At 67.7% G+C, this 55,693-nt stretch carries 50 protein-coding genes, 1 tRNA gene and 1 pseudogene (1 of these 52 cut by a window edge); 23 read left to right on the top strand and 29 right to left on the bottom strand.

The window, feature by feature from the left end:
- The 4 genes from ACK4I0_RS04860 to ACK4I0_RS04845 all read right to left on the bottom strand — a co-directional run.
- A protein-coding gene (locus tag ACK4I0_RS04860; RefSeq protein WP_409608551.1) for a SemiSWEET family sugar transporter crosses the window boundary here: on the bottom strand, positions 1-87 show its 5' portion. The gene continues 195 nt to the left of window position 1, outside the view; 87 of the gene's 282 nt are visible here — the first part of the coding sequence; its start codon is at positions 85-87; its stop codon lies beyond the left edge, outside the window.
- Positions 84-536, bottom strand: a complete 453-nt coding sequence (locus tag ACK4I0_RS04855) for a low affinity iron permease family protein (protein ID WP_409608549.1) — start codon at positions 534-536, stop codon at positions 84-86. Before ACK4I0_RS04855 ends, ACK4I0_RS04860 begins: the two co-directional genes overlap by 4 nt.
- A gap of 21 nt (positions 537-557) precedes the next feature.
- Positions 558-1,907, bottom strand: a complete 1,350-nt coding sequence (locus ACK4I0_RS04850; protein ID WP_409608547.1) for an amidase — start codon at positions 1,905-1,907, stop codon at positions 558-560.
- A 403-nt stretch (positions 1,908-2,310) separates the two neighbouring features.
- Complete coding sequence (locus ACK4I0_RS04845; protein ID WP_409608545.1) at positions 2,311-4,590, bottom strand: S9 family peptidase; 2,280 nt, start codon at positions 4,588-4,590, stop codon at positions 2,311-2,313.
- A gap of 114 nt (positions 4,591-4,704) precedes the next feature.
- On the opposite strand from ACK4I0_RS04845, the gene ACK4I0_RS04840 reads away from it, so the two are divergent.
- Positions 4,705-5,526 (top strand): ferredoxin--NADP reductase, encoded by an 822-nt coding sequence (locus ACK4I0_RS04840; protein ID WP_409608543.1) that lies wholly within the window; start codon positions 4,705-4,707, stop codon positions 5,524-5,526.
- On the top strand, positions 5,498-5,842 hold the full coding sequence (locus tag ACK4I0_RS04835; RefSeq protein ID WP_409608541.1) for a chorismate mutase: 345 nt from the start codon (positions 5,498-5,500) through the stop codon (positions 5,840-5,842). Before ACK4I0_RS04840 ends, ACK4I0_RS04835 begins: the two co-directional genes overlap by 29 nt.
- On the opposite strand, the gene ACK4I0_RS04830 is transcribed toward ACK4I0_RS04835, so the two are convergent.
- Positions 5,839-7,281, bottom strand: a complete 1,443-nt coding sequence (locus ACK4I0_RS04830; RefSeq protein ID WP_409608539.1) for a short-chain fatty acyl-CoA regulator family protein — start codon at positions 7,279-7,281, stop codon at positions 5,839-5,841. The two genes, ACK4I0_RS04835 and ACK4I0_RS04830, sit on opposite strands and share 4 nt — an antisense overlap.
- Before the next feature lie 152 nt (positions 7,282-7,433).
- On the opposite strand from ACK4I0_RS04830, the gene aceA reads away from it, so the two are divergent.
- Both aceA and ACK4I0_RS04820 read left to right on the top strand, forming a co-directional pair.
- Complete coding sequence (gene aceA / locus ACK4I0_RS04825; RefSeq protein WP_409608537.1) at positions 7,434-8,714, top strand: isocitrate lyase; 1,281 nt, start codon at positions 7,434-7,436, stop codon at positions 8,712-8,714.
- Between the two features lie 23 nt (positions 8,715-8,737).
- A complete protein-coding gene (locus ACK4I0_RS04820) occupies positions 8,738-8,947 on the top strand; it encodes a hypothetical protein (protein WP_135061626.1) in 210 nt (69 codons plus the stop codon).
- Between the two features lie 9 nt (positions 8,948-8,956).
- Here ACK4I0_RS04820 and purT read toward each other — a convergent pair whose 3' ends face one another.
- On the bottom strand, positions 8,957-10,150 hold the full coding sequence (gene purT, locus ACK4I0_RS04815; RefSeq protein ID WP_409608535.1) for a formate-dependent phosphoribosylglycinamide formyltransferase: 1,194 nt from the start codon (positions 10,148-10,150) through the stop codon (positions 8,957-8,959).
- 178 nt (positions 10,151-10,328) lie between these two features.
- Between purT and ACK4I0_RS04810 the strand changes: the two genes are divergently transcribed.
- From ACK4I0_RS04810 to ACK4I0_RS04795, 4 genes are all read left to right on the top strand, one after another.
- A complete protein-coding gene (locus ACK4I0_RS04810; RefSeq protein ID WP_409608764.1) occupies positions 10,329-10,787 on the top strand; it encodes a T6SS immunity protein Tdi1 domain-containing protein in 459 nt (152 codons plus the stop codon).
- A gap of 116 nt (positions 10,788-10,903) precedes the next feature.
- On the top strand, positions 10,904-12,157 hold the full coding sequence (tyrS, locus tag ACK4I0_RS04805) for a tyrosine--tRNA ligase (RefSeq protein ID WP_409608762.1): 1,254 nt from the start codon (positions 10,904-10,906) through the stop codon (positions 12,155-12,157).
- An 18-nt stretch (positions 12,158-12,175) separates the two neighbouring features.
- Positions 12,176-12,631 (top strand): peroxiredoxin, encoded by a 456-nt coding sequence (locus ACK4I0_RS04800; RefSeq protein ID WP_409608533.1) that lies wholly within the window; start codon positions 12,176-12,178, stop codon positions 12,629-12,631.
- Between the two features lie 122 nt (positions 12,632-12,753).
- On the top strand, positions 12,754-13,296 hold the full coding sequence (locus ACK4I0_RS04795; RefSeq protein WP_409608531.1) for a polymer-forming cytoskeletal protein: 543 nt from the start codon (positions 12,754-12,756) through the stop codon (positions 13,294-13,296).
- Positions 13,297-13,338: 42 nt separating this feature from the next.
- On the opposite strand, the gene prfB is transcribed toward ACK4I0_RS04795, so the two are convergent.
- From prfB to ACK4I0_RS04780, 3 genes are all read right to left on the bottom strand, one after another.
- Positions 13,339-14,461, bottom strand: a protein-coding gene (gene prfB / locus ACK4I0_RS04790) for a peptide chain release factor 2 (RefSeq protein WP_135064117.1) whose coding sequence is annotated in 2 segments (ribosomal slippage) — positions 13,339-14,391 and positions 14,393-14,461 — 1,122 coding nt in all. Because the reading frame shifts where the segments join, the coding sequence is not laid out codon by codon here.
- A gap of 82 nt (positions 14,462-14,543) precedes the next feature.
- Entirely contained in the window at positions 14,544-16,979 is a 2,436-nt protein-coding gene (locus tag ACK4I0_RS04785) for a penicillin-binding protein 1A (protein ID WP_409608528.1), read from the bottom strand.
- A gap of 50 nt (positions 16,980-17,029) precedes the next feature.
- Positions 17,030-18,280, bottom strand: coding sequence for a mechanosensitive ion channel family protein (locus tag ACK4I0_RS04780; RefSeq protein WP_409608526.1), 1,251 nt, complete (start codon positions 18,278-18,280; stop codon positions 17,030-17,032).
- Positions 18,281-18,503: 223 nt separating this feature from the next.
- On the opposite strand from ACK4I0_RS04780, the gene ACK4I0_RS04775 reads away from it, so the two are divergent.
- Positions 18,504-18,716: a cold-shock protein gene (locus ACK4I0_RS04775; RefSeq protein ID WP_135064126.1), complete on the top strand. Its 213-nt coding sequence runs from the start codon at positions 18,504-18,506 to the stop codon at positions 18,714-18,716.
- Between the two features lie 83 nt (positions 18,717-18,799).
- Positions 18,800-19,057 carry a hypothetical protein gene (locus ACK4I0_RS04770; protein ID WP_409608524.1) on the top strand — a complete coding sequence of 86 codons (258 nt, stop codon included), beginning with the start codon at positions 18,800-18,802 and terminating at the stop codon, positions 19,055-19,057.
- A 3-nt stretch (positions 19,058-19,060) separates the two neighbouring features.
- Here ACK4I0_RS04770 and ACK4I0_RS04765 read toward each other — a convergent pair whose 3' ends face one another.
- Together ACK4I0_RS04765 and ACK4I0_RS04760 are read right to left on the bottom strand one after the other, a co-directional pair.
- Positions 19,061-20,224: a cystathionine gamma-synthase gene (locus ACK4I0_RS04765; RefSeq protein WP_409608522.1), complete on the bottom strand. Its 1,164-nt coding sequence runs from the start codon at positions 20,222-20,224 to the stop codon at positions 19,061-19,063.
- 4 nt (positions 20,225-20,228) lie between these two features.
- The gene (locus ACK4I0_RS04760; protein ID WP_409608520.1) at positions 20,229-21,632 is read right to left on the bottom strand and encodes a pyridoxal-phosphate dependent enzyme; all 1,404 of its coding nucleotides are present in this window, start codon (positions 21,630-21,632) and stop codon (positions 20,229-20,231) included.
- A 104-nt stretch (positions 21,633-21,736) separates the two neighbouring features.
- Between ACK4I0_RS04760 and rnr the strand changes: the two genes are divergently transcribed.
- From rnr to ACK4I0_RS04740, 4 genes are all read left to right on the top strand, one after another.
- Positions 21,737-24,052, top strand: coding sequence for a ribonuclease R (rnr, locus tag ACK4I0_RS04755; protein ID WP_409608518.1), 2,316 nt, complete (start codon positions 21,737-21,739; stop codon positions 24,050-24,052).
- On the top strand, positions 24,052-24,753 hold the full coding sequence (locus ACK4I0_RS04750) for an NUDIX hydrolase (RefSeq protein WP_409608760.1): 702 nt from the start codon (positions 24,052-24,054) through the stop codon (positions 24,751-24,753). Before rnr ends, ACK4I0_RS04750 begins: the two co-directional genes overlap by 1 nt.
- A gap of 70 nt (positions 24,754-24,823) precedes the next feature.
- Entirely contained in the window at positions 24,824-25,180 is a 357-nt protein-coding gene (locus ACK4I0_RS04745; protein ID WP_409608516.1) for a YgiW/YdeI family stress tolerance OB fold protein, read from the top strand.
- 6 nt (positions 25,181-25,186) lie between these two features.
- Complete coding sequence (locus ACK4I0_RS04740; RefSeq protein WP_409608514.1) at positions 25,187-25,594, top strand: DUF5990 family protein; 408 nt, start codon at positions 25,187-25,189, stop codon at positions 25,592-25,594.
- On the opposite strand, the gene ACK4I0_RS04735 is transcribed toward ACK4I0_RS04740, so the two are convergent.
- Positions 25,591-26,166 (bottom strand): hypothetical protein, encoded by a 576-nt coding sequence (locus ACK4I0_RS04735; protein ID WP_409608512.1) that lies wholly within the window; start codon positions 26,164-26,166, stop codon positions 25,591-25,593. The two genes, ACK4I0_RS04740 and ACK4I0_RS04735, sit on opposite strands and share 4 nt — an antisense overlap.
- 177 nt (positions 26,167-26,343) lie before the next feature.
- Between ACK4I0_RS04735 and ACK4I0_RS04730 the strand changes: the two genes are divergently transcribed.
- Positions 26,344-26,805, top strand: a complete 462-nt coding sequence (locus ACK4I0_RS04730; RefSeq protein WP_409608510.1) for a hypothetical protein — start codon at positions 26,344-26,346, stop codon at positions 26,803-26,805.
- A gap of 96 nt (positions 26,806-26,901) precedes the next feature.
- Here the strand turns inward: ACK4I0_RS04730 and katG are convergent, their stop codons facing one another.
- Together katG and ACK4I0_RS04720 are read right to left on the bottom strand one after the other, a co-directional pair.
- Positions 26,902-29,148 (bottom strand): catalase/peroxidase HPI, encoded by a 2,247-nt coding sequence (katG, locus tag ACK4I0_RS04725; protein ID WP_409608508.1) that lies wholly within the window; start codon positions 29,146-29,148, stop codon positions 26,902-26,904.
- Positions 29,149-29,287: 139 nt separating this feature from the next.
- Positions 29,288-32,602: an amidohydrolase family protein gene (locus ACK4I0_RS04720; protein ID WP_409608506.1), complete on the bottom strand. Its 3,315-nt coding sequence runs from the start codon at positions 32,600-32,602 to the stop codon at positions 29,288-29,290.
- Between the two features lie 169 nt (positions 32,603-32,771).
- Here ACK4I0_RS04720 and ACK4I0_RS04715 point away from each other — a divergent pair, with 169 nt between their 5' ends.
- The 3 genes and pseudogenes from ACK4I0_RS04715 (at position 32,772) to ACK4I0_RS04705 (ending at position 36,197) form a co-directional block, all read left to right on the top strand.
- A complete protein-coding gene (locus tag ACK4I0_RS04715) occupies positions 32,772-34,925 on the top strand; it encodes a TonB-dependent receptor (protein WP_409608504.1) in 2,154 nt (717 codons plus the stop codon).
- Positions 34,835-36,018 (top strand): annotated as a pseudogene (locus ACK4I0_RS04710) (PepSY-associated TM helix domain-containing protein). The gene ACK4I0_RS04715 and the pseudogene ACK4I0_RS04710 overlap by 91 nt, the downstream one beginning before the upstream one ends.
- Positions 36,015-36,197 carry a hypothetical protein gene (locus tag ACK4I0_RS04705; RefSeq protein WP_409608502.1) on the top strand — a complete coding sequence of 61 codons (183 nt, stop codon included), beginning with the start codon at positions 36,015-36,017 and terminating at the stop codon, positions 36,195-36,197. Before ACK4I0_RS04710 ends, ACK4I0_RS04705 begins: the two are co-directional and overlap by 4 nt.
- Positions 36,198-36,201: 4 nt before the next feature.
- On the opposite strand, the gene tgt is transcribed toward ACK4I0_RS04705, so the two are convergent.
- Genes tgt through queA form a run of 3 tightly spaced genes read right to left on the bottom strand, consistent with a single transcriptional unit; the run spans position 36,202 to position 38,872 of the window.
- Positions 36,202-37,320 carry a tRNA guanosine(34) transglycosylase Tgt gene (gene tgt, locus ACK4I0_RS04700; protein WP_409608758.1) on the bottom strand — a complete coding sequence of 373 codons (1,119 nt, stop codon included), beginning with the start codon at positions 37,318-37,320 and terminating at the stop codon, positions 36,202-36,204.
- Positions 37,317-37,784: a hypothetical protein gene (locus ACK4I0_RS04695; RefSeq protein WP_409608500.1), complete on the bottom strand. Its 468-nt coding sequence runs from the start codon at positions 37,782-37,784 to the stop codon at positions 37,317-37,319. The genes tgt and ACK4I0_RS04695 overlap by 4 nt, the downstream gene beginning before the upstream one ends.
- Positions 37,781-38,872: a tRNA preQ1(34) S-adenosylmethionine ribosyltransferase-isomerase QueA gene (queA, locus tag ACK4I0_RS04690; protein ID WP_409608498.1), complete on the bottom strand. Its 1,092-nt coding sequence runs from the start codon at positions 38,870-38,872 to the stop codon at positions 37,781-37,783. The genes ACK4I0_RS04695 and queA overlap by 4 nt, the downstream gene beginning before the upstream one ends.
- 111 nt (positions 38,873-38,983) lie before the next feature.
- Between queA and ACK4I0_RS04685 the strand changes: the two genes are divergently transcribed.
- The gene (locus tag ACK4I0_RS04685; RefSeq protein ID WP_409608496.1) at positions 38,984-39,616 is read left to right on the top strand and encodes an exopolysaccharide biosynthesis protein; all 633 of its coding nucleotides are present in this window, start codon (positions 38,984-38,986) and stop codon (positions 39,614-39,616) included.
- A 236-nt stretch (positions 39,617-39,852) separates the two neighbouring features.
- On the opposite strand, the gene ACK4I0_RS04680 is transcribed toward ACK4I0_RS04685, so the two are convergent.
- The 8 genes from ACK4I0_RS04680 to ACK4I0_RS04645 form a co-directional block, all read right to left on the bottom strand.
- Positions 39,853-40,806, bottom strand: a complete 954-nt coding sequence (locus tag ACK4I0_RS04680; RefSeq protein ID WP_409608494.1) for a glutathione S-transferase family protein — start codon at positions 40,804-40,806, stop codon at positions 39,853-39,855.
- Between the two features lie 142 nt (positions 40,807-40,948).
- Positions 40,949-41,038, bottom strand: a tRNA-Ser gene (locus ACK4I0_RS04675).
- 80 nt (positions 41,039-41,118) lie between these two features.
- Positions 41,119-42,069, bottom strand: a complete 951-nt coding sequence (locus tag ACK4I0_RS04670; protein WP_409608492.1) for an NUDIX hydrolase — start codon at positions 42,067-42,069, stop codon at positions 41,119-41,121.
- Between the two features lie 8 nt (positions 42,070-42,077).
- Positions 42,078-42,671, bottom strand: a complete 594-nt coding sequence (locus ACK4I0_RS04665; protein ID WP_409608756.1) for a YfbR-like 5'-deoxynucleotidase — start codon at positions 42,669-42,671, stop codon at positions 42,078-42,080.
- 131 nt (positions 42,672-42,802) lie between these two features.
- The gene (locus tag ACK4I0_RS04660; protein WP_409608490.1) at positions 42,803-43,708 is read right to left on the bottom strand and encodes a methyltransferase type 11; all 906 of its coding nucleotides are present in this window, start codon (positions 43,706-43,708) and stop codon (positions 42,803-42,805) included.
- Between the two features lie 101 nt (positions 43,709-43,809).
- Positions 43,810-44,670 (bottom strand): AAA family ATPase, encoded by an 861-nt coding sequence (locus ACK4I0_RS04655; RefSeq protein ID WP_409608488.1) that lies wholly within the window; start codon positions 44,668-44,670, stop codon positions 43,810-43,812.
- A 76-nt stretch (positions 44,671-44,746) separates the two neighbouring features.
- A complete protein-coding gene (locus ACK4I0_RS04650; protein ID WP_409608486.1) occupies positions 44,747-44,935 on the bottom strand; it encodes a hypothetical protein in 189 nt (62 codons plus the stop codon).
- Positions 44,932-45,378 carry a hypothetical protein gene (locus tag ACK4I0_RS04645; protein WP_409608484.1) on the bottom strand — a complete coding sequence of 149 codons (447 nt, stop codon included), beginning with the start codon at positions 45,376-45,378 and terminating at the stop codon, positions 44,932-44,934. The genes ACK4I0_RS04650 and ACK4I0_RS04645 overlap by 4 nt, the downstream gene beginning before the upstream one ends.
- Positions 45,379-45,536: 158 nt before the next feature.
- Here ACK4I0_RS04645 and flbT point away from each other — a divergent pair, with 158 nt between their 5' ends.
- Both flbT and flaF read left to right on the top strand, forming a co-directional pair.
- The gene (flbT, locus tag ACK4I0_RS04640) at positions 45,537-45,959 is read left to right on the top strand and encodes a flagellar biosynthesis repressor FlbT (RefSeq protein ID WP_409608482.1); all 423 of its coding nucleotides are present in this window, start codon (positions 45,537-45,539) and stop codon (positions 45,957-45,959) included.
- On the top strand, positions 45,919-46,284 hold the full coding sequence (gene flaF / locus ACK4I0_RS04635; RefSeq protein ID WP_409608480.1) for a flagellar biosynthesis regulator FlaF: 366 nt from the start codon (positions 45,919-45,921) through the stop codon (positions 46,282-46,284). The genes flbT and flaF overlap by 41 nt, the downstream gene beginning before the upstream one ends.
- A 60-nt stretch (positions 46,285-46,344) precedes the next feature.
- Here the strand turns inward: flaF and ACK4I0_RS04630 are convergent, their stop codons facing one another.
- From ACK4I0_RS04630 to ACK4I0_RS04615, 4 genes are all read right to left on the bottom strand, one after another.
- Positions 46,345-46,872 carry a porin family protein gene (locus ACK4I0_RS04630; protein ID WP_409608478.1) on the bottom strand — a complete coding sequence of 176 codons (528 nt, stop codon included), beginning with the start codon at positions 46,870-46,872 and terminating at the stop codon, positions 46,345-46,347.
- A 166-nt stretch (positions 46,873-47,038) separates the two neighbouring features.
- Positions 47,039-48,361 carry a hypothetical protein gene (locus tag ACK4I0_RS04625; RefSeq protein WP_409608476.1) on the bottom strand — a complete coding sequence of 441 codons (1,323 nt, stop codon included), beginning with the start codon at positions 48,359-48,361 and terminating at the stop codon, positions 47,039-47,041.
- Between the two features lie 14 nt (positions 48,362-48,375).
- Positions 48,376-51,432, bottom strand: coding sequence for a TonB-dependent receptor plug domain-containing protein (locus ACK4I0_RS04620; protein ID WP_409608474.1), 3,057 nt, complete (start codon positions 51,430-51,432; stop codon positions 48,376-48,378).
- A gap of 37 nt (positions 51,433-51,469) precedes the next feature.
- Positions 51,470-52,834, bottom strand: coding sequence for a dicarboxylate/amino acid:cation symporter (locus ACK4I0_RS04615; protein WP_409608472.1), 1,365 nt, complete (start codon positions 52,832-52,834; stop codon positions 51,470-51,472).
- A gap of 274 nt (positions 52,835-53,108) precedes the next feature.
- Between ACK4I0_RS04615 and ACK4I0_RS04610 the strand changes: the two genes are divergently transcribed.
- Together ACK4I0_RS04610 and ACK4I0_RS04605 are read left to right on the top strand one after the other, a co-directional pair.
- Positions 53,109-54,884 carry an ATP-binding protein gene (locus tag ACK4I0_RS04610; protein ID WP_409608470.1) on the top strand — a complete coding sequence of 592 codons (1,776 nt, stop codon included), beginning with the start codon at positions 53,109-53,111 and terminating at the stop codon, positions 54,882-54,884.
- Between the two features lie 10 nt (positions 54,885-54,894).
- Positions 54,895-55,693 (top strand): sigma-54-dependent transcriptional regulator (locus ACK4I0_RS04605; RefSeq protein WP_409608468.1); only part of this gene is annotated, 799 nt, incomplete at its 3' end.

The raw sequence follows: 55,693 nt of genomic DNA, 5'->3' as shown, positions 1-55,693 counted from the left end.
CCAGATCTTCAAGGCCTGGGGCGCAAAACTGGTGATGGAGCACAGGGCGGCGGCGGTGCCGACGGTGTTGGCGATCAGGTCGCTCATTTGGCGACGCCGGCCTGGGGCGCGGCGGTTGTCGCCAAGTCCTCGATGCGCGCGGCGGGCTTGCCCCTGACGGCGCGAGCGGGCTTGCCGGCGTGCACCGCTAACGCCCGTTGCTCGACCTCTTCCAGGATGACCGCCAGCTCCTTGTCGGTCAGGTGCTCGATGCCGATGAAGCGGGCGTCAGCCTTCTTCACCGCATAGACCAGTTCGTCCAGCTTGGCGTGCATGGCCGCGGCGTCGCGGTTCTGGGTGTTCTGGATCAGGAACACCATCAGGAAGGTGACGACGGTGGTGCCGGTGTTGATGACCAGCTGCCACGTCTCGCTGAAGCCGAACAGCGGTCCCGACGCCGCCCACCCGACCACCAGCGCCAGGCAGGCGATGAAGGTCCAAGGCCGGCCCGTGATCTTGGCGGTGGCGTTGGCGAACCGGTTGAACAGCTTTTCCATTTCGCCCTCAACGACGACGGATCAGCGCGGTTGCATCACCGGCGGCCGCCGCGCCTGGGTCGCCCGCTCGTAGGCGTGACCCAGCGACAGGATGCGGGCGTCGTCCCATTTGCCGCCGATGAAGCTGAGGCCCACCGGCATGCCCTGGTCGAAGCCCATTGGCACAGTCAGGTGCGGATAGCCCGCCACCGCCGCCAGCCGGCTGGACGAGCCCTGCATGTCGTCGTTGTCGTTCGGATCGTTGGTCCAGGCCCGCGAGGTGGTGGGCGCGATCAGGGCGACGACGCGGTTGTCCCGCATCATCTTGTCGATGCCTTCGGGTCCAGCTGCGCGCAGCGAACGGGCGCGGGCCTCGACATAGGCCGGGTCGGTCAGGCCGCCGGTCGCCTCGGCCCGCTCGAACAGGTCCTGGCCGAACAGGACGGTCTCGCGCGGTTCCGCGGCGTTGAAGGCGATGACGTCGGCCAGGGTCCGCGTGCGAACCTGGGCGGGGTCGGTGGAGGCCAGATAGGCGTTCAGGTCGTGCTTCAGCTCGGTCAGCAGCACGACAATCTCCCAGCCGCCGATCTGACGCATTTCGGCGGGGGCCTCGGTGATCTCGACGATCTCGGCGCCCGCGCGGCGCAGGGCCTCCAGGTTCTGTTCAAAGACGGCGCGCGTCTCTTCGGAATAGGTCGGCAGCAGGAAGCGCATGACGCCGATGCGCGCGCCGTCCAGGCTGCCCGCATCCAGCGCTGCGCGATAATCGACCTTGCGCGCGTCCGCCTCGGCCGTGGCCGGGTCCAGTGGGTCCGAACCGGCGATGGCGGTCAGGACGATGGCCGCGTCCTCGACCGTTGTGGTCATCGGCCCGGCGGTGTCCTGGCTATGGCTGATCGGCACGATGTGGGTGCGCGACACCAGGCCCACGGTGGGTTTGAAGCCGACGATGCCGTTGACCGACGCCGGGCAGGTGATCGAGCCGTCGGTCTCTGTCCCGATGGCGGCCGGCGCCAGGCCGATGGCCACCGCCACCGCACTGCCCGAGGACGAGCCGCAGGGGGTGCGCTCCAGATCGTAGGGATTGCGCGTCTGGCCGCCGGCCGCGCTCCAGGCGCTTATGCTCTCGGACGAGCGGATGTTGGCCCACTCCGACAGATTGGTCTTGCCCAGAATGACCGCGCCCGCTTCGCGCAGCCGCGCCACGATCGGCGCGTCGCGACCCGGCGCATTGCCCGCCAGCGCCAGGGAACCGGCGGTGGTCGGCATGTCGCGCGTCTCGATATTGTCCTTGAGCATGATGGGCACCTTCCAAAGCGCCGGAGTCACGACGTCGTCTGTATGGTCCTGATCCGAGGCGTTAAGTAATGCGCCATCACTGACTGTTATCATGCTGCCATAGACGCGCCTCACGCCGGCCCTCTCGGTCAACCTATGAACCAGGGCTGTTCCGCTATTGCCGCTAATATATCGCTGAACCTCGACAATGCTTAGTTTCTCAGGTGCAGGCGGTGCCGTTGTGATAACTCTCTGACGATAATCGGCGAAGTTTTGGGGGTGCGCGATCTCATCTCGCGTCACTGTGATCAGAGGCGATAAGGTCTGGCCTTCGCCCGACATTGTGCATCCGGACGTCAGCGCGAGGAGGGTCAACGCCCCCAACACACCTCTAGCCCAACCCTCACAACTATTCGGTTGGTCCGCACTCCGGCGCTTCATCATCTGCCCATCCCCCGAAAGCTGTCTGCCTGATCCGTCTGGATCCCCGCCTTCGCAGGGATGAGCGGGTTTCGAGTTACTCCGCCGCCGGCGCCCGCGATCCGATCGTGCGGTCCAGGAAATCCAGATACGTCCGCCACTGGTGCAGCTGACGGTCGTTGCCGCGGATGCCGTGGCGCTGGCCCGGATACAGCATGGTCTCGAACGGGATGCTGCGTTCCTGCAGGGCGTTCAGCACGCGAGTCGTGTTCTCGAAGATGACGTTGTCGTCCGCCATGCCGTGCATCAGCAGCAGCCGTCCCGTCAGATTGTCCAGCCGGGTGTTCACGTCCGAGGCCGCATAGCCGTCCACGTTGCGCTCGGGCGTCGACATGTAGCGCTCGGTGTAGCCCGTGTCGTACAGGCTCCACTCGGTCGGCGGCGCGCCGGCGATGGCCGAGGCCAGGCCCATCTTGGGCTCGGTCAGCGCCATCAGGCTCATGAAGCCGCCGTAGGACCAGCCCATCATGGCGATGCGGTTGGCGTCCACATACGGCAGGCTGCGCAGATAGTTGGCGCCGACGACCTGATCCTCGATCTCGGGCTGGCCCATCTTCAGATACAGCGCCTGTTTGAAGGCGGCCGAGCGGTCGCCCTCGCCCCGATTGTCCAGGCGGAAGACGATGTAGCCGGCTTCGGTCAGCAGTTGCGTCGAGGCCGGTTGCCAGGCGCGTCGCACGCCCCCGCCCGACGGGCCGCCATAGACCTGCATCACCACCGGATAGGTCTTCGACGGATCGAAGTCGGGCGGCGTCACCATCTGCCAGACCAGGGTCTCGCCGTGGCTTTGCAGCGTGCCGTATTGCGGTGTCCGCTTGCGGCTGGCGTAAGGCCAGAAGGGGTGGCCGGCTTCCAGCCGGTTCTCCTCGATCCAGCGCACGCGCGTCCCGTCCATCGAATACAGGGCCGACTGCGGCGGGGTGTCGAGGTCGGAGTAGTTACCGACATAGGCCGTGCCCGTGCCGTTGACCGAGGCGCTCCACCAGCCGCCCTGAGGCGTCACGGCCGTGGCGTCGCCAGTGCGGCGCAGGCTGGCGCGGAACAGCTGCTGCTCGATCGGATACTCCCGCCCGTCGCGCATGGAGGCGGTGAAGAAGACCTCGCCGGTGTCCTGATTGACGCCGTTCAGCGACTTGACCGCATAGTCGCCGCGCGTGATCGGGCGCAGGCGACGCCCCTCGCGGTTGTGGAGATAAAGGTGCCGCCAGCCGCTCTCTTCGGACGACCAGATGAAGTTGCCGTCTCGAAGCGCACGGAAGTCGTGGGTGACATTGACCCAGGCGCGCGAGGTCTGGCTTGCGATGACGCGGCTGCGGCCGGTGGCGGGATCGACGGCCAGCAAGTCCAGGCGCTTCTGGTCGCGGCTGAGGCGCTGGACATAGGCAGTCTGGCCGTCGGCGGCCCAGTTGACCCGGCCCAGATAGATGTCGGTGTTGGTGCCCAGGTCGACCTTGACGCGGTCGCCGCTCTGGATGTCGCGGATATAGAGCTCGACCACCGCATTGGGGCGGCCGGCGCGAGGATAGCGCTGCTCGATCACGCTGGCGCCGCCGCCGGTGATGTCCAGACGCGGGATGACGTCGACCGGGCTTTCGTCGGTGCGCTGGATGGCGATGTAGCGCTCGTTCGGGCTCCACCAATAACCGGTGTCGCGGTCCAGTTCTTCCTGGGCGATGAACTCGGCTGTGGCCCAGGTGATCAGGTCCTTGCCGTCGTCGGTGATCGCCGTCTCTTGGCCCGTGGCCAGGTCGATGACGAACAGGTTCTGGTCGCGCACGAAGCTGACGTAGCTGCCCTTGGGGCTGACCTTGGCGTCGATCTCGTCGGCCGCGGTCTCGGTCAGGCGGCGCACGGCCCCGCCCTGGCGATCGGCCAGAAAGATGTCGCCTTCCAGCGGCGCCAGAATGTAGCGACCCTGCTCGTCCCACGAATATTCGACCACGCCGCGCTGGCTGATGCGCATCCGCTCGCGCCGGGCGATCTCGGCTTCCGACAGCTGGCCGGCCTCCGGCACCAGGGCGCGGGCGTCGATCAGCTTGAACGGCTCGCCGCCCGAGACAGGCGCGGCCCACAGGTCCAGCACGTCCACATCGTCTTCGCGCGAGCGCAGGAAGGCGACCAGCTCGCCGTCCGGCGACAGGCTGACGCCCCGCGCCACCGGTCCCGCCAGGGACGGATTCGCAAACACGCGCTCGGGCGTCAGGATCGCGGAGGCCGCGGCGGCGGCCGGTGTCGGTTGGGCCGGCGGGCGCGCCGTCTGGGCTTGAACGGCTGTTGCAGCCAGGAACAGGGTGGAGGCGAGAAGAAGTGTGCGCATGGGGCGGGACGCTATCGCCTCATTTTCGCCCCGTCACGTGCAAAACCGACCCCTGTGGTCGCATGGGGCGCAGCGAACCTTTCGCAATCGGCCGCGACCGCATAGTTAGGCGCCATGACCGACGCCTCCCTCGCCCCGGCGCCCGCCGCGGCCAAGCCAAGTCCGTTCCACTCGCTGAAGGTTCTGTGGGTGCGCCACTGGACTGACCAGTTGTTCAGCTTCGCCGTCGAGCGGCCCGAGGACTTTCGCTTCCGTTCGGGCGAGTTCGTCATGATCGGCCTTCCGGGCGAAGACGGCGGGAAGCCCGTGCTGCGCGCCTATTCCATCGCCAGTCCCGGCTGGGCCGAAGAACTGGAGTTCTTCTCCATCAAGGTGCCCGACGGCCCCCTCACTTCGCGCCTGCAGACGATCCAGCCCGGCGACGACGTGCTGATGGGCAAGAAGCCGACCGGCACCCTGGTGCTGGACGCCCTGACCGGCGGCGAGCGGCTGTGGCTGATCGGCACGGGCACCGGCCTTGCGCCCTGGCTGTCGGTCGCGCGCGATCCCGACACCTATCAGCGGTTCGGCCAGGTGATCGTGTGCCACACGGTGCGCAACGTCGCCGACCTGGCCTATCGCGACTTCTTCAGCCGCGAAATCCACGACGATCCGCTGATCGGCGACGAGGCCAAGGCCCAGTTGACCTACTACCCCACCGTCACGCGCGAGAAGTTTGAAACGCCCGGCCGGATCACAGACCGCATCAAGTCCGGCGACGTCTTCGCCGACCTGGGCCTGCCCATCGGCTTTTCGCCCAACTCGGACCGGGTGATGCTGTGCGGCTCCATGGCCATGATCAAGGAGACGGGCGAGCTGCTCGAAACCTATGGAATGAAAGAAGGCTCGAACGCCGAGCCGGGCGACTATGTGCTGGAGCGCGCCTTTGTCGGATGAGCTGAAGATCGACGCGCGCACCGCGCCCGAGGCCTGCCAGAGCATGACGGATGTCCGCCACGGCGTGGACGCTCTGGACCGCGCCCTGGTGACCCTGCTGGCCGAGCGTCAGCGCTACATGGACGCCGCGGCCCGCATCAAGCCCAGCCGGGACGTGGTGCACGATCAGGCCCGCATCGACGATGTGGTGGCCAAGGTCCTGGCCTCGGCCGGGCCCGCCGGCCTGTCGCCCGACATCGCCGAGCCGGTCTGGCGCACCCTGATCGACCGCTGCATCGCCCACGAACTGGCGACTTGGGACCGCACGCGGGTCTAGCCTGCGGCGAACGGATAGGGGCTGACGGACTTCGTCCAGTCGTCCACCGCAAGGGGCCTATCGACCGGCGGCGCGGCGCGTTCGGCGCAGGGGTGACGGTGGCACAGGCGGCAGGACGGGCCGATGGGCGTCACCTCGGGCGCCGCCAGATCCAGACCTCGCGCGTAGACCAGCCGCGACGCGTGCTGCAGTTCGCAGCCCAGGCCGATGGCCAGGTCGTGGCCTTCGGACCAGGCGTCGTGGCCCTGACGATCCACGGTGCGAGCCAGTGTGAACCAGCGCGCGCCGGGCCGGCCGTCCTGCTCGGGCGTCTCGACGATCTGGGTGACGATGCGGCCCGGCGTGCGGAAGGCCGAGTGCAGCCGCCAGCGCGGGCACGCCCCGCCGTAGCGCGCGAAGGGGAAGGCGGCGGAGGCATAGCGTTTGGACACGTTGCCGGCCTGATCCACCCGCATCAGGAAGAAAGGCACCCCGCGCGCGCCGGGCCGCGACAGGGTGGTCAGCCGATGCGCCGCCTGTTCGAACGAGACGCCGAACCGCGCCTGAAGCCGGGCCAGATCATAGCCCGTCTCCTCGGCCGCCTGATGGAAGGCCGCGTAGGGCATCAGGATCGCCGCCGCCAAGGTGTTGGCCAGCGACACGCGCAGCAGGGCACGCGTCTGCGGATCCGGCGGTCCGGCCGCCTCGACCAGTTCGGTCAGCAGCGGTCCGTGCTCGGACAGGCCGAGTTGATAGGCCAGGGCGAAGGCGCGCGACGAGGGCGACAGGCTGTCGGACAGCAGCAGGCGACGCCGGTGCGGGTCCAGACGTCGCGTCCATTCAACCATGACCTCGGCGGGCAGGGTCTTCACCGCCAGTCCATGCGGCGAGATCAGGCGGGCGCGGGCGCGGGCCTCGAACCCCTCGTCGGGCAGACTGTCCGCCAGCAGGGCGGCGAGGGCTTCACCGGCGGCGTCCAGCTCTGGAAAGGCGTTGCGGCGGGCCTGGACGAAGGCGCGGACCCATTCGGCGGGCGTATCCTCGGCCGCGGCCGCACCCGGCTGTTCGGCGACGGCGTTCAGCCGCTCGCGCTGATCCCGCACGGCGCGATACAGGCGCAGCAGGGCGTCGGCCACGGCGGGCTGATCGTCGGCGAGCTGCAGGATCTCGTGCCGGGGCGCGCCGACGCCCGACAGCAGCGGGTCGGCGAACACCTCCGCCAGTTCGGCCTCCGACGGGCCCGATCCCGCGCCGAACGCCCGCAGATCTACGTCGTAGGTTTCCGCCAAGCGTAGCAGCAGCTGGGCCGAAACCGGCCGCTGATTTCGCTCGATGTGGTTCAGATAACTGGGGGAAACGCCAAGGTCGGCGGCCATGGCGGTCTGGCTGAGCGCACGCTCGCGCCGCAGCCGCTTCAGTCGGCCGCCCAGAAACAGCTTGCGATCCGCCCCCTTGGCCATGCCCCATGGTGTCATAACGTGACAAAAGCGCAAGAGTCATGTTGTGACAAGATGACTGCATAGAAGCCGCTCTAACTGTATCGGCTGTGACCGTCGCGTGTTCTGCTGATCGAGACCCGGCTTCGGCCGCTTCCCGCCCCCAGGACCCGACCATGACCAGCTTCGCCGATCTCGTCCCCTCCCCCGCCGGCCGTTTCGACGGTGTCGAGCGCCCCTATTCGCCTGACGACGTCCTGCGCCTGCGCGGCTCTGTGCCCGTGACCCACACCCTGGCCGAGCGGGGCGCCAATCGCCTGTGGGAGCTGCTGCATTCCGAGCCCTACATCAATGCGCTGGGCGCGGTGACCGGCAACCAGGCCATGCAGATGGTCCGCGCGGGCCTCAAGGCCATCTATCTGTCGGGCTGGCAGGTGGCCGCCGACGCCAACACGGCCGGCGCCATGTACCCCGATCAGTCGCTGTACCCCGCCAACGCCGCACCGGAACTGTGCCGCCGCATCAACCGCACCCTACAGCGCGCCGATCAGATCGAGCACGCCGAGGGCGGCGCCAAGCGCGACTGGTTCGCCCCCATTGTCGCTGACGCCGAGGCCGGCTTCGGCGGGCCGCTGAACAGCTTCGAGATCATGAAGGCCTTCATCGAGGCGGGCGCCGCCGGCGTTCACTTCGAGGACCAGCTGGCCAGCGAGAAAAAGTGCGGCCACCTGGGCGGCAAGGTGCTGATCCCCACCCAGGCGCATGAGCGCAACCTGATCGCGGCGCGTCTCGCGGCCGATGTGTGCGGCACGCCGACCCTGACGGTGGCGCGCACCGACGCGGAATCGGCCCAGCTGATCACCTCGGATGTGGACGAGCGCGACCACCCCTTCATTGACCGCGAGGACCGCACGTCGGAAGGCTTCTTCCGCCTGAAGGCCGGGACCGGACTAGACCACTGCATCGCGCGCGGCCTGGCCTACGCCAAATACGCCGACCTGCTGTGGTGGGAGACCTCTCACCCCGATCTGGACGACGCGCGTCGCTTCGCCGAGGCGATCCAGAAGGAACACCCCGGCAAGCTGATGGCCTACAACTGCTCGCCGTCGTTCAACTGGAAGGCCAAGCTGGACGACGCCACCATCGCCAAGTTCCAGCGCGAGCTGGGGGCCATGGGCTACAAGTTCCAGTTCGTGACCCTGGCCGGCTTCCACAGCCTGAACAACGGCATGTTCGAACTGGCCAGCGGCTACCGCGATCGCGGCATGGCGGCCTATTCCGAGCTGCAGCAGCGCGAGTTCGACAACGAGGCCGCTGGCTACACCGCCACGCGGCACCAGCGCGAGGTCGGCACGGGCTATTTCGACGACGTGGCCACGGTCATTTCGTCGGGCCGCTCCTCGACCACCGCCCTGAAGGACTCAACCGAAACCGCCCAGTTCACCCACGCGGCCTGATCAGACGCTCGAAAGGATCGACCATGGAACCGATAAGCCAGACTGACGCCATCCTGGACTTCTGCCTCGCCCCACTGGCGCTGGACGCCGGAACGGAGGCCGAGCGCGAAGTGCGCCGCCGCCTGACCCACGTGCTCAAGACCTTCCAGGCCAAGACCGTGCAGCCGGTCGCCGTCGACTTCTCGGAAATGGCGCCGCTGGTCATCAATGAGGCGGCCCACGGCTACGAATAGGCTCGGCGCCTACTGCGCCCGGACGCGCACGCGAGACGCCGCCTCGCGGGCGCGCTCCCGCGCCTGCTCGACCGTCTCGCCGCGCGCGGTGGCGACGCCCATGCGGCGGCGCTCATAGGCCTCGGGCTTGCCGAACAGGCGCAGGTCGGCGGTTGGAACGGACAGCGCCTCGGCCACGCCTTCGAAGACGACGCCCTGGGCCTCCAGGCCGCCATAGATGACGGCGCTGGCGGCGGGTTCGCGCTGGGCTGCGTCCACCGGCAGGCCCAGGATGGCGCGGGCGTGCAGGGCGAACTCGCTCTGCGCCTGGCTGGCCAGGGTGACCAGACCGGTGTCGTGCGGGCGCGGCGATACTTCCGAGAACCAGACCTGGTCGCCCTTCACGAACAGTTCGACGCCGAACAGACCCAGGCCGCCCAGCGACTCCGTGACGCGCGCCGCAATGTCCTGGGCGGCGGCCAGGGCGGCGGGGCTCATCGCCTGGGGCTGCCAGCTCTCGACGTAGTCGCCCTTGACCTGGCGGTGGCCGATGGGGGCGCAGAAGTCGGTGACGATCGCGCCGTCGCGCAGTGAGCGCACAGTCAGCAGCGTGATCTCGAAGTCGAAATCGATGCGGCCCTCCACGATGACACGGCCGCCCGAGACGCGCCCGGCGTCTTGGGCGTGCGTCCAGGCGTCGGCGATCTCTTCGGCGGATTCGACAAAGGACTGGCCCTTGCCCGACGAGGACATGACCGGCTTGACGAAGCAGGGATAGCCGACGGCCTCGGCCCCCGCCGCAAGCTCCTCGGCCGAGCCGGCGAAGGCGTAGGGGCTGGTCGCCAGACCCAGCTCTTCGGCGGCCAGGCGACGGATGCCCTCGCGGTTCATGGTCAGCTGCACGGCGCGCGCGGTCGGGACCACGGTCGCCATGCCCGCCGCCTCGATGGCGGCCAGCACGTCGGTGGCGATGGCCTCGATCTCGGGCACGATCAGGTGCGGCGCCTCGGCCATGATGAGGCCGTTCAGCACCTGCGGATCGGTCATGGGGATGACGTGGCTGCGATGCGCCACCTGCATGGCCGGCGCGTTCGGATAGCGATCCACCGCCACGACCTCGACGCCCAGGCGCTGAAGCTCGATGGCGACCTCCTTGCCCAGCTCTCCCGAGCCCAGAAGCATGACCCGCACGGCGGTGTCGGAAAGAGGAGTGCCGATGCGCATGACGAAGCCTTCAAGCTGGGTGTGAGCGAAGACCGTTTCCGAACTCCGCCGCCGTTTGACAACAGCTAAGACGATTTGAGGGGTGCAGCTTGGGTCTGGAGGTCCGAATATGGCACGGAAGGCGAAGTTTGCTTTCGACCCGTTGCGGACATTCGCTCCGTAGGCCAGCGTGGCGCAGATGAACCCATTCACATACCTCCTGCCCGAACAGGCCAACGAGGCCGACCTCTCCTGCTGGTTGCCCATTCTGCCTAATCCTGTCCGCGTCCTACAGACAAACCTGTTCGGAGACGCGTTTGTGCTCGTTGGCGACGGCACAGTGCATATGCTCGAACGAGCATCTCATGCCGCCCAGCGCATAGCGTCCTCTGAAGAGGAGTATCGGCGAGAAATCGAGGATGACCCGCATGGTTGGCAACTCCGTCGCCTCGTGGATCAGTGCCGTGTCGATGGGAAAATCCTGGGTGAAGGCGAGTGCTACGCCTTCACTACCTTGCCCATTCTGGGCGGTGAATACACGGCTTCGAACATCTGGATCACCCATTGGCAAGAGTGGTTTTCTTTCACCGCTGACCTCTTTCAGCAGATCAAAGACCTCCCTGATGGAGCGACGGTTCGCTTGAACGTGACCGAATAACCGATGTCCGCCAATCACCCTTAGCTGTCACTTGCGAAGTCCGCTGCCGCGAAGCCATGCCCGTCCAAGCCCTCCAGGGGCTGACCCTCGCCGCCTTCCCTGCTAACGCAGCGGCCATGACCGAGCACGCCTTCACGTCCGATTTCCTCCGCACCATGCAGGCGCGGGGCTATATCCATCAGATCACCCATCCGGCCGAGCTGGATGCGGCGGCGGCTTCGGGCGTGGTGACGGGCTATATCGGCTTCGACGCCACCGCGCCGTCGCTGCACGTCGGCCATCTGATCCAGATCATGCTGCTGCGTCGGCTGCAGCAGGCGGGGCACAAGCCCATCGTCCTGATGGGCGGCGGCACGACAAAGGTGGGCGACCCCTCGTTCAAGGACACCCAGCGCCCGCTGCTGACGCAAGAGCGGATCAACGAGAACATCGCCGGCATCAAGGGCGTGTTCGAGAAGTTCCTGACCTTCGGCGACGGCCCGACCGACGCGGTCATGCTGGACAACGACGAGTGGCTGTCGAAGCTCGGCTATCTGGAGTTCCTGCGCGATTACGGCACCCACTTCACCGTCAACCGCATGCTGAGCTTCGACTCGGTCAAGCTGCGCCTGGAACGCGAGCAGCCGCTGACCTTCCTCGAGTTCAACTACATGCTGATGCAGGCGACCGACTTCCTGGAGCTGAACCGGCGCTATGGCTGCACGCTGCAGATGGGCGGGTCGGATCAGTGGGGGAACATCGTCAACGGGGTCGAACTGACCCGCCGCGTGGACCACAAGGCCGCTTTCGGCCTGACCACGCCGCTCTTGTCGACCGCCTCGGGCCAGAAGATGGGCAAGACCGTGGGCGGCGCCGTCTGGCTGAACGCCGACGCCCTGTCGCCGTACGAGTACTGGCAGTACTGGCGCAACACCGAGGACGGCGACGTGGGCCGCTTCATGCGCCTGTTCACCGACCTGTCGGACGCCGAGATCGCCGGCTACGAGGCCCTTCAAGGCGCAGCCATCAACGACGCCAAGAAGGCGCTGGCCGACGCCACGACGACCATGCTGCACGGCCCGGAGGAAGCCGCCAAGGCGCGCGCCGCCGCCGAAAGCGCCTTTGAAAAGGGCCAGCTGTCGGCCGACCTCCCGACCGTCGAATTGCCCGGGGCCGAGGTCTACGGCGCCATGATCGCCGCCGTGGTGACCCGCGCCGGCCTGACCGCCTCCAATGGCGAGGCCCGCCGCCTGGCCCAGGGCGGCGGCCTGCGCCTGAACGACACGCCCGTCGCCGACGGCGCTCAACTGCTGACCGAAGCCGACCTGAAGGACGGCGTCATCAAGCTGGCCGCCGGGAAGAAGAAAATCGTGCTGGTCAAAGCCATCTGATCCGAGCGGAGACTGAACATGGATGCCGGAACCCCTGCCCCGCCCCTCGATCTGCCGACCGACGGCGGCGAGCGGTTCACGCTGGCGGATCGCGCCGGCCCGACCGTGGTCTATTTCTACCCAAAAGCCGACACGCCGGGCTGCACCACCGAAGGGCAGGACTTCTCGGCCCTGATCGATCGGTTCGCAGCGCGCGACGCGGTGGTGATCGGCGTGTCGCGCGACGCGGTGAAGAAGCTGGATCGGTTCAAGGCAAAGCATAACCTCAAGGTCGTCCTGGGCTCCGACGAGGACGGCGCGGTCACCGACGCCTGGGGCGTCTGGGTCGAGAAACAGCTCTACGGCCGCAAATACATGGGGATCGAACGGGCGACCTTCCTGATCGACGACCAGGGCCGCATCGCCCGCGCCTGGCGCAATGTGAAGGTCAAGGGCCACGCCGAAGAGGTGCTGGCGGCCGTCGAAGGCCTGTGATCGACGAGCGTCGGTCGCACGCGGCGCCTTGTCACGAGCGCGGACCTGTCGCTTAAGTATCGCCGGGCCAGCGCCCAGGGCGTCAGGACCGCCCGGCGCGGGGGACATCGGAGAGATCGACCATGTTCAACAAGACCAAGACAGACAACGGGTTCGGCATCCCCGACCCCACCCCCTCGCCCGAGCCGCAGCGCGCCGAAACGCCCGCGCCGCGTCCGGCCGCCGCGCCCGCCGCGCCGCGTTCCAGCAACCTGTCGACCCTGTCGGCCGGCGTGAAATACGAGGGCAATATCTCGGGCGGCGGCGATCTTCAGATTGACGGCTCGCTGAAGGGCGACGTGCGCGTGGCCCGCGTCACCATCGGCGAGAACGGCTCGGTCGAGGGCTCGGTCGCCGCCGACGTGCTCGAAATACGCGGCCGCATCTCGGGCTCCATCGTGGCCAAGCAGGTCCGGCTGCACGCCTCGGCCCGCGTGGACGGCGACATCACCCAGGAGCAGCTGTCCATCGAACAGGGCGCCTGGTTCCAGGGCCGCTGCACCCAGGCCAAGCGCGACGCGGCGGTCGAACCGGCCGTGGACCGCTACAAGCCCGAGGCCGCCGCCAAGCCGGCCCCCATGGTCGCCAAGGACCAACCCGCCCCGGCCAAGCCGGCCGCCGCCTGATCCAAATCAAAAGGGGCGGTCCCTGCGGACCGCCCCTTTTTCTCACTCCGTCGTGGAGCCTCGGGTCTCGCCGACCCGGGCCGCCAGCGCGGCGCCCATGAACTGGTCCAGGTCGCCGTCCAGCACCCCTTGCGTGTCCGAGGTCTCGACCTCGGTGCGCAGGTCCTTGACCATCTGATACGGCTGCAGGACGTAGGATCGGATCTGGTGCCCCCAGCCGATGTCGGTCTTGGCGTCCGCCAGGGCCTGCGCCGCCGCCTCGCGCTTCTGCAGCTCTAGCTCGTACAGGCGGGCGCGCAGCATTTTCCAGGCCTGTTCGCGGTTCTGGTGCTGCGAGCGGCCGGCCTGGCAGGCCACGACCGTGTTGGTCGGGACGTGGGTCAGGCGAACGGCCGAGTCGGTCTTGTTGATGTGCTGACCGCCCGCGCCGGACGCGCGATAGGTGTCGGTGCGCACGTCCGACGGGTTGATGTCGATCTCGATGGCGTCGTCCACCACCGGCGACACCCCGATCGAGGCGAAGGAGGTGTGGCGCTTGGCCGCCGCGTCATACGGGCTGATGCGCACCAGACGGTGCACCCCGGACTCCGACTTCAGCCAGCCATAGGCGTTGGGGCCTTTCACCTGGATGGTGGCGGACTTGATGCCGGCCTGTTCGCCGCCCTCCTCCGCCTCCAGCTCGACCTCGTAGCCGTGCGCCTTGGCCCAGCGCGAATACATGCGCAGCAGCATGCCGGCCCAGTCGTTGGACTCGGTGCCGCCGGCGCCGGAGTTTACTTCCAGATAGGCGTCGTTGCCGTCGGCCTCGCCGGACAGCAGGGCTTCCAGTTCGGCGCGGGCGGCGCGTTCCTTGATGGCCTTGAGGTCGGCGCGCGCGCCTTCCAGCGCATCCTCGTCGCCCTCTTCATCGGCCATTTCGGCCAGCATGACGCCGTCCTCGAGGCCCTGCTCCATCGCCTTAACGGCGTTGATCTGGGCTTCAAGGCGCGAGCGGTCCCTGGAGACGGCCTGGGCTTCGTCGGGGTTGTCCCACAGGGTCGGATCCTCGACCCGCGCGTTCAGCTCATCGAGCTTTCTGACAGCGACATCCCAGTCAAAGACGCCTCCTGAGCAGAGCGACGCTCTGCTCGATGTCGGCCTTCATGGCCTCGACATCCGGTCTCATCGCAATCTCCGGCGACATTCATGTGAGCGGCGGGAGATAGAGGGTCGAGCCCTCGGGCTCAACCGTCCTTCTCGCCACGGGGTCAATACAGGCCCGTCAGATCCTCGGCCGGCTCCTTGCGGGGCGGCGGGGGCGTCACAGGAGGCGGTGGCCCGGCGGCGGCGGGCGGCGGGGTCTGGCCCGCGGCCTCGGCCTCGCGACGGATGACGTCGTAGTAGTTCTGCGGTCCGACCGGCTCGGCCGGACGCGGCGGCGGCGCCTGGCGCTCGGTGCCTGGGCGGAAGGCTTCCTCGATGCCGTTAACCGTGCGGAACACGGCGTTGCGAGGCCGCACGAACGGCCGCGCGGGACGTTCCTTCAGCGCCGTCTGCATGAACTCGTTGAAGATCGGCACGGCGGTCGAGGCCCCAGCCTCGCCCCCACCCAAGGACCGGTTGTCGTCATAGCCGACGAACACCCCGACCACGATGTCGGTGGTGAAGCCGACGAACCAGGCCGAGCGATATTCGTTGGTCGTGCCCGTCTTGCCGCCCACCCAACGGCCCAGGCCGCGCGCGCTGGCGGCGGTGCCGCGCTGAACCACGCCTTCCAGCATGGAACTGACCTGATAGGCGGTGATGGGGTCCAGAACCTGCTCGCCGCGATCCGGCAGGCGCGGTGACTCCTGGCCGGAGAAGCCCCGTCCGCAGTCGCGGCACTGACGACGGTCCGCCCGATAGATGGTCTCGCCGTTCCGATCTTGCACCATCTCTATCAAATAGGGATCGACCCGGCGGCCGCCGTTGACGAAGGCGGCGTAGGCGGCGGTCAGCTGGTAGGGCGTGGTCTCCCCCGCGCCCAGCGACACCGAAAGGTTGGGCGTCATGCCAGGCAGGCCCATCTTTTCGGACTGGGCCACGATCTTATCCATGCCCACCGCCTGCGCCAGACGCACGGTCATGACGTTGCGCGACAGCTCCAGCCCGCGACGCAGGGTCTGCGGGCCATAGTATTGCCGGCTGTAGTTCTCGGGCGTCCACCGACGCCCGCCCGGCCCGCCGGGGAAGCTGATCGGCGCGTCCAGCACGATCGAGGCGGGCGTGAAATCGCCTTCCAAGGCGGTGGCGTAGACGAAGGGCTTGTAGGCCGAGCCCGGCTGACGGCGCGCCTGGGTGGCGCGGTTGAAACTGCTGATGGCGTAGGAATAGCCGCCGACCATGGCCAGCACCCGGCCCGTCTGAGGTTCGATCGCCACCAGAGCGCCGTTGACGGCCGGCACCTGTTTAAGCGCGAACTGGCCGCCGGAGGGCTCCACGAAGATCAGGTCGCCGCGCTCCAGCCGTCGCCGGGCGTTGGCCCAGGCGGCGTCGGCGCTGACCAGCGCGCCCTCGCGGTCCGTACGCGCGGTGCGGATGCGCACGGTGTTGCCCGACACGCTTTCGACGGCGGCGGCCTCCCAGGTGCGGCGTTCGGACGGGACGGTGCGGCGAAGCGCGGCCTGCTGCCAGCCGTCCTCGAACTCGGTCTTGCCCCAAGGCCCGCGCCAGCCATGACGGCGATCGTAGTTCTCGAGGCCTCGCATCAGGGCGTCGCGCGCCGCCGACTGAAGGTCGGGGTCCAGCGTGGTGCGCATGTAATAGCCGCCGCCATTGACTTCCGGCCGGCCGAACAGGCCGATGGCGCGGCGGCGCGCCTCTTCCACGAAGAAGTCGGCGTCGGCGTAGGCGGCCCGTCGCGGCGCATCCAGGGTCTGCAACGGCCGAGCCAGCGCGGTTTCGAGGTCAGCGCGCGACAGCCAGCGATTGTCCGCCATCTCGTTCAGCACCCAGTCGCGCCGGCCCTTGGCCGCGCCAGGGTGGCGTTTGGGGTGATAGTTGTTCGGTCCCTTGGGCAGAGCCGCCAGGAACGCCGCCTCGTCCGGCGTCAGCTGGTTCAGCGACTTGCCGAAATAGTTGAAGGCCGCCGAGGCCACGCCGTAGGAGCGATAGCCCAGGAAAATTTCGTTCAGATACAGCTCCAGGATCTGCTCCTTGCTCAGAACCGTCTCCAGACGGCTGGTCAGGATGGCTTCCTTGAGCTTGCGGTTCAGGCTGGTCTCATTGGTCAGCAGCACGTTCTTGGCCACCTGCTGGCTGATCGTCGATCCGCCTTCCAGCCGTCGGCCCGATGCAACGTTGAAGACGTTGTTGATCATGGCCCGGCCGAGGCCCGAAACGTCGATGCCGCCATGGCCGAAGAAGTTGCTGTCCTCAGCCGCCAGGAAGGCGTGGATCACCGTCTCCGGGATCTGGTCATAGGTGACGTAAATTCGGCGCTCGTCCGAGAACTCGCCGATCAGCGTGCCGTCCCCGGCATAGACGCGCGTCGCCGTCGGCGGACGATAGTCCGCCAGCTCAGAGGTGTCGGGCAGGTCATGGAAGACCCAGGCCGCGTAGACGGCCACGATCACGCCGGCCAGGGCGATCGCGCCCAACAAGCCGACGCCCGCCATGACCAACCAGCGTTCCGCTATCTTCACCACCGACTCCGCGCGACGCATCCCCGCCTCGGGTTTAACGCCTGCCGCGCAGAAGCACTAGCCACGCCGCATCACGCTGCGCGGTTCGCATCCATCTCGCGGCCGAAACCGGCGAAGTCGGCCCCGCTGGGCTGCTGGAACTGCCTCAGGCCGAATTCGGGCAGGATCGCCAGCAAGTGGTCGAAGATGTCCGCCTGAATGCCCTCGTACTCGGCCCAGGCCGTGGTTGAGGTGAAGCAGTAGACTTCCAGCGGCAAGCCCTCGGACGACGGAGCAAGCTGGCGCACCATCACGGTCATGCCCTGATGGATGCGGGCATGGCTGCGCAGATAGCTCTCCACATAGGCACGGAAGGCGCCGAGGTTGGTCTGGCGGCGCGCATTGACAACGTCGCGGCCGGCGTCGGTCAGGGTTTGATTCCAGATTTTCAGCTCGTTCGCCTTGGCTTCCAGATAGTCGTCGATCAGGGCGAAGCGGCTCAACCGGGCTTCGTCCTCGGCGTCCATGAAGCGGACGCTGGACTGATCGATCAGCAGCGAGCGCTTGATACGCCGGCCGCCCGAATCCTGCATCCCACGCCAGTTCTTGTAGCTCTCGTTGATCAGCCGCCAGGTCGGGATGGTGGTGATGGTGCGGTCGAAGTTCTGAACCTTGACGGTGTGCAGGGCGATATCGACCACGTCGCCGTCGGCGTTCAGCTGGGGCATCTCGATCCAGTCACCGACGCGAAGCATGTCGTTGGAGTTCAGCTGGACCGACGCCACCAGCGACAGGATGGTGTCCTTGAACACCAGCATCAGCACCGCGGCCAGGGCGCCCAGGCCCGACAGCAGCAACAGAGGCGAGCGCTCGATCAGCGTGGCGATGATCAGGATGGTCGCCACGGCGTAGAGCAGGATCTTGACCACCTCCAGATAGCCCTTGATGGGCCGGGCGGCCGCCTTGGGCCGGCGCGAATAGATGTGGTTGGCCAGGTCCAGCAGGGCGGCCAACGCCATCACCACCGTCAGGATCATGAAGGCGCTGGCGACATTGCGCGTGACCACCGCAGCGGCCGGCGCGATGTGTGGCACGGCCAGGATGCCCTGATGGATGACCATCGCCGGCGCCAGACGGGCCAGGGTCTTGGTCACCGGCTGAAGCGAGTGCGAGCCGCTGTCCAGCTTCAGCCGGTGCAGCACCTGCCGGATGACGCGGAACAGAACCTTGCGGACCAGGAAGTCCACGGCGAAGGCGGCGGCGACAAGCAGAGCCAGTCCGATCAGCGTTTCCGCCGCCGGATACTCCGCCAGGCGATCCCGCATGGCGTTCAGATTTTGCATGGCCCATACCTAGGCCGTTGGAGCCCAACTTTGAACCGCGCGAGCGCTCATTTCCGGGCGGCCCTTGCTAAAGCTCGTGATTGCGCCCACCTTGAACCCGTCGATCTCTCTGCGAAACGCTGCTGCCCCTTGCATCGCGCACCGAGGTCTCAAGCCGATCCTTTCAGACCCGACCGGCCGCAGGACATCCTTCCTGAGGTCAATCTCAACGGAGGTCCTGAAAATGGCTACCGGCACTGTAAAATGGTTCAACTCCACCAAAGGCTACGGCTTCATCGCGCCTGACGACGGCGGCAAGGACGTGTTCGTCCACGCCTCGGCGGTCGAAGCGTCGTCGCTGGGCTCGCTGAACGAGAACCAGAAGGTCTCCTACGAGATCGAGCGCGACTCGCGCAGCGGCAAGGAATCGGCCGGACAACTGAAGTCCGCCGACTGAACCTGTCGAACTGAACACTGACGAAGGGGCCGGCGCCATGCGTCGGCCCCGACGTTTTTGAAAAGCCGTCCTGGAGACACGAAATGACGCCGCTGGCCGACAAGATCACGACCATGACCGCCGCCGACCTGAAAACCCTGCGCGCCAACGCCGCCCGTCTTCTGGAGCACGGCTCGCCCGCCCAGATGTCGAGCGCGGGCGAAATCCTGCCGCTGATCGACACTCAACTGGCCGTTCTGGCTGAGAAGGCCGCCAGCGAGCCGGCCCCTGTCCGCAAGCGCGCCGCGCCCAAGAAGAAGGTCCCGCCGGCGACCGGTCACCAGACCGCCTTGCCCGGCTGAGGCTTACCCCAGCGCCTGATCCAGGTCCGCGATCAGATCCTCGACGTTCTCGACGCCGACGGACAGACGGATCAGGCTGTCGGTGACTCCGCCCTTTTCACGCACATCCTTGGGCACCGAGGCGTGGGTCATGATGGCCGGGTGGTTCACCAGACTTTCGACCCCGCCCAGCGACTCCGCCAGGGTGAAGACCTGCACCCTCTCCAGCACCCGCTTGGTGCGCTCCAGGTCGCCATCCAGCACCACCGTGACCATCCCGCCGAAGCCGCCGGTCATCTGGCGCGCCGCCAATTCGTGCTGCGGATGGGCGACCAGACCCGGATAGACCACCTTGGCGACGCCGGCGCGTGTTTCAAGCCAGCGCGCGATGGTCAGGGCGTTCTCGCAGTGCGCCTTCATCCGCAGCGCCAGCGTCTTTAGCCCCCGGTTAGCCAGGAAGGCGTCGAACGGCCCCATGATCCCGCCGACGGAGTTCTGCAGAAACTTGATCTGGGCCGCCAGGTCCGCGTTCGCCGTCACCAGCACGCCCCCGATGATGTCTGAGTGGCCGTTCAGATATTTGGTCGCCGAGTGCATCACCACATCGGCCCCCAGCGCCAGCGGCTGCTGGCAGAAGGGCGTGGCGAAGGTGTTGTCGACCACCAGGATCAGCCCGTGCGCCTTGGCGATCTTCGACAGGGCCGCGATGTCAGCCAGCTTCATCAGCGGATTGGTCGGCGTCTCGACCCACAGCATTCGGGTCTTGGGCGTGATCGCCGCCTCGACCGCGCTCAGGTCGCTGAGGTCCACATAGGCGAAATCGAGACCCATGGACCGACGCCGCACCCGCTCGAACAACCGCCACGAGCCGCCGTACAGATCGTCGCCGGTGACGATGTGAGAGCCCGCGTCCAGAAGCTCCAGCGCCGTAGAGGTCGCCGCCATGCCCGAGCCGAAGCCGAAGCCGTGCGTGCCCCCCTCCAGATCGGCGATGCAGGCCTCGAAGGCTTCGCGCGTCGGGTTCTTGCCGCGCGCATACTCATAGCCCTTGTTCACGCCCGGGCTTTCCTGGGCATAGGTGGAGGTGGCGTAGATCGGCGTCATCACCGCGCCCGTCGTCGGGTCGGGCTTCTGGCCGGCGTGGATGGCGCGGGTCGAGAAACCCTGGCTGTTCTTGCGGTCCGACATGGGCTTAGCGATTCAGGCTGAGGTGGTTGATCAGGTCGGTGCGGGTGATCAGTCCGACGAACTGCTCGCCGTCCAGCACCAGGGCGACCCGGTCGCGGTCGAAGATGGGGATCAGGGCGTCCAGCGGCTCATTGACCTGCAGCGTGTCCAGATCGCGCGTCATGACGTCGCCGACCGGCTTCTTGAAGCGGGCCTCGCGGGTGATGGCGTCGGTGTTCATGACGTGGACGATGTCGCTCTCATCGATGATCCCGACCAGGCGGCCGTCGTCGATGATCGGCAGCTGCGACACGTCGGCCGAGCGCATCCGCTTGAAGGCGGTGTCCAGGGTGTCACCCGGCCCGGCCGAGACCACGTCGCCCTTGGCGTATTTGCGGCTGATCAGGTCGGACAGGTCGCCATGGATGTCGCGTTCGCCCAGGCCCTGATCGGCCAGCCAGGCGTCGTTATAGACCTTGGACAGGTATTTCGCCCCGGTGTCGCAGACCAGGGTCACGCAGACCTTCGGCTCGGTCTGCTCACGGCACCAGCGCAGGGCGGCGGCGATCAGGGTGCCGGACGACGACCCCGCCAAGATGCCTTCCTTCAGCAGCAGTTCGCGCACCGTGGCGATCGCCTCGGCGTCGGGGATGGAATAGGCCTTGTCGATCAGGCTCATGTCGGCGGTGTCCGGCACAAAATTCTGGCCGATGCCTTCGACGGTGTAGCTGCCTTCCGGCCCCGGCACGCCCTCGTTGACGATGCCGGCCAGGGTCGAACCCACCGGGTCGGCCAGAACGATCTGAGCGTCCGAGCCCACACTCTTCAGATACTGAGCCACGCCCGTGATGGTGCCGCCCGAACCGATGCCGGCGACGAAGGCGTCGACCGAACCGGCCGTCTGCTCCCAGATCTCGGGCCCCGTCGTCTTCACATGGGCCTCGGCGTTGGCGACGTTGGCGAACTGATTGACGTAGAAGCCGTCGGGCAGCTGCTGGGCCAGGCGCTCGGCCATGTCGGTGTAGTATTCGGGATGGCCGTGCGGCACGTCCGAACGCGTCAGGCGAACATCGGCGCCCATGGCCCTGAGATGCTGGATTTTTTCCTTGGACATCTTGTCCGGGATGACCAGCAGCACCTTATATCCGCGAGCGCGGCCCACCAGGGTCAGCGCCAGGCCCGTGTTGCCGGCGGTCGCTTCGACGATCGTTCCGCCGGGCTTCAACCATCCTTCCCGTTCCGCCGCATCCAGCATGGAGATGGCGATCCGGTCCTTGATGGAGCCCCCAGGGTTCTGGCTTTCCAGCTTCAGGAACAGACGGCACGGCCCCGTGTCCAGGCGCGTCGCCTCGACCATCGGCGTGCGGCCGATCAGATCCAGCGGAGAGGCGACCGGCGCAGTCAGCGCAGGCAGGACGGGCAGCGACATCGGGAACTCCATTCCAGTGGGGGCGGAAGCTGAAGCCCCGGCCCTACATGGTCAACCCACGCAAGATTTCACCCAAGGCGCGGTTCCGCGCTACGAAAGACTCAATGACAAAGACACCCAAGAGGCCGCCTGCCGGTCTCCCCGACAAAGACACCCTCGTCGCCTTCCTGCGCGAGGCCGGCGAGGCCGAAAAGGCGGACATCGCCCGCGCCTTCGGCCTGAAGGGCGCCGAGCGCCGGCTCTTGCGCGAAATGCTCAAGGAGCTTGAGGCCGAAGGCCGGCTGGGCAAGCGCGGCCGACGCGGCTTCTCCGAGGCCGGGGCCCTGCCCCCCGTCGGCGTGGCCGACGTCGTCGCGCGTGACGCGGACGGCGAATTTTACGTCGAGCTCGTCAAGGGCGCGGCCGATGCCCCCCGCGCCGTCCTGATGCCCGACCGCGAGGGCCGCGGCCCGGCGCCCGGCATGGGCGACCGACTGCTGGTCAAGTTCCAGCGCGGCATCGACGGCTGGGAGGCCCGGCTGGTCAAGAAGCTGGACGCCGAGACCGGCCGGGTTCTGGGCGTGATCCGCAAGTCGGCGCGCGAAACCCGCGTCGAGCCGGTCGACAAGCGCTCCAAGGACGTTCTGGTCATCCCGCCCGCTCTGGCCGAGGGCCTGCGGGACGGCGACCTGGTCGTGGCCTCGATCGAGAAGAGCGACCACCGCCACGGGTCCAAGCGCGGCAAGATCCTGGAAGTCATCGGCAAGGAAGACGACCCGCGCGCCGCCTCGCTGCTAGCCATTCATGCCCACAGCGTGCCCACCGGTTTCTCGGAGGCCGTCGAAGCCGAAGCCGGCGACCAGGCCCTGCCGACACTGAAGGGCCGCGAGGATCTGCGTGACCTGCCGCTGATCACCATCGATCCGGCCGACGCGCGCGACCACGACGACGCCGTCTACGCCACGCGCGACGATGACCCCAAGAACGAGGGCGGCTGGATCGTCTGGGTCGCCATCGCCGACGTCGCCGCCTATGTCCGCCCCGGCTCGGCCCTGGATCGCGAAGCGCGCGACAAGGGCAACTCGACCTACTTCCCCGATCGCGTCGAGCCGATGCTGCCCGAGGTGCTGTCCAACGGCCTGTGCAGCCTCAAGCAGGGCGAGAACCGCGCCTGCCTGGCCGTACGCATGGTGTTCGACAAGCATGGCAAGAAGCTGGGCCACCGCTTCGTTCGCGGCCTGATGCGCAGCCACGCCAGCCTCAGCTACGAGCAGGCGCAATCCGCCATCGACGGCCAGACCGACGATGCGACCGGCCCGATCATGGAGGCCATTCTCTACCCCCTGTGGAACGCCTATCGCGCCATGCTGAAGGGCCGCGAGCGCCGCAGCCCGCTTCAGATCGAGTCCGCCGAGCGCCGCATCCGCATGACGCCGCAGGGCGAGATCGCCTCCATCGAAGCCCGCGTCTCGCTGGAGGCGCACCGGCTGATCGAAGAGATGATGATCCAGGCCAACGTCTGCGCCGCAGAGACGCTGGAGCAGAAGCGCACACCCCTGCTCTACCGGATCCACGAGACGCCCAGCCAGGAGAAGACCTTTAACCTGGCCGACTTTCTGTCGACCATCGGCAAGCCCTGGAACAAGGGCCAGGCGCCGACCACCGCGCGATTCAACGCCCTGCTGGAAGAGACCCGCGACACGCCGCACGCCGAGGTCGTCAACGAGGTGGTTCTGCGCAGCCAGATGCAGGCCATCTACAGCCCCGAGAACATCGGCCACTTCGGTCTGAACCTGGATCGCTACGCCCACTTCACGTCGCCCATCCGGCGCTATTCCGATCTGATCGTGCACCGGGGCCTGATCCGGGCGCTGAACCTGGGCAAGGACGGGCTGACCGACCGCGAGATCGCCGAGTTGCCGGCCATCGCCGAGCACGTCGTCATGACCGAGCGCCGCTCCATGGCCGCAGAGCGTGACGCCATGGACCGCTACATCGCCGCCTTCCTGGAGGACCGCGTGGGCGCGACCTTCAAGGGACGCATCACCGGGGTGACGCGTTTCGGCTTGTTCGTGCGGTTGGAGGAGACGGGCGCCGACGGCCTCGTTCCCGTCTCGTCGCTGGGCAACGAGTATTTCACCCACGACGACCGCGCCCACGCCCTGGTCGGCGAGCGCAGCGGCAAGCGGTTCGTGCTGGGCCGTCAGGTCGAGGTGCGGCTGGCCGAGGCGACGCCGGTCACCGGCGGCCTGGTCCTGGAGATGCTCAGCGAGCCCGACGCCCGCGATCCGAACGCGCCCGCCCCCCGCTACGGCATGCGCGGAAGAGGCGGCGACGGGCCTCCCTCGCGGGGGAAGAACCGCCCCGGCGGCCCGAAACCGCGCAACGGCGGCAAGCCGTCCGGCGGACTGAAGGGCGTGCGCAAGGGCAAGCGGCGTTGATCCAACCCTTCGACGCGGCTCAGGACCTGAAGGACGCGCCGCGCACCGGCGGCGCGCAGCGGCCCAAGGACGCCGCCACCCTGATCCTGACGCGCGGTGGGGATCGGCCCGAAGTGCTGATGGGCCGGCGCGCGCCCGGCCACGTCTTCATGGCCTCCAAATGGGTGTTCCCCGGCGGCCGGATCGAGCGCGCGGATTTCACCGCCGCCTTCGCCGAGGACTTCGCCGCCGACACGGCGCGCCGGCTGGAGATCGAGACCCCCGCTCGCCGCGCCCGCGCCCTGGCCCTGGCCGCCGTGCGCGAGACCTATGAGGAGACGGGCCTGATCCTGGGGCGCAAGGCCCCGCCCGCCTCCGTCGCGGGGCCGTGGCGGGAGTATCGAGGCGAAGGCGCCCTGCCCGACCTGTCGGTGCTGACCTATGTGGCGCGCGCCGTCACCCCGCCGGGACGCGCGCGGCGCTTCGACGCGCGCTTCTTCATGGCCGAGGCGCGCCATCTGCTGCATCCCGAACACACCGCCGGATCAGGCGAGTTGGACGAGATCGCCTGGCTGCCGCTGTCCGAAGCCCGCACCCTGGACCTGCCGGCTATCACCCGCTTCGTGCTGGGCGAGATCGCCGAGCGCCTCCAGCAGCCTGACCGCCCACTGCCGTTCGTGCGCATGGTTCGAGGCCGCCATGTGGTGGAAAGTCGCGCCTGACAAGCGGAACGGCGGTCGTCGGAAATCGGTTCTTCGGTGAACCACAGCCCCCGATTTCACCGGAGTCGACATGATCCGCACACTTGCTCTCGCCGCCGCCTCGACCCTGGCTCTCAGTATCGCGTCGCCCGCTCTCGCCCAATTCCAAGGCCCCGGCGCCACGCCATCGCCCGCGAGCGTGGCCGAAATCCTGCGCACCCCCGTGGACGACCAGAAGGTGACCCTGAGCGGCGTCATCGTCCGTAAGGTGGGCGATGAGCGCTATATATTCTCGGACGGCTCGGGCGAGATCCAGGTCGAGATCGACGACGACGACTTACCCCGCGAACCCTTCGGACCCCGCGCTCGGGTCGAGATTCGCGGCGAGGTCGATCTGGAGCGCAACCGCACCCTCGAAATCGACGTCGATTCCATCCGCCTGCTATGAGGCGTCATGCCATCCGAGATCACCTTGCGCCTGACCATAACCGACCCGGTCCCAGGCGTGCGCTACAGCCTGCAGAAGGACGACGCGCCGTTCGCGCCGGTCACGGCCTCGGAGGCGCCGCTTAGCTTCGATATTCAGATGCGGCTGTCTGATGACAGCCGCTTCCTGGGGCCTTTCGTGCGGCGCGAAGGCAGGGATCGACGCTTCGTCTACATTCGGATCGGGAAGTCAGCCGGCGATCACGCCAGCGAATGGGCACGCCGCGCCAAGGTCGATATTCACGACATCCCGCCCGACTTGCTGGCCCAGGCGCGCGACGGCGCGGTCCTGCAAATCGTGCTGCCGGGACGCGGCAGAGACGGAACACCCACCTGCGCGACCGTCCGTCCCCTGGAGCCCTGGCGCGTCGTCTAGTCGGTGACCGGCTGGGTCAGGTCGAACTCGACGCGCAGGAAGCGGCCCTCGGGGCGGCGCAGTTCGTAGGCGAAAATGTTGTCCGGGTGGACTTCGACGGCCCAGACGTTGGTGGTCGAGACCTGGGCGTCGCCGGCGATGAACTGCGCGATCGATTCCTGATCGACTGGAAACTCCTGACGCCCGGCCGTGCCCTCGTTCGCAGTGTCGCCGCCGTACATGTGATAGCCGTGGATCACGCCCTGCTCGTCGCGGTGATCATGCTTGAGCCGCAGGCCTTGTTCGGTGCGGGTGATGATCCAGCGGCGTGAACGGTCCTCGCCGACGGCGAAGGGAATGCCCACCTCGTCGGCGGCGCAGTCACGGACCTGCATGACGAGTCGGTTGGAGCGGAAGTCCGCATCGGCCGGATCGTCGGTCACCACGCGGCCCTCAAACGTCTGGCCGCACAGGGCGTTCAGACGCGCCAGAAAGGCGTCCTGAGGGTTGCCGGCCTCTTGCGCCGTGGCGCAGGCGGCGGCGGACAGGCCGAGAACGGCGGCGAGGCTGGCGGTCAGGGCGAGCTTTTTCATGGAGCCACCCTAGAGGTCGGCCGTTTTGATGAAACGTCAATCTCGACCCAGCGACGATTTGAACCATGTGCCTCGGCCTCGGCGAGAACGGGCCTCTGCCAAGGCGGGGATTTTCCTGTATGGGACCGCAGCACGGCCTGTTCGCCTCGCGGGCGGGACTTCACGGAGAAACCGCCCTTGTCGGCAACCGCTCACGACCGCGTCTCGGACAGCGAATCCAGAACTCTTTCGCTGGACAGCTTTTCCTACCCGGATCAGCAGAAAGCCTCCAACCCGCGCCTGCCGGCCGGAGAGATCGAGCTGACAGGCAAGATGCGGACGGTCATGCATGGCCCCTATGCAACCCTTCCGCCTGGGCGCTGGACGTTGACCGCCCAGGTCATCATCGACACTCGCGGAACGCCCCTCTTCCTGACGTTCGACTGGGGCGCCGAACCGGACTTTGCGAGAATGATGAAGCGGATCGACCGATCTGGGGTTTATCAGGTGACGCTGGCACGCGATTGGCTTGAGCCGTCACGTTGCGAGTTTCGCATTCTGGCTTCCGCAGCCCACTTCGACGGCCATCTCAAAGTGGTCGATGTGACGATCATGCGTGAGGATACCACGAGCGATCAACCGCTCGCACACCTGGTGTAGGCAAGCCGCAGACCCTGGTACCGGCCGGACATATTGCCGGCCTTAATCGACACCCCCGGCCTTTCGACCGGGGGCGTGATCTTGCAGGTCTAGCGATCAGCCTTGCGAGCGCTGGGCTCGCAGGGCGGGGCGGGGCACATCGTAGCGGTCGTTTTCCATGACCTGGACCCAGGCCCTGACGAAGTCGCGCACGAACTTCTCGCCGGCGTCTGCAGAGGCGTAGACCTCGGCCAGGGCGCGCAGCTGAGAGTTGGAGCCGAACACCAGATCGGTGCGCGTCGCCGTCCAGCGCTTCTCGTGGGTGTCGCGATCCGAGCCGACGAAGGTTTCGTCGGAGTGGTCGTCCACCTGTTTCCAGGCCGTCTTCATGTCCAGCAGATTGACGAAGAAGTCGTTGGTCAGCTGGCCCGGACGATCCGTCAGCACGCCGTTCTCGGACGCGCCGTGGTTGACGCCCAAGACGCGCAGTCCGCCGACCAGAACCGCCATCTGCGGCGCGGTCAGCCCCAGAAGCTGCGCCCGGTCGACCAGCAGCTCCTCGGTCGGCACGTTGAACCGCACCTGCAGATAGTTGCGGAAGCCGTCTGCGCGGGGTTCCAGCACCTTGAAGCCCTCGACGTCGGTCTGCTCTTGGCTGGCGTCGGTGCGGCCGGGCGTGAAGGGCACGGTGATGTCGTAACCGGCCGCCTTGGCCGCCTGTTCGACCCCGACCGAGCCGCCCAGCACGATCAGGTCGGCGATGGAGACGTTGACGCCGGAGGACGCCTTGATGTCCTCATAGGCCTTGAGCACCTTCGACAACTTGGCCGGCTCGTTGACGTCCCAGTCCTTTTGCGGAGCGAGGCGAATCCGCGCGCCGTTGGCGCCGCCGCGGTGGTCCGACCCGCGATAGGTCGAGGCCGAGGCCCAGGCGGTGCGCACCAGGTCCGCCACCGACAGGCCCGACGAGGCGATCGCCGACTTCAGGGTCGCCACGTCGGCGTCGCTCAGCTTGGGACCGGTATGCGCCGGGATCGGATCCTGCCAGATCAGATCTTCCTGCGGCACCTCAGGCCCGAGGTAGCGGATGCGCGGGCCCATGTCGCGGTGGCACAGCTTGAACCAGGCGCGCGCGAACTGATCGGCGAAATAGGCCGGGTCTGCGCGGAAGCGCTCCATCACCTTGCGGTATTCGGGGTCAACCTTGAAGGCCATGTCGGCGGTGGTCATCATCGTCGGCACGCGCTTGCCGGGCGTGTGGGCCGCCGGGGCCAGGGTCTCGTCGGGATTGCCGACGGGCTGCCACTGTTTGGCGCCCGCAGGCGAGCGGACCAGCTCGTATTCGTGGTCCAGCAGCATGTCGAAGTAGGTCATGTCCCAGGTGATCGGCGTGGGTGTCCAGGCCCCCTCGATGCCCGAGGTGATGGTGTGGTCGCCCATGCCGCTCTCGTGGCCCGAGACCCAGCCCAGGCCCTGCTGGGCGATGTCGGCGCCCTCCGGCGAGATGCCGACCTTGGAGGCGTCGCCATTGCCGTGCGCCTTGCCGAAAGTGTGGCCGCCGGCGGTTAGGGCGGCGGTCTCGACATCGTTCATGCCCATGCGGGCGAAGGTCTCGCGGATGTCGCGCGCGGACTGCAGCGCCTCGGGCACGCCGCCCGGGCCTTCCGGATTGACGTAGATCAGGCCCATCTGGATCGCGGCCAGGGGCTCTTCCAGCGCCATCTCCTTGTCGGGCTGGATGCGGGTCTCATTGCCCTCGTCGCCGACCCATTGCTCCTCGGTGCCCCAGTAGACGTCCTTCTCGGGCTCCCAGACGTCGGCGCGGCCGCCGCCGAAGCCGAAGACCGGGCCGCCCATGGATTCGATCGCGACATTGCCGGCCAGGATGAACAGGTCGGCCCACGACAGATTGGCGCCGTACTTCTGCTTGATCGGCCACAGCAGGCGGCGCGCCTTGTCCAGGTTGCCGTTGTCCGGCCAGGAGTTGAGCGGGGCGAAGCGCTGCTGGCCGGCGCCCGCACCGCCGCGGCCGTCGCCGGTGCGATAGGTGCCGGCCGAGTGCCACGCCATGCGGATGAAGAAGGGGCCATAATGGCCGTAGTCCGCCGGCCACCAAGGCTGGCTGTCCGTCATCAGGGCGTGCAGGTCGCGCTTGACCGCGTCGTAGTCGAGCGCCTTGAACGCCTCGGCATAGTCGAAGTCGTCGCCCATCGGGTCGCCGGTGCGGCCCTGCTGGTGAAGGATGTCGACCGCCAGGTGGTTGGGCCACCAGTCACGATTGGTGCGTCCCAGAAGCGAGCGCATGGCGCCCTTTTCCTTCTTGGGATCCGAAAGCGGGCTCGATCCGCCTGCGTGTCCGTCCATGGCCGTTCCTCCTGTCGATTGTCGTTGGGGGTCAGCCTATGCCCGTCTCTTGAGAAAGCAAAATCGATAAAGATTCTTCCTGGAAGCAGAAAAATCTATCGACGCGGCGCGGAGCCCGGGGCCCCGCGCCGCCAGCGGATCAGTGGTCGTGCGAGCCGTGGCCGTGGGTGTCGGCGTCGGTCTCGCCCGGGGCCACGCCCTCGCCGCCGGTCTCGGCGAACCAGAAGGGCCGGCGTGGTTTCTGGCGCGGGGCGACCTCGTTCATGCCGGAATCGTAAACCCGGCCGTTGGCCACGGTGTAGGCGATGGCCGTGGTGTTGCGGATGTTCTCCAGCGGATTGGCGTTCAGCACCACCATGTCGGCCAGCTTGCCGACCTCCAGCGAGCCCAGATCCCGGTCCATGCCCAGCGCCTTGGCGCCGTTCAGCGAACCGGCGCGCAGGATGTCCAGCGGCGCCATGCCGCCCTGGGCCAGGCTCCACATCTCCCAGTGGGCGGCCAGACCCTCGCGCTGGCCGTGGGCGCCGATCTGGACGTTGACGCCCTGCTGCGACAGGCGCGTGGCCTCGCGCGCGACCGAGATGTGGTTCCACTCGTTGTCCGGGGCCGTGCCGATGCGGCGGGCGCGGGCGTCCAGGGCGCGGCGCGGCACATACTGGGTCAGGATCGGATCGTCCCAGACCGGGCTTTCCTGGTACCAGTAGTTCTCGCCGTAGCTGCCGCCATAGGCGACGACGATGGTTGGGTTGTAGGCGACATGGGTCTGGCGCCAAAGCTGATGCACGTCGTCGTACATGCGCTGGGTCGGGATGGCGTGTTCGATGGTGGTGTGGCCGTCCACGATCATGGTCATGTTGTGCTGGAACAGCGATCCGCCTTCCGGCACCACCATCATGTCCAGCTGACGCGCCGCCTCGATAACCTGCTGGCGCTGTTCGCGTCGGGGCTGGTTGTAGCTCTTCACGCTCCAGGCGCCGGCAGCGCGCATCCGGCGCAGCGTCGACAAGGCGTCGTCCAGGCTGTCGATCTTGGCGGTCGAGGCCGTGGTCGCGCCATACAGGATGGTGCCGGTCGAGAAGATGCGCGGCGCCACCACGCGGCCCGCCCGGCCCAGCTCGCTGTGGGCGAAGATCTCGCTGGTGTCGTTGGACGGATCGTGGATCGTCGTCACGCCAAAGGCCAGTGAGGCGTAGTTGACCCAGCTCTGCTGCGGGATGATCTCGCTGGAGCCCATGGCCCCGTGCCAGTGGGTGTCGACGATGCCGGGCATGATGGTCTTGCCGGCCATGTCCAGCGTGGGGGTTCCGCCCGGAATGGTCGTCGAGCCGGCCGGGCCGATGGCCGCGATGCGGTTGCCGTCGATGATCACCACGCCATCCTCGATGACCTGATCGCCGTTCAGGGTGATCAGCCGCGCGCCGGTCAGGGCGATGTGGCCTTCGGGCCGGTCGGTCGCCACGCTGAAGCCGATGTCCACGCCGGTCTCATCGGGCTTGGGCAGGGTCTCGGGCGCCCCGTCCGCAAAGGCGAAGGCCTGGTTCAGGTCGCGGGTGAACAGCTGGGACCCCAGCGACCAGCGCAGACGACGGGAATCGCCCGACCAACTCAGCCATTCGCCGGCGTCGCGGGTGACCCGCGCCTGGGGCAGGGCCTTGCCGTCGGGGCTCAGCGCCACCGGGCGGCCGGTGGTCACGAAGGGCGCGACATAGGCGTTGAACCGTTCAGTCCAGCCGATCCAGCGTCCGTCGGGCGAAAGAGAGAACTCGGTCGCCCATTCCGAGGTCAGGTGGGTGCGGCGGTCCTCACCGTTTCGGTCGACCGACACCAGGGCGCGCTTGTCGCCGTCGCGGTCGGTCAGGAACAGACGCTCGCCGTTCGCGCCGAACTGGGGCGCCGAGCCGCGGTCGCTGACCAGCACGGCCTCGCCCTGGCCCGAGGCGGAGACGCGATACACGCCAGTGTCGCGGCTCCACAGGGCCGAGGTCAGGCGCCCCCCCGAAATGGCGCGATACACCACCTCGCGCCCGTCCGGCGAGAAGGTCGGCTCGACATAGTGGCCGGGCCGGGTCGAGACGACGCGGCCGGCTCCGCCCGAGGCCGGAACCACGCGCACCGTGCCCAGCTCGCCGTCGTTCCAGGTCGTGTAGACGATCGATCGGCCGTCGCGCGACCAGCTGGGATACAGTTCGAAATGGTCCTCCTGACGCGTCAGGCGGCGCGCCTGTCCGGTCGGCAGATCGCGGATCCACAGATTGCCCAGCGCTTCGAACACGACTCGCGAGCCGTCCGGCGACGGCGTCGCCCAGCGGATCATCTTCACGTCGAAGCGGTCGGGCGCGACCTCGACGGGGCGCCGCACGGCGTCCTGAACGCGGCGGGTGTCGTTGACGCGGAACGGGATGTCGGTCGCCTGGCCCGAGACCACGTCGACGCGTCGGATCTGCCCGCCGGCCCACAGCACGATGGAGCGGTTGTCCGGCGTCCAGCTCATGGCCGGATAGACGCCGTGGACGGCCCAGGTCTCCTGCATGTCGCGGTCCAGCCCGTCATAGACGGCGGTCTCGCGGCCGGACTCGATGTCCATGACATACAGCACCGACTGGTAACGGACGCGCCGGACGAAGGCGATCGACTTGCCGTCCGGCGAAGGCGTCGGCCGGATCGAGCCGCCCGGTCCGGTGATGTAGGGCTCGACCTCTCCGGTCTGCAGGTCGAGCCGCCGGATGACGTAGATCTGCTCGTTGACGTCCTTGCTGTATTCGAACACCCCGCCCGGCGTGGCGTCGTCGCTGAAATACAGATAGCGGCCATCGGGCGAGAAGGCGGGCTCGCCCGTGTCCTTCTGCTGGGTGCGGCGCTCGGTCAGCTGCACGCCGCCGCCGCCCGAGCGGTGATACATCCAGATCTCGCCGGCCCCCAGCGAACGGGCCGAGGTGAAGTGCTTGCGCCCCACCACATATTCGCCGTCGGGCGTCCACTCCGGCTGGTTCAGCAGGCGGAAGCTCTCCTTGGACAACTGCACCGGGTTCGACCCATCGGCGTCCATGACCCACAGATTGTCGCCACCGGCCCGGTCCGAGGTGAAGGCGATGTGGCGGCCGTCCGGCGACCAGCGCGGCTGCATGTCCCAGGCGACGCCCGACGCGATGGCGCGCGCCTCGCCGCCGCCGATGGGCATGACGTAGATGTCGCCCAGCAGATCGAAGACGATGGAGCGGCCGTCGGGGCTGACGTCCACCGACATCCAGGTGCCTTCGGTGACGTTGATCGCAATGTCGCGCGCCGGCCCGGGCGGGTTCTGCACGTCCCACTTCGGCGTCTCGGCGCGGGCGGGCGCGGTCTCGGCGGCTGCGTCCTGCGCCGGCGTCTGCGCCGGCATCTGCGACTCTTGGGCCAGTGCAGGCGAGCCGCTCACGGCGAGAACGGCGACGCTCGCCAGAAGAAGACGCTTCATGTTCGATTCCCCGATGTCGGTCGGGACGTCTTGGCGTTGGCGGCGCGCGTCCCTTCGGACCCGTCAGACCATCTGGAGCGGGTGAAGTCCAGACACAGACGCCTCAGGGCGCTTGCAACACAGAAGACACGGGACTATTGCGACGCATTCTTATTATCGGAGTTCGCAGTTGTTCCGTTTCCTGGCTCTCTCGACCTCGGCGCTGGCCGTAACGGCGGCCATCGCCCTGCCCGCTCAGGCTCAGATCGCCGTCGATCCGGCGACCCAACTCGAAGAGGTCGTGGTCACAGGATCGCAGGTGCGTTTGCCCCCGGCCCAAGCCGGCGGACAGGTTGCAACCGGCGGCCGCGTCGGCCTGTTCGGCGCGCTGAACGTGATGGACACGCCTTTCGCCACCACCAACTTCACCGAACAGCTGGCTCGCGATCAGCAGGCCCGCAGCGTCGCCGACGTGCTGCGAAACGACCCGGCGGTCCGCCTCACCAAGGGCTTCGGCAACTTCCAGGAGCTGTACGTCATCCGCGGCTACCCGGTTTACTCCGACGACATGACCTACAACGGCCTGTACGGCGTCCTGCCGCGACAGTTCGTGGCGGCCGAGTTCCTGGAGCGGGTCGAGGTCTTTCATGGCGCCAGCGCCTTTCTGAACGGCGCGGCGCCCGGCGGCAGCGGCGTGGGCGGCGCGGTCAATCTGATGCCCAAGCGCGCGCCCGATCACGCATTGAACCGCCTGACCGGCGGCTGGTCCTCGGGCGGCGAGATCTACGCCGCCGCCGACCTCGCCCGCCGATTCGGCGATGATCAGGCCTGGGGCGGCCGGCTGAACATCGCCGCGCGCGGCGGCGAAGGCGCTGTCGAGGGCGAGAACCGCGAACTGACGGTGGTCGGCTTGGGCCTGGACAAGCGCGGCGACCGCGCCCGCTTCTCGGCCGACTTGGGGTGGCAGGACAACAGGATCGACGCGCCGAGGCCCCAGGTGACGCCGGCCGGCGCGGCGCCGACGCCTCCGGACGCAGAGCGCAACTTCGCCCAGCCCTGGACCTTCACCGACGAGACCCAGCTGTTCGGCGCCGCGCGCGGCGAACTGGACCTGAGCGACGCCGTCACCGCCTGGGCCGCCGTCGGCGGGCGTCTGGGCGAAGAGCGCAATCGCCTGGCCAACCCGACCGCCCAGCCCGATGGCGCGCTGAGCGCCTATCGGTTCGACAATGCGCGCGAGGACCAGGTCTTCGCCGCCGACGTGGGCCTGCGGGCCGATGTCGCCACGGGACCGGTCGGCCACCGCCTGGTCGCCTCGGCCTCGCGCGTGCAGTCGCGCGAGAAGAACGCCTACGCCTTTTCGGATTTCGCCGGCTTCGCCTCGGACCTGTACGATCCGGTCTTCGTCGCGCCGCCCGCTACCGACTTCTTCGTTGGCGGCGACCTTGACGCCCCCGGCGTGGTCGGGCGCGTGCGCAACACCAGCGTGGCCGTCGCCGACATGCTCACCCTCATGGACGGCAAGGTGCTGGCCACGATCGGCGCCCGGTATCAGGAAATCCAGAACCGCGCCTATGACTACAACACCGGCGCTCAGATCAGCGGCTACGACGGCGACGCCGTGACGCCGGTCTTCGCCCTCATTTATCGTCCGATCGACGCCATCTCGCTCTACGCCAACTACGCCGAGGCCCTGACGCCCGGCCAGACCGCACCGGCCACCGCGGAAAATCGCGGAGAGGTGCTGTCGCCCTTCCGCGCCGAACAGGCCGAGGTGGGCCTGAAGTACGACGTCGGGGTCTTCGGTGGATCGGTCAGCCTGTTCCGCCTGACCCTGCCCAGCGCCTTCGTGAACGCCGACAACATCTTCGCCGCCAACGGCGAACAGGAGAACCGGGGCGTGGAGGTCGCCTTCTTCGGCGAGCCGCGCGAGGGGCTGCGCGTGCTGGGTGGCTGGTCCTGGCTAGACGCTGAACTGAAGCGCACGGCCGGCGGAGCCCTGGATGGCAAGCGCCCCATCGGCGTGCCCGAGTTCCAGACCAATCTGAACGTGGAATGGGACGCGCCCTTCGCGCCGGGTTTGACCGTCGAGGGCCGCGTGATTCACACCGGATCGCAGCCGGTCAGCGCCGACAACGCTGTCGAGCTCGAGAGTTGGACTCGTTTGGACGCCGGCGTTCGCTACGCCTTCCAGGCCGGTGGTCGTCCGCTGACGATCCGCGCGCGTGTGGAAAATCTGGCCGACGAGGACCACTGGGTCGCGGTCGGCGGCTTTCCCGGCGCCAACTATCTGACTCTGGGCCAGCCGCGCGCATTCCGGCTGTCGATCTCGACGGACTTCTAGGCGCGTGAAGACCGGCACCCTGCGCGCCTGGTCCTGGGTCCACACCTGGTCCAGCCTGGTTTCGACCCTGTTCCTGCTGATGCTGTGCATCACGGGGCTGCCGCTGGTGTTCGCCCACGAGATCGACGAGGTGCTGCTTCATCAGGACTGGACGCCCGCCGCCGCAGAGGGCCCGCGCCTCAGCCTCGACCAGGTGCTCGACACGGCCCTGGCCCGCCAGTCGGGGCATGCGCCGATGTTCATGAGCTTCGACGAGGACCGGCCGGTGGTGAACGTCACCAGCCGGGCGCCGGATGCGCCGGCCGGGGCCTACGCCTTTCAGCCCATCGATCAGACTTCGGGCGACGCCGCCCCGCCCGTGGCCGGTCATCCGGTGATGGAGTTTCTGCTCCAGTTGCACACCGACATGTTTTTGGGCCTGCCGGGCATGCTGTTTCTGGGCGTCATGGGGCTGATGCTGACGGCGGCGGTCGTCTCGGGCGTGGTGCTGTACGCCCCCTTCATGCGGCGGCTGCCCTTCGGCACGGTGCGGGCCTCCAAGGCCGCCCGCACGCGCTGGCTGGACTATCACAACCTGCTGGGCGTGGTGACCGCGGCCTGGGTGCTGGTCGTCGGCCTGACCGGCGTGGTCAACACCCTGGCCGTCCCGATCATCGCCTATTGGAAGGACGATGCTCTAGGCGAACTGACCGCGGCCTACGACGCCCCCGTGGCCCTGGGCGAGCGCAGCTCGCTGGACGCCGCCGTGGATCGCGCACGCCGGGCCCTGCCCGGCATGACGCTGCAATTCGTGGCCTTTCCGGGCTCGGACTATTCGACCGACAACCACTACGCCGTCTTCTTTCATGGCGACACGCCTGTCACGAGCCACCTGATCACGCCCGCCCTGATCGATGCGCGCACGGGCCAGCTGGCCGCGGTCGCGCCCATGCCCTGGTATGTGAAGGCGCTGTCCCTGTCCCAGCCGCTGCACTTCGGCGACTACGGCGGCTTGCCGCTTAAGATCCTGTGGGCCGTATTGGACGTGGCGACCATCGTCATCCTGACGTCCGGCCTCTACCTCTGGGTCGCGCGGCGCAGGCGCACGAAATGAGCCGCCTGGACCAGTCGCTGTGGGCCATCTTCCGCGCGCCGCTGCTGGTGGCGGTCCTAAGCCTGGCTGGGCTGCTTCTGGCGCTCTTTATCGACGGCCCAGGCGACGTGGTCGCCTCGGCCCTCCTCGCCAGCGTCATTGTGGCGACCGCGTGGGCCTTGGCTCGCCGACGCTGCTGACGGTCTAGCGGGTCGCCCCCTGCCTGGCGTGGAAGTCGCGGCGGAAGGCATCGAACCGACCCTCGGCGATCGCCGCGCGCATGGCCGCCGTCAGCGCCTGGAAGAAGGCGATGTTGTGCCAGCTGAGCAGGATCTTGCCCAGAATCTCGTCAGCGCGGATCAGGTGGTGCAGATAGGCCTTTGAATAGTCCTGCGACGCCGGGCATGGGACGTCGGGCTCCAGCGGGTCCTGATCCTCGGCAAAGCGCGCGTTCTTCAGGTTCAGCGGCCCGTTCCAGGTCCACGCTTGGCCGTGGCGGCCCGCACGCGTCGGCAGCACGCAGTCGAACATGTCCACGCCGCGCCACACCGCCTCGACCAGATCGATCGGCTTGCCCACGCCCATCAGATAGCGCGGGCGGTCCGCCGGCAGCATCTCGGGCGCATAATCCAGCACCTCGCACATGGCCTGATGCCCCTCGCCGACCGCCAGCCCGCCAATGGCGTAGCCGTCGAAGCCGATCTCCTGCAGCCGGTCCGAACTTTCGCGACGCAGGTTCTGGAAAGTCGAGCCTTGCTGAATGCCGAACAGGGCCTGGGCGTCGCGCGTGCCGAAGGCGTTCTTCGACCGCAGCGCCCAGCGGGCCGACAGTTCCATCCCCTCGCGCGCCCGCGCCTCTTCCGCCGGCCAGGCGACGCACTCGTCCAGTTGCATGACGATGTCCGAGCCCAGACGGTCGGCCTGAATTTCGATGGACCGTTCGGGCGTCAGCACGTGTTTGGAGCCGTCGATGTGGCTGGAGAAGGTCACCGCCTCCTCCGTCAGCTTGGAGATGCCCGACAGGCTCATGACCTGAAACCCGCCCGAGTCCGTCAGGATCGGCCCGTCCCATCGCATGAACTTGTGCAGCCCGCCCAGCCGCTCCATCCGCTCGGGACCGGGGCGCAGCATCAGGTGGTAGGTGTTGCCCAGGATGATGTCCGCGCCGGTCTGCCTGACCTGATCCACCGTCATCGCCTTGACCGTGGCGGCGGTGCCGACCGGCATGAAGGCGGGGGTGCGGATGTCACCGCGCGGCGTCTTGAGCACGCCGGTGCGCGCGCGGCCGTCGGTGGCGGAGATGTCGAAGGCGAAGGCCATCAGCGCAGCAATCTTTCCAGTTGATCCGCGCGGTGCAGATCCTTGGGGCGGCCGAACAGGCGGCAGGTGGCGATCTGCTCCTGGACCGTCGGGATGTAGATGCGGCCGGCGCCCATCGCCACCGCAAGCCGGGTCTCGAAGCGGACGGGCGCCCAGTCGCCGTTCGATCGCACGTCCATCTCGGCCATGACATCGACCGGAACCGGCGTGGTCAGGATCTGACCGAAGACGCGCGAGCGGAACAGGCCCTCACCTGGGTCTTCGACCACCGATCCGCCCAGGGCGGCGATCAGGCGTCGCGCGTCGCGCGGGCTGGCCATGACGTCAACGTCCGGCGCCTGAGTGTCGTCCAGCCCCGCCAGGATCATGGCCGAGCCGCCGAACACCCACCAGGGATCCTGAAGCTCGCCTGCCACGGAGGCCAGGATGTCGAGCGTCGCTTCCAGCGGCTCGGGCAGGTCGCTCATGGCGCGGCCCGGAACAGCAGGCTGCCGTCGCCGTAGGAGTAGAAGCGATAATCGTCGGCGATCGCATGGGCGTAGGCCGCCCGCATCGTCTCCAGACCCGCAAACGCCGACACCAGCATGAACAGGGTCGACTTGGGCAGGTGGAAGTTGGTCATCAGCACGTCGACGGCGCGGAAACGGTAGCCCGGCGTGATGAAGATGGCCGTGTCGCCGTGGAACGGCTGGACCACCCCGTCCTCGCGCGTTGCGCTTTCCAGCAGGCGCAGCGAGGTGGTGCCGACGCAGACGATGCGCCGGCCGGCGGCGCGCACGGCGTTCAGCGCAGCGGCCGTCTCTTCCGACACCTCGCCCCACTCGCTGTGCATCTTGTGGTCGGCCGTGTCGTCGGCCTTGACCGGCAGGAAGGTCCCGGCGCCGACGTGCAGCGTGACCGCATGGGTCGACACGCCCCGCGCCTTCAAGGCTTCCAGCAGAGTCGGGGTGAAGTGCAGGCCGGCCGTCGGCGCGGCGACCGAGCCGTCGTGTTCGGCGAAGACGGTCTGATAGTCGGACCGGTCGCGATCGTCCTCGGGCCGTTTGGCGGCGATGTAGGGCGGCAGAGGCATGACGCCGACGTCGCGGATAGCGTCGTCCAGCGCCGGCCCGGCCAGGTCGAAGCGCAGCGCCACCAAGCCGTCGTCGCCCTTGGCCTCGACCGTGGCGACCAGTCGGCCCAGCGCGCAGGCCCCATCCTCGACCACGCCGAAGCGGATCCGGTCGTCTGCCTTGATCCGCTTGCCCGGCTTCATGAAGGCGGACCAGACGTCGGGCGCGTCGCGGTGATGCAAGGTGGCCTCGACCTCCACCGTCAGCATCTCGCCCTCCGCGCCCAGCCGCTGGCGCACGCCGGACAGGCGCGCCGGGATCACGCGGGTGTCATTGAACACCAGGGCGTCGCCGGGCTTCAGGAAGTCCGGCAGGTCGCGCACGATGCGATCCTCCAGCCCGCCGTCGCGCACGACCAGCAGCCGCGCCGCGTCGCGCGGTTCGACCGGGCGCAGGGCGATGCGGTCCTCGGGCAGGTCGAAATCGAAATCGGAGGTCTTCATGAAGCGGCGCAAAGGCCACGCGCGGCGGGCATGGTCAAGGGCGCTGGCGCCGCGTCGCGGCAACGCCTAGATGACGCATCCACTTCACGCTCCCCACGTTCCACCGGCCGCATGACCCTGATCGAAACCGCGACCGGCAGAGAACGCACCTTCTCCGAAGTGCTCGAAGCCCTGTCCGTCGGGCCCGAGCGCCTCAGCATCGCCGAGGTGGCCGAGGCCTTTGGCGAACGTGGCATCGGGGCCATGATCCTCATCCTGTCGCTGATGGCCATCCTGCCCTGGCCGCCGGGCGGCAAGGCGGTGTTCGGCGCCCCGATCATCCTTCTGGCCTGCGAACTGGCAGTGCGGCGCAAGACCCTTTGGCTGCCCGGCTGGATGCTGCGCGCCTCAATGAACAGGGCGACCTACGCCAAGGCCGTGCGTCGCGCCTTGAAGCCGGTCCGCTTCGTCGAGAACCTGACACGACCGCGCTTGGCCGTGCTGACGGCGTCGCTGGGCGAGGTGGCGATCGGCGTGGCCTGCGTGCTGCTGGCGATCATGATGGCGCTGCCGATCCCCTTCGGCGACATGCTGCCGGCGACTACGCTGATCCTGCTCTCGCTTGGGCTGATGCAGCGGGACGGGGCGATGGTGATCGCGGGCTGGATCGGTCTGGTCGTTTGCGGCGTCTACATGGTGCTGGTGTCGTCGGCCGTCGTGCACCTGGGTCACCTGGCCTGGAACTGGATCGCCAGTCTGTTCTGAGATGCAAAAAGGGCCGGCGTCGCCGCCGGCCCTTCATTGTCGACCGCGTGGCGGCCGGCCGTCAGTCGCGCCTTCTCAGGCGTGATCCCCCTGGAAGCTCCAGAGCGCGGCCATACCTTGCGGTTGATGACAATGAGACACTGGATCACCTCCTTTCGACTGTTGAACAGGGACTTAGATGTAAGGATGATTTGCGCCGGTCCGCAATCGGCGCTCTCGCCTTCGTGATCCCGCCCTCAGACCGCGAAGCTGATGTCCGGCCCGGCCGGCACCACGCCCGTCGGATTGATGCGCCGGTGGCTCTCGTAATAGTGCCGCTTGATGTGCTGCACGTTCACCGTCTCGGCCACGCCGGGCAGGGCGTGAAAGTCCCGCACGAACCGCCACAGGGCGGGATAGTCCACGATCCGCCGACGGTTGCACTTGAAGTGGCCGTGATAGACGAGGTCGAACCGCACCAGGGTGGTGAACAGACGGATGTCCGCTTCGGTCAGTTCGTCCCCGATCAACCAGGGCCTGTCGGACAGGCGCGTCTCCAGCCAGTCCAGCGCACTGAACAGTGGCTCGACGGCCTCCTCATAGGCGGCCTGGGTCTCGGCGAAGCCGGCGCGATACACGCCATTATTGACCTCGGCGTAGACACGGTCATTCACCGCATCGATCTCGCCGCGCAACGCGTCCGGGTAGTAGTCGCCGTCGGTCGCGCCGAGGCCGTCGAAGGCGCTGTTGAACATGCGGATGATGTCGGCGGATTCATTGGACACGATGGTCCCGCGCGCCTTGTCCCACAGCACCGGCACGGTGACCTTGCCGGTGTAGTCCGCGTCCGCCGCGGTATAGACCTGATGCAGAAAATCGGCGCCGTGGATGGGATCGCCCGTCACATCGGGCCCCTCAGCGAACGTCCAGCCGTCGTCGCGCATCAGCCAGTGGACGGTCGAGACGCCGATCATCTGATCCAGCCCCTTGAACCGCCGCATGATCAGGGTCCGGTGCGCCCAGGGGCAGGCCAGGCTGACGTACAGATGATAACGGCCCGGCTCGGCCGCGAAGCCGCCCTCGCCGGTCGGGCCTGGGGCTCCGTCGGCGGTGATCCAGCTGCGGAACTGACTCTCCTTGCGCTTGAAGCTGCCGTCATCATCGGCGCCGACTTCGCCGGTCCGCCAGACGCCGTCCACCAGTTGCCCCATTGGTCGCCTCCATCATCATGTTGGGATCAAACCCCATGGCTGATGCGAGGTTGCCGACCTGCACTGCGGCGAATGGCTTCAGGCTAGAATGGGCGGACAACCCTCGCGGTCAGCCGCTGCAATCGCATCATCTGAGGGCCGGTGGCGGAGAGGGGGGGATTCGAACCCCCGGTACCCGTAAAGGCACGCCGCATTTCGAGTGCGGTACATTCAACCACTCTGCCACCTCTCCGCGGCGCCGAAGCGTTTGGTTGAGCGCGCTTCTCTAATGATGTCGCGGGCGCGCCGCAAGCGGCTATCGGAGGGAAAACGTCAGCGTTGCGCCGGCAGCGGCAAACCCGGCGCGGGCGCGCCCTGCGGGTCGGCCCCGACGAAGCGGAACAGCTCGGCCGGGCGGCCGCCCGTGGCCGCTGACAACCGGCCCGTGGCCTCGACCAGGCCGGTGCGCTCGACGCCGCGACGGAAGTTCTGCTTGTGCAGCGACAGGCCCGAAACCGCTTCTGCCGCGGACTGCAGCTCCGACAGGGTGAAGACTTCGGGCGTCAGGTCGAACAGCACCGGGCGGTATTTCATCTTGCTGCGCAGCCGGCCAAGGCCCGTGGCCAGGATGCGGCGGTGGTCGGACGCCATCGCCAAACCGGGCGCGTCCTGAGGCTCGGGCCGGTCCTCGTCGCGGGAGGCCTCGGCGACTAGGCCGGCCTCGTAGAGCAGTTCGTATCGCTCGAGCACCCGTTCCTCGTTCCAGCGCCGATCCGGCGTCAGGGCGAACAGAGCTTCGACTCGGGCGAGACGGCGGGGGTCGTCACCGGCCCACGCCATCAGGCCATCGGCCAGGCGCACGCGCAGCGGCCCGTCGTCGCGCCGGTCCTCCCAGGGAAACAGGTCCCCGACCGGCGTCCAGCGCGCGTCGGCCGAGGGCGGCGCGCCCGCCTCGGGCGTCAGGGCCAGGTAGCCGACCGAGATCTCGCGCGCCTGTTCAGGGCCCGGCGTGGCGCGAGGCGCCTCGCGACCCGCGTCGCCGAAGGTGTAGAGCTGCTCGACGAAGCCCAGGCGAAAGCCGGTCTGGGCGGTCACGAAGTCTCTCAGCGCGCGCTCGAAGGTGCGGTCGCGCGCGGGGTCGAACGGGCCGAACGGCAGGGCGGGCCGACCGTGGCCGTCGCGCGTGGTCAGGACGACGGCGCGGCGGTCGATCAGGGCGATGACCACGGCGGACAAGCCGATGCGCACCCCCTGCCCCGTCGCCTTCGCCGCGCGATCGCCCATGACCGACCCTATTCCGTGTGCCAGGCGTCGGCGGCGGGGATCAGGCCCGAGGCCTCGGCCAAGACGCGATAGCGTTCCAGATACCGTTCCTGCGCCAGCGACGCCGGCAGCGGCTCGATCTGCAGATCATAGCCCGGCGGCGGCGAACCGAAGAAGCCCAGCGCCTCCTTGCGATTGAAGCCGGCCAGTTGGGTGGCTTCGAAATAGGCGCAGGCCTTGTCGGCCTTCTTGATCAGGGTCTTGATCGTCTGCGGCGTCTTGGGCGGCAGCTGGAAGCGAACGTGGATCGCGCCCTCCAGCCGGGCCTCGAAGTCCTTATAGCCCGCGCCCAGCGCCGACTTGAACGGCGAGATCATGTCGCCGATCACATATTCCGATGCATCGTGCAGCAGGGCCGCCAGCCGCCACTTCGGTTCGAGACCAGGGCGAATGTGGGCCGCGATCTCCTCGACCACGCAGGAGTGCTGAGCCACCGAAAAGGCGTGCTCGCCGATCGTCTGTCCGTTCCAGCGCGCGACGCGCGCCAGGCCGTGGGCGATGTCCTCGATCTCGATGTCGAAGGGCGACGGGTCGAGCAAATCGAGGCGGCGGCCGGACAGCATGCGTTGCCAGGCGCGGGGCGCCTTTGCGATGGCGGTCTTGCGGGGGCTCTCGGCCAAGGGTCTGTCCTGAACGCGGCGGGCGGGTCAGGTGACCCATACTGGCGACAGGATCAAGGGCGGCGTCCGTCTTATCAACGGCCGGTGTTCAGGGTCACCAGCTCGCGGGCCGCCTCGAACACCCCGTCGGCATTGCGCTCCCGCGCGCGAACCGTGGCGACCACGATCGGTCCGCCGGCCGGCCCCCGCGCCTCATAGCCCACCACGCCCCAGCCGCCCGGTGCCGCCCGGCTGTCGGACAGGACATAGGTGGCGCGCGTGGATTCGCCGCCGGCGGTGGTGCGGACCTCGGCGATGTTGTCGCGCGCTTGGACGCTGACGCCCGGGCCGGAGGTCGAGCTGGACGAGGTGACAGTCGTCGTGCCCTTGCCGTCGTTGGAGGTGATGTTCAGTCCCCCGATGCGCACCGAGGCGTTCTCGCCCTGGGTCTCGATCCGCAGGCCGGGCAGACGCACAGAAGCGTTGTCCTTGTCGGCGCGGATGTCCATGCCCGGACCGCGCACCGTGGCCGTGCCGGCGGCGTCGTCAGCATGGATCTCCAGCGCTGCCGCCTGGGCGTCGGCGTGGGCGGCGTCCGCATCGGCCTTCGCGGCGTCGGCGTCGGCCCGCGAAGCGGCAGCCAGGGCGCGGGCGTTGTCGGAATCGATCTTGGCCGCTGCTGAGGGCATGTCGCCGCTCAGCCGGGTTTCGAACTGGGTCAGCACGGATTCGGGGCTGGCCCCGTTCAGCTTGACCAGATGCAGCGTCACCTCGGATCCGCGCGGGCCGGCGTAGGTGCAGCTGGCGCCGTCGGCCGAGGCCGAACCCTTGCGGGTCAGCACGTCCAGCGTCTGGGGGCATTGCAGGGCGTCGACGACCTTCAGCGGACCGCCGTCGTCGGTGCGGGTGGTGGTCGAGGTGATGCGCACCCCGTCGCCATCGCAGGCGGCCAGGCCGAAGCCGGCAAGCAGGACGGCGATGGAAACGGCGACGCGGGTCATGCGGCGATCCCTTGGAGGGCAGGTCATGGCCGCATAATGCCGCCGGCCCGTCGGGGGGCGCCAGTGAAATCGCGGTAAGTCTTGCGTTCGAAAGACCGCCCTCAGCCGCCCGGTCGGACGCTCTCGCGACGACCCAGGAAGGCCAGGCGCTCGAACAGATGCACGTCCTGCTCGTTCTTCAGCAGGGCGCCGTGCAGCGGCGGGATCAGCTTGCCGGGCGTCTTCTCGCGCAGGGTCTCCGGCGACACGTCGTCGACCAGCAGCAGCTTGAGCCAGTCCAGCAGCTCCGACGTGGACGGCTTCTTCTTCAGACCCGGCGTGTCGCGAACCTCGTAGAAGGTCTTCAGCGCCTCGGCGACCAGGCGCGGCTTGATGCCGGGGAAGTGCACCTCGACGATCGACTGCATGGTCTCGGCGTCGGGAAAGCGGATGTAGTGAAAGAAGCAGCGGCGCAGGAAGGCGTCCGGCAGCTCCTTTTCATTGTTGGAGGTGATGACCACCACCGGCCGGCGTTCCGCGCGGATCGTCTCGCCGGTCTCCTGAACATAGAACTCCATCCGATCGAGTTCCTGAAGCAGGTCGTTGGGAAACTCGATGTCGGCCTTGTCTATCTCGTCGATCAGCAAGACGGGCCGTTCGGGGGCGGTGAAGGCCTCCCACAGCTTGCCCTTCTTCAGATAATTGCGCACGTCGTGCACCCGCTCGTCGCCCAGCTGGCTGTCGCGCAGGCGGCTGACGGCGTCGTATTCGTACAGACCGCTGTGGGCCTTGGTCGTGGATTTGACGTGCCAGGTTATCAGAGGCGCATTCAGCGCGCGGGCCAACTCATAGGCCAGAACCGTCTTGCCCGTGCCCGGCTCGCCCTTGATCAGCAAGGGACGTTCAAGAGTGACAGCGGCGTTGACCGCCACCTTCAGCTCTTCGGTCGCGATGTAGTCCTGGGTGCCTTCGAACCGCGCCATAAATAAAACCTGCTCCGTCATTGCTGACGGAGCAGGTAGCGGATCGAAACCCGCCTGAACAGCGATCCGTCGCCGCTCAGGTTATGCGCTTGGCCGAGACCGGATCTGACGCCGGGAAGGTTTCCTCGATCCCTTCATCCACCAGCGCTTCCTGGCGGTTCTCGGCCTTGTTCTTCAGCTGATCCGGCTTGCCCTCTTCTCGCGTGGCGTGCTTGGCGTGCGGCGCGTTGGGGTCCAGATCGTCCTTGTGCTTGTGGTCGGTCATCGCGGAGCCTCCTCTGTGGGGTTGTCGCTGTCTGGGCCGTAGCCCAGGTCTTCGATGTCATCGTCGGAGAGGCGCTTGGCCTCCCAGTGCGCGGCGCTGGCCTGGGCCCCCTTCTGGTTGCGCATCAGGCCGGTGTAGACGAGCTCGACCTCGTCCTTGCCCTGAAGGCCGTCGCTCTCGCCGTCGATCTCGCTGACCTTGGCGCGATCGACGCCCAGCAGGGCGTCCGCCTCCGCCTCGACGCCGTCGAGCGCCAGTTGATCATCCAGATCCTGGTCGTCCTCGTCGAACTCATCCTCGTCGGCGTCGCCATCGGCCTGGGTGACATCAAGGACGTCGTCGATCTCGTCGGGCATTTCGTCGCCGTCGCCCTCGTCGTCTCTGTGGGTTTCGTCGAAGGTTTCGGACTGGTCCTGTTCGTCGCGGTCGTATTCGTCGGGCATGTCGCTCTCCTGTCGCCTGTCTGAACGCCGGGTCTGATCCGCTGTTCCGCCCGATCCGAAGCGTTTCTGGAAGCAACGGTTAACTCTCTCGCTTTAGCTTGGGTTTGCGCTTGACCCGTATAGGTTGCACTCAACAGCGCTGAGGGAGACCCGGCCGAATGCCTTTGAAACTGTCGCTGAAGCCCGGCGAGAAGTTCGTTCTGAACGGCGCCGTCGTTCAGAACGGCGACCGGCGCGGCGTGCTGATCCTTCAGAACAAGGCCAGTGTCTTGCGCGAAAAGGACATCATGCAGCCCGAGGACGTGAACACGCCCGCGCGCCGCATCTATTTCCCCGTCATGATGATGTATCTCGAGCAGGGCGGGCCGCCGGCCGTCTATGACGAGTTCGTGCTGCGCCTGACCGAGTTCATGGGCGCCACGCGCAACCCGGAGGTCCTGGCCGATTGCGTGTCCGTGTCACGCCACGTTCTGGCTCGCGACTATTACAAGGCCCTGATGACGGCCCGCAAACTGGTGGATTACGAGGAAAGGGTGACCCATGTCGCTTCAGGCCTACAAGGCGGCGTCGGCGCGGGCTGAAAGCCCGCGTGAAATGGAATACCGCCTTTTCGGCCAGGTCACCCGCGCCCTGGTCGAGGCGTCCCAGGCCGACCAGAAGGATTTCAAGACCCGCATCGACGCGCTGGACTGGAACCGGCGTCTTTGGACGACCCTGGCCAGCGACTGCTCGGATTCCGCCAACGCCATGCCTCAGGCGATGCGGGCCAACTTCATTTCTCTGAGCCTTTTCGTCAGTCGCCACTCCTCGGCGGTGATGGCCGGAGATGAAGACTTCGAGCCCCTGATCGACATCAACCGCATGATCATGCAGGGCCTGGCGCCGGCCGCTTCTCCGGCCGCCTGAATCGAAAAGGGCGCGCTCCTTTCGAAGCGCGCCCTCAGTCGTTGCAATGATCGACGTGGATCAGAAGCGACGGACGTAGTTCAGCGAATAGATGTCCGCTTCGCCGCCGCCGCTGCGGAAGTCGCGACGGGTCCAGTCGCCGCGGACGCCGTTCTGGCCGTCGAAGAAGTAGTTGGCGCCGGCGCCGTAGTTCCAGCTGTCGCCGTCTTCACGGGCGCTGACACCCGGAATCTTGGCTTCGATTTCGGTGGTGCCGTAGCCGACGCGTCCGAACAGTTCGAACTGCGGCGTCACCGGCAGGGTGGCCACGCCGTAAACGGCGGCGTCGTAGTTGTGCTTCAGCTTGCCGTTCACGCCGGCGACGGTGAAGTCTTCATCCTTCACACCGAAAGAGACTTCGCCTTCGACACCCAGGTTGGGGGTGAACTTGGCGCCCAGTCGCCCCGTTACGGCGCCCAGGTCACCCTGGCTGCCATCAAGTTGAGAGTAGCCCAGCGTGCCGTAATAGGTCGGCGATTGCATGCTTTGAGCCATGGCAGGCGCAGCAATGGCGGAAACGGCGGCGGCGGCGATGAGAATATTACGCATTGTTTCATTAACTCCTAAGAGACGACGACTTCTTTGGTCGTCGGCCCAACCCAGCGAGTGCTTAGGTGGGAGCGCTTCACGGCCAATCCAAGGCCGATCCGTTACGAAACGGTCATAGTGACCTGATGAACACAGACGATGTTCTGCGAAGCTTGGCAGGAAGGTGTCAGGGCCAGCGGGGCTGGAAGTCGGTGTCGAACAGACACGGCTCGCCGTAGGCGGGCGCGGCGGCGTCGCAGCGGGCGGCGATCTGGACCGGCGTCGGCCGTTCGCCGGTGTCGATCCAGCTCAGCAGGGCGTCGAACACGGCGACGTATTGCGGGCGCGACAGGCGGCTGTGCTCGCTTTCGCGGGTGAAGGTCTGGACAAGCAGATCGCCCCGCCCCGCCGCCTCGACCGTTTGGCGATAGGCGGCCGAGTGGGACACGAACACGGTCGGATCGTCGATGCCGTGGATGGTCACCGTCGGCGCGACGATCAGGCCCGACAGGTCCGCGTCATAGGCCAGGCGCGCCAGGCCCTCAGGATCGGCCAAGAACCGCTGTACGCCCGCGTTCAGCGCCGCGTCGTCGTGCGACCCGGCATAAACCGTGTCGCTGTTGTCGAAGGGGTTGAGCCCGTCCAGCCGCTGCTGAACCAGGTCGCGGAACAGGAAGGTAGCCCAGGCCAAGTGCGAGACCAGTTGGTCCTCGCCGATGCCGACCACATTCAGGATGTCCGCCAGGCGGGCCTTCTGCGCGGCCGTGCGACGCGCCTCGGGCAGACCGACGCCGGTGCACTGCTGGACCCGCTCGGCCAGCTGCGCGCGGGTCAGGCGGCTGTCCGCCGGCAAGCCGCTCCACAGCGGATACGGGGCCTCGTCGGGCTTGGGATGGTTGTTGCAGTAGAACTGATACACCGCGCGCAGGTCGGCGCGGAACGTATAGCCGCGGGTGCCGCCGGCCAGCAGGCCGCTGGTCAGGGCGACGCCGTCCCACACCACCTTGCCCTCGGCGCCGCGGGCATACAGTTCAGCCGCCTTTGCCGCGACGTTTCCGCCCCAGGACTGTCCATGCAGGAGGGTCCGTCGGGGCCGTCCCATGAAGTCCCAGACGATCTGGCGCAGCTGTTCGGTGTCCTCGGCCGCCATCCGCACGCCGTAGCCGCCCCGCCGATAGGTCGATCCGGCCCAGGCGTAGCCTTCGCGCACGGTCATGGAGAACCGCTCCAGGTCCTCGACCGGATCCTCGGCCTTGGGCGTGGCGGTGCGCGGGCCGCCGTGGGCATGGACGACCAGAACGCCGTTCCAATCCTCAGGCACCGCCAGCCAGTAATAGGCCCCGCTTGCCGCCTGCCCCGACCAGCAGCGCGCCCGCTGCGGGAGGGAATCGGGACAGGCGGCGGGGACGGGCGCGCACGCTTCGGGCGCATCTCCGGCGACGGCGTGGAAGGGGGCGAAAGCAAGCCACGCCGCCCCCAGGATCGCTGTCGTCGAACCGAGCCTGATCATCGTCCGCTCCCTCGTCAGAACGTCTGCGAGACGTTGACGTACCAATAGCGACCCCACGGGCTGTGGACCGTGCCGCGGAAACCGTTGTCGGCCAGCGGCGGACCTCTGTCCGTCAGATCGCGCGCGCCGATCCGCAGTCGCGTGTCGGACGGGAATTCATAGTCCACATAGGCGTTGTAGGTCTGGCGGCCTTCGACCTGGAAGGGCTGGCCGGAAGCGCCCAGCAGGCTCGCCTGCTCAAAGCCGCTGATGTACTGGCTGGTGGCGCCTGCGCGCCACGGGCCCTTGCGCCACGTCAGGCTGGTGTTCAGGCGCCATTCCGGCCGCCCGTTCTGCCCGATCAGCTGCGAGGGGTCCGGCAGGGTGGTGCCGGCGTTGATCGTGCCATTGGCGCGCGCCTCGAACAGTTCGTTGACGATGTCGCCGGGATCACGCGTGAATTTCTCCAGCTTGCTGGCGTTGAAGTTGACGATGAAGGTGCCGTAGGCGGTCCGCCGCTTCGTCCAGTTGACGCCGAAATCCATGCCGCTGACAGTCTGCGGCTGCAAGTTGATGAAGCGGTCGTTGATCGACACCACCTCGCCGGCCGGCGTCAGCCCCGTGCCCTCGAAAAGAAGGATGTCCTCGGGCGTGACCGCCCGGCGGTTGACCAGCGGGTTCGACCCGCCCTGAACGCGGTTCAGATAGTCCAGCGCCAAGGCCGTCTGGGCGCCCAGAAGACCGACAATCTTCTCCTGCTCGATCCGCCAGCGATCGACGGTTATCGTCAGCGACCCGAGGGATTCCGGCAGGAAGTCAGGCTGGAAAACCAGGCCGTAGGAGGTGTTGGTGCTCTCTTCCGGCTCCAGGTCGGGGTTGCCGGCGACAAGCAGCGACGCGCTGGACGTGTTCTGCGAACACTGGGCGAAGTTGCTGATCCGACCCGCACGCAGATCGGCCTCGCAGCGCACATAGTCCACGCCGCTGGCCAGACGGCCGTACTGGGTGGCGTTGGTCTGCTCAAGGTTCGGGGCGCGGAAGCCTTCGGAGTAGGACCCGCGCACGCGCACGCCGGGGATCAGATCCCACGCCACGGCGATCTTGGGCTTGGCCACCGATCCGAAGTCCGAATAGTGCTCGTAGCGACCGGCCAGCTGGACATCCAGCTGATAGATGCCGGGAATGTTCATCTCGGGCGAGACCAGCGGCACGGCGAACTCGACATAGGCCGAAAAGACGTCGCGGCTGCCCGAGGTGTCGGGGTTGGGGCTGACCGCCGAAGTGTTCGACTGGTTGGTTTCGCCCGTCACCATGTCAACGAAGACGTTGGTGCCGTCCAGGTTGGCGTCGCGATCATCCTTCTGGGTTTCGTGGCGCGCCTCCAGGCCCATGGCCATGCCCACCGGGCCGCCCGGCAGACTGAACAGGTCGCCGCGCGACACGCGGAAGTCGGCCATGGTCAGGGTGGTTCGGGATACGCGCTTCAGGTCGAAGACGATGGCGTCGATGGCCGCCTGGCTGCTGGGCGAACAATCGCCGAAGCTCGTCGTGGCGACGCAGCCGCCGCTGAAGGGGTTGTAGGCGTCAGGCGTGGACAGGGCCAGCTGCCGCTGCAGCGCGGTCATGTTGATGTTGGGCGACACGTCCTCGGCCTCGGCCTCGGAATAGGTCAGGGCCGATTCCCAGTCCCAGCCGTTCCACTCGCCGCGCAGACCGCCCAGCAGGCGGGCTTGGTAGTTGTCGACCTTGACCACCTGGAAGCCGGTGTCGACGAAGCGGTAGTTGGTCATCAGCACCGGCAGGCCGGCGGTCGGCACGCCGGTGAGGCCCGGCAGACGGTTCGGGTTCAGTGTGCCGTCGGCGAAGGTCACCGGTCCGAAGGGGTTGTAGTAGTTGCTGGCCGGGATCCAGATCTGGTTCAGATTGACCACCGGCGGCTGAACCGCACGGCTGCTGGCGCCGTAATAGCCGATCTCGCCGAAGGCCTCGACGCCCGAGCCGAGGTCGTAGCGGCCGGTGGCGAACAGGTTGATCCGCTCGACCGAGGGCCGAACCGTCGTCTGATAGCGCGTGTCGTAGCGCATCTCGCGGTTGGTGGTGTTGAAGTTGTGGTTGCCGCTGGCGATGCAGATGTCATTGCCGACGCTGACGCCGCAGCCGAAGCTGGTGGGCTGATAGCGGAAGGCCCCGGCGGTGTTGGTCACCGCCACCCCGTTCGAGCGGATCACGGGCCGCGAGCCGACCGACAGACGCGCCCACGGCGTGTTCGACGACCGGCCGTCCAGCGCCTGGACGCCCGCGAAATCGGGATAATCGGCGAACAGCGGGCGCAAATCGTCAGACCGGGTGAAGTCCTGGTCCTCGGCCCACAGAGCGGTGCGCTCCGCATAGCTGGCGAACAGAGAGACGTTGCCGCGGTCGAAGTTCTTGCCCGTGAATAGATTGACCTCGGTGTCGCGCATCTGGGTGCCTTCGGCGCCGCCGTAACGGGCGCTCAGGCTCAGGCCGTCGATGTCGGTGCGCAGGACCGTATTGACCACGCCGGCCACGGCGTCCGCGCCATAGATGGCGGCCGCGCCGTCCAGCAGAACCTCCAGGCGCTCCAGCCCCGACACCGGAATGGCGTTGGAGTTGTAGCTCAGCACCGGCACCGTGCCGGTGTCCGACGTGCCCTGGCTGGTCGGGTGCTGAACCAGGCGACGGCCGTTCAGCAGCACCAGTGTGTTGCCCACGCCCAGCGAGCGAAGGTTCACCGAGTTCACATCGCCGCGCGCCGAGTTGGACGTCTGGGGGTTGTTGGCGCTGTCGAAAAGCACGTCGCCCATCTGAGGGATGGTGCGCAGCAGCTCGTCGCCGGTCGTGGCGCCGGTGGCGTCGATCTGCTCGCGGTCGGCCACGACCACCGGCAGGGCGGCGGTGGTGCGCGCGCCGCGGATGTTGGTGCCGACCACGACGATGTCTTCCACCGTCGTCGGCTGGTTCGGATCGACCGGCGCGGTCTCCGGCTGGGTCTGAGCCAGAGCCGGCGCGGCCATCATCAGGACGGCGGCGGAAGCCGTGGCCCCCCATAGGGTCTTGCTGCGAATGTTCATTGTGTCCTCCTCCCGGTCTTTTTTTCTTTGGGGTTCGTCAGTCGGCGGTGATCGCCGTGTCATCGCCCGGCCCGGCGGCCGGATCCGGCTGAGCCGCCAGGGGCTTGGGCCCCTTGGCCAGGGCCGCGCGCATCTGGTCTCGGTCCAGCTCGCCCTCCCAGCGGGCCACCACCAGGGTGGCGACGGCGTTGCCGATGAAGTTGGTCAGGGCCCGGCACTCGCTCATGAAGCGGTCGATGCCCAGGATCAGGGCCATTCCCGCCACCGGCACCGTCGGCACCACCGACAGGGTGGCCGCCAGGGTGATGAAGCCGGCGCCCGTGATGCCCGCCGCACCCTTGGAGCTGAGCATGGCAACCAGCAGCAGCAGGATCTGCTGCTCCAGCGTCAGGGGAATGTTCAGCGCCTGGGCGATGAACAGCGCCGCCATGGTCATGTAGATGTTGGTGCCGTCCAGGTTGAACGAATAGCCGGTGGGCACCACCAGGCCGACGACCGACTTGGACGCGCCGGCCTTCTCCATCTTGGAGATCAGGCTGGGCAGGGCCGCTTCGGAACTGGAGGTGCCGAGCACCAGCAGCAGCTCCTCCTTCAGATAGCGGATCAGGGCGAAGATCGAGAAGCCGTTGAACCAGGCCACTAGGCCCAGAATCCCGAGCACGAAGATCAGCGAGGTCAGATAGAAGGTGGCGATCAACGCCGCCAGATTGGCGATCGAGGCGATGCCATAGGCTCCGATGGTGAAGGCGAACGCCCCGAAGGCGCCGATGGGCGCTGCCCGCATCAGGATGCCGACCAGCTTGAAGAACGCGGCGCTGGCCGACTCCAGGAAGGTCATGACCGGCTTGCCCATGTCGCCGACCATGGCCAGGGCGATGCCGAACAGGATCGAGACGAACAGCACCTGCAGGATGTTGCCGGTCGAGAAGGCGCTGACCACCGTGTCGGGGATGATGCCCATGAGGAAGCCGGTCATCGTGCTCTCGTGAGCGGCGGTGGCGTATTGCGCGACCGCGCCGCTGTCGAGCGTGGCGGGATCGATGTTCAGCCCGCGGCCGGGCTGCACCACATTCGCCACGATCAGGCCGACGATCAGCGCCAGGGTCGAGAAGAACAGGAAGTAGGCGAAGGCCTTGGCCGCAACCCGGCCGACCCGGCCGATGTCGCGCATGCCGGCGATGCCCGTGACGATCGTCAGGAAGATCACCGGCGCGATGATCATCTTCACCAACTTGATGAAGGCGTCGCCAAGCGGCTTCAGGCTTTCGCCGAAGGTCGGATAGAAATGGCCGATCAGTCCGCCCGCGATGATGGCGAAGATCACCTGGAAATAGAGCTGGGTGTAGAAGGGCTTGCGCACAGGCGCGGGGGCGCCGGCGACGACGGGGGGCGAGACGATCAAGCTGTGACTGGCTCCGATTGGCGAGCGGGCTCGCGGTTTCCTCGTCGGCGCGCTCTGCGTCGCGTCCGTCGTCACTGTGCCCTCACACCAAGCCGACAACCATGCAATCGGCCACCACCTATACATCTTTGATATAAGAGACTTTTTTCTTGCCGCCACATAAACCCAACGGTACTCGTGCGGAATTTCGCCACGATCTCTGGCGCTGTCGTGCGATTCTCCGCACAAATGGCGGATGAGCAGTTGGCTTCGAAGTCGAGTCGCCGGATGGGCCATGTACGCCCTCGCCGCCGCGACGCTCGCCGTTGTAGCGGCGGCCGGGGCGGGCGAGGCGGCGCGGCGTCAGGCCCAGGCCGAACTGGCCCGACAAGCGCAGGCGGGGGCGCTGCTTCATGCGGCCGTGCTGCGCAGCGAGCTGGATAAGCAGCGCTCGCTTCCACTGGTCCTGGCCACCGACGCCGATGTCGCGCGCCTGCTGTCAGACGGCGGCGAGGCCGAGGCGATCAATGCGCGGCTTGAGACCCTGGCCGATCAGGCGCGCGCGGCCGCCGTCTATGTCATCGACGCGCAGGGGATCACCCGCGCGGCCAGCAACTGGCGCCGCCCCGACAGCTTCGTCGGCGCCGATTACGGCTTCCGGCCCTATTTCGTCGGCGCGGTGCGTGACGGCTCGGCCGAGTTCTTCGCCCTGGGCACGGTCAGCGGACGGCCCGGCCTGTATCTGTCGCGCCGCGTCGTCGCATCGGGCGGGCGCGTCCTGGGCGTCGTCGTGGTCAAGGTCGAGTTCGACGCGCTGGAGGCCGAATGGCGGGCATCGGGCGAACCGGCCTGGGTGGTGGACCCTGGCGGCGTGGTGCTGATCACCAGCGTGCCGGACTGGCGCTTCCGCACGCTGGGCCCCCTGGACGAGGCGCGGCGCCGCCTGACCCTGATTGACCAGACCCTGTCGTCGGAGGCGCTGCGCCCCCTGCCCTTTCGCACGCCCCCGGGGCCCGATCCGGCCCTGATGCGCGCGACGATCCAGGGCGGCTCAGGTCCCTGGATGCACGCCGAGACCGGCACGGCCACGCCCGGCTGGACCCTGCACCTGCTGGCGCCGTCGCGCGGCGCTATCGAATCGGCGGTGGCCCTGTGGCGCGCGCTGGCGGTGCTGCTAGTCGCGCTGCTGGCCGGGATCGGCGCCCTGATGATCCGTCGCCGCCAGCAGGCCCTCGGCCGCGCACGCCGCGAGGAAGCCCAGCGCCTGGACCTCGAACGCCGGATCGCCGAACGGACAGCCGCGCTGAGCCAGGCCAATGCGGCCCTGAACGCCGAGATCGAAGAGCGCCGCCGCGCCGAGGCCAGCCGCGAACTGCTGCGCGACGAACTGGTGCAGGCCAGCAAGCTGGCGGCGCTGGGACAGATCGTCGCCGGCGTGGCCCACGAGATCAATCAGCCGGTCGCCGCCATCATGACCCAGGCCGAAACGACCGAGGCCTATCTGGACCGCGGCGAGTCCGCGCCCGCCCGTCGCGCCCTCGCCCGCATCGGCGAACTGACGGCGCGGATCGGCGCGATCACCGAGGCTCTTCGCGTCTTCTCGCGCAAGTCCGAACCACGTCTCGCCACGGTCGATCTCAAGGAGGCGGTGGACGGCGCCCTGCTGCTGGTCGGCGGACGCCTGCGCCAGGGCGGGGTGGTGCTGACGCTTCAGGGACTGGAGCCCGGCCTGCGTGTGCAGGCCGACAAATTCAGACTTGAACAGGTCGTGGTCAACCTGGCCAAGAACGCCGCCGAGGCGATGCAGGGCCGGCCTCTGCCCACGCTGATCCTGGCGGCGCGACGCGTGGGCGACTGGATCGAACTGCGGGTGACCGACACCGGGCCGGGGCTGGACGCGGCGATCCGCGAGCAGTTGTTCACCCCCTTCGTCACCAGCAAGTCCAACGGCCTGGGGCTGGGGCTGGTGATCTGCCGCGACATCATCGCCGGCTTCGGCGGCCAGCTGGACCTGGCCGAGTCGGGCGGCGACGGCGCGGTCTTCGTCATCCGCCTGAAGGCGGCGACGTGAGGGCCGCGTGATGCAGTTTCCCGCCCTCAACGCCGTCGCCCTGATCGAGGACGACGGCGACTTCCGCGAAGCTCTGGTCGAGCGGCTGACGTTGGAAGGCCTAGACGTGCGCGCCTTCGCCTCGGCCGAGGCCGGGCTGAAAGGCGTCGAGCCCGACTTTCCCGGCGTCGTCGTCACCGACCTGCGGATGCCGCACATGGACGGCCGCCAGCTGCTGGACCGGCTGCAGGCCGACGATCCCGCCCTGCCCGTCATCCTGATCACCGGCCACGGCGACGTTGCCGATGCGGTCGCCGCCATGCGTGCCGGCGCCTACGATTTCGTGGCCAAGCCCTTCCCGTTCGAGCGTCTGATGGACAGTCTGCGGCGGGCGCTGGAGAAGCGGGCCCTAGTGCTGGACAATCGACGTTTGGCGGTCCTGGCCGCCGACGGCGCGGTCGAGACGCCCTTGATGGGCGACAGCGCGGTCATCCGCCAGCTGCGCGCCACCCTGGCACAGATCGCCGACGCCCGCATGGACGTGCTGATCGAGGGCGAAACCGGGGTGGGCAAGGAGTCCGTGGCCCGCTCGCTGCACAATGCGGGACGCCGCCGCCCCCATCCCTTCGTCGCGGTGAACTGCGGCGCCCTGCCCGAAGGTCTGATCGAAAGCGAGATGTTCGGCCATGAGCTGGGGGCCTTCGCGGGCGCCCTGCGCCGCCGCGTCGGCCACGTCGAGCGCGCCCACAACGGCTCGCTGTTCCTGGATCAGATCGAAAGCATGCCGCTGGACGTGCAGGTCAAGATGCTGCGCGTGGTCGAGGAGCGCG

The sequence above is a fragment of the Brevundimonas sp. genome (genome assembly GCF_046295775.1).
Classification (GTDB): Bacteria; Pseudomonadota; Alphaproteobacteria; order Caulobacterales; family Caulobacteraceae; genus Brevundimonas.
Note: the sequence above shows the minus strand (reverse complement) of the source record. Positions and strands in the feature narration are given on the sequence as shown.

What these genes read in the sequence shown, in the direction of transcription:
- ACK4I0_RS04855 (WP_409608549.1), bottom strand. Translation starts at nt 536, where the DNA reads ATGGAAAAGCTGTTCAACCGGTTCGCCAACGCCACCGCCAAGATCACG.
- ACK4I0_RS04850 (WP_409608547.1), bottom strand. Translation starts at nt 1,907, where the DNA reads ATGATAACAGTCAGTGATGGCGCATTACTTAACGCCTCGGATCAGGAC.
- ACK4I0_RS04845 (WP_409608545.1), bottom strand. Translation starts at nt 4,590, where the DNA reads ATGCGCACACTTCTTCTCGCCTCCACCCTGTTCCTGGCTGCAACAGCC.
- ACK4I0_RS04840 (WP_409608543.1), top strand. Translation starts at nt 4,705, where the DNA reads ATGACCGACGCCTCCCTCGCCCCGGCGCCCGCCGCGGCCAAGCCAAGT.
- ACK4I0_RS04835 (WP_409608541.1), top strand. Translation starts at nt 5,498, where the DNA reads ATGTGCTGGAGCGCGCCTTTGTCGGATGAGCTGAAGATCGACGCGCGC.
- ACK4I0_RS04830 (WP_409608539.1), bottom strand. Translation starts at nt 7,281, where the DNA reads ATGGCCAAGGGGGCGGATCGCAAGCTGTTTCTGGGCGGCCGACTGAAG.
- aceA (WP_409608537.1), top strand. Translation starts at nt 7,434, where the DNA reads ATGACCAGCTTCGCCGATCTCGTCCCCTCCCCCGCCGGCCGTTTCGAC.
- ACK4I0_RS04820 (WP_135061626.1), top strand. Translation starts at nt 8,738, where the DNA reads ATGGAACCGATAAGCCAGACTGACGCCATCCTGGACTTCTGCCTCGCC.
- purT (WP_409608535.1), bottom strand. Translation starts at nt 10,150, where the DNA reads ATGCGCATCGGCACTCCTCTTTCCGACACCGCCGTGCGGGTCATGCTT.
- ACK4I0_RS04810 (WP_409608764.1), top strand. Translation starts at nt 10,329, where the DNA reads ATGAACCCATTCACATACCTCCTGCCCGAACAGGCCAACGAGGCCGAC.
- tyrS (WP_409608762.1), top strand. Translation starts at nt 10,904, where the DNA reads ATGACCGAGCACGCCTTCACGTCCGATTTCCTCCGCACCATGCAGGCG.
- ACK4I0_RS04800 (WP_409608533.1), top strand. Translation starts at nt 12,176, where the DNA reads ATGGATGCCGGAACCCCTGCCCCGCCCCTCGATCTGCCGACCGACGGC.
- ACK4I0_RS04795 (WP_409608531.1), top strand. Translation starts at nt 12,754, where the DNA reads ATGTTCAACAAGACCAAGACAGACAACGGGTTCGGCATCCCCGACCCC.
- ACK4I0_RS04785 (WP_409608528.1), bottom strand. Translation starts at nt 16,979, where the DNA reads ATGCGTCGCGCGGAGTCGGTGGTGAAGATAGCGGAACGCTGGTTGGTC.
- ACK4I0_RS04780 (WP_409608526.1), bottom strand. Translation starts at nt 18,280, where the DNA reads ATGCAAAATCTGAACGCCATGCGGGATCGCCTGGCGGAGTATCCGGCG.
- ACK4I0_RS04775 (WP_135064126.1), top strand. Translation starts at nt 18,504, where the DNA reads ATGGCTACCGGCACTGTAAAATGGTTCAACTCCACCAAAGGCTACGGC.
- ACK4I0_RS04770 (WP_409608524.1), top strand. Translation starts at nt 18,800, where the DNA reads ATGACGCCGCTGGCCGACAAGATCACGACCATGACCGCCGCCGACCTG.
- ACK4I0_RS04765 (WP_409608522.1), bottom strand. Translation starts at nt 20,224, where the DNA reads ATGTCGGACCGCAAGAACAGCCAGGGTTTCTCGACCCGCGCCATCCAC.
- ACK4I0_RS04760 (WP_409608520.1), bottom strand. Translation starts at nt 21,632, where the DNA reads ATGTCGCTGCCCGTCCTGCCTGCGCTGACTGCGCCGGTCGCCTCTCCG.
- rnr (WP_409608518.1), top strand. Translation starts at nt 21,737, where the DNA reads ATGACAAAGACACCCAAGAGGCCGCCTGCCGGTCTCCCCGACAAAGAC.
- ACK4I0_RS04745 (WP_409608516.1), top strand. Translation starts at nt 24,824, where the DNA reads ATGATCCGCACACTTGCTCTCGCCGCCGCCTCGACCCTGGCTCTCAGT.
- ACK4I0_RS04740 (WP_409608514.1), top strand. Translation starts at nt 25,187, where the DNA reads ATGCCATCCGAGATCACCTTGCGCCTGACCATAACCGACCCGGTCCCA.
- ACK4I0_RS04735 (WP_409608512.1), bottom strand. Translation starts at nt 26,166, where the DNA reads ATGAAAAAGCTCGCCCTGACCGCCAGCCTCGCCGCCGTTCTCGGCCTG.
- katG (WP_409608508.1), bottom strand. Translation starts at nt 29,148, where the DNA reads ATGGACGGACACGCAGGCGGATCGAGCCCGCTTTCGGATCCCAAGAAG.
- ACK4I0_RS04720 (WP_409608506.1), bottom strand. Translation starts at nt 32,602, where the DNA reads ATGAAGCGTCTTCTTCTGGCGAGCGTCGCCGTTCTCGCCGTGAGCGGC.
- ACK4I0_RS04705 (WP_409608502.1), top strand. Translation starts at nt 36,015, where the DNA reads ATGAGCCGCCTGGACCAGTCGCTGTGGGCCATCTTCCGCGCGCCGCTG.
- ACK4I0_RS04695 (WP_409608500.1), bottom strand. Translation starts at nt 37,784, where the DNA reads ATGAGCGACCTGCCCGAGCCGCTGGAAGCGACGCTCGACATCCTGGCC.
- queA (WP_409608498.1), bottom strand. Translation starts at nt 38,872, where the DNA reads ATGAAGACCTCCGATTTCGATTTCGACCTGCCCGAGGACCGCATCGCC.
- ACK4I0_RS04685 (WP_409608496.1), top strand. Translation starts at nt 38,984, where the DNA reads ATGACCCTGATCGAAACCGCGACCGGCAGAGAACGCACCTTCTCCGAA.
- ACK4I0_RS04680 (WP_409608494.1), bottom strand. Translation starts at nt 40,806, where the DNA reads ATGGGGCAACTGGTGGACGGCGTCTGGCGGACCGGCGAAGTCGGCGCC.
- ACK4I0_RS04670 (WP_409608492.1), bottom strand. Translation starts at nt 42,069, where the DNA reads ATGGGCGATCGCGCGGCGAAGGCGACGGGGCAGGGGGTGCGCATCGGC.
- ACK4I0_RS04665 (WP_409608756.1), bottom strand. Translation starts at nt 42,671, where the DNA reads ATGCTGTCCGGCCGCCGCCTCGATTTGCTCGACCCGTCGCCCTTCGAC.
- ACK4I0_RS04660 (WP_409608490.1), bottom strand. Translation starts at nt 43,708, where the DNA reads ATGACCCGCGTCGCCGTTTCCATCGCCGTCCTGCTTGCCGGCTTCGGC.
- ACK4I0_RS04655 (WP_409608488.1), bottom strand. Translation starts at nt 44,670, where the DNA reads ATGGCGCGGTTCGAAGGCACCCAGGACTACATCGCGACCGAAGAGCTG.
- ACK4I0_RS04650 (WP_409608486.1), bottom strand. Translation starts at nt 44,935, where the DNA reads ATGACCGACCACAAGCACAAGGACGATCTGGACCCCAACGCGCCGCAC.
- ACK4I0_RS04645 (WP_409608484.1), bottom strand. Translation starts at nt 45,378, where the DNA reads ATGCCCGACGAATACGACCGCGACGAACAGGACCAGTCCGAAACCTTC.
- flbT (WP_409608482.1), top strand. Translation starts at nt 45,537, where the DNA reads ATGCCTTTGAAACTGTCGCTGAAGCCCGGCGAGAAGTTCGTTCTGAAC.
- flaF (WP_409608480.1), top strand. Translation starts at nt 45,919, where the DNA reads ATGTCGCTTCAGGCCTACAAGGCGGCGTCGGCGCGGGCTGAAAGCCCG.
- ACK4I0_RS04630 (WP_409608478.1), bottom strand. Translation starts at nt 46,872, where the DNA reads ATGCGTAATATTCTCATCGCCGCCGCCGCCGTTTCCGCCATTGCTGCG.
- ACK4I0_RS04625 (WP_409608476.1), bottom strand. Translation starts at nt 48,361, where the DNA reads ATGATCAGGCTCGGTTCGACGACAGCGATCCTGGGGGCGGCGTGGCTT.
- ACK4I0_RS04620 (WP_409608474.1), bottom strand. Translation starts at nt 51,432, where the DNA reads ATGAACATTCGCAGCAAGACCCTATGGGGGGCCACGGCTTCCGCCGCC.
- ACK4I0_RS04610 (WP_409608470.1), top strand. Translation starts at nt 53,109, where the DNA reads ATGTACGCCCTCGCCGCCGCGACGCTCGCCGTTGTAGCGGCGGCCGGG.